This is a genomic window from Halomonas sp. I1 (genome assembly GCF_032334135.1).
GTDB lineage: Bacteria > Pseudomonadota > Gammaproteobacteria > Pseudomonadales > Halomonadaceae > Halomonas.
Genome location: NZ_JAVXUS010000014.1, coordinates 1 through 57,477 on the forward strand (window position 1 = coordinate 1; position 57,477 = coordinate 57,477).

A 57,477-nucleotide genomic window follows, 5' to 3' on the forward strand; every position below is an offset into this window, starting at 1 on the left:
AGACTCGAGCCAAGAGATTCGAAGGGCAACCCCAAGGCAGCGTAGCTCGTAGCTCGTAGCTCGTAGCTCGTAGCTCGTAGCTCGTAGCTCGTAGCTCGTAGCTCGAGTCTAGGTTCCGAACCCCTCTGCCCGAAATATCGCCATGGCGTCGTCGCTCTCCAACCAGCGACGAAGCGTCAAGGCAGCGTCCGAAGGACGCTCGCCGACCACCGCGACCGGGTAAGTGATCGACGCGTGAGAAGATGACGGAAACAGCCCCAGTTGCCGGACGGTATCGCTGGCCCGGGCATCCGTGCTGTATACCACCCCCAGGGGCGCTTCCCCCCGCTCGACCAGGGCCAGTGCCGCCCGCACGTTAGCGGCGCGCGCCAGGCGTGGTGCCAACGTCTCCCACTCCCCCAGCGATTGCAGTGCCTGCCTGGCGTAGATGCCGGCCGGTACATGAGCCGGATCACCGACGGCCAGTCGAGCGTCCTCGCCGAGCCGAGCGGCGATTGTCTCATCGTCGCCGGGCGCGAAAGGTTTCTGCTGCGAGTCGGCCGGCGCCACCAGGGCCAGACGATTGTGAACCAGGTCGGTACGCTCGGTCAGCGCCACCCCCTGCTCACCGAGCCAGTCCATCCACTCGACATTGGCGGAGATATACACCTCGGCGGGTGCTCCATTGGCGATCTGACGAGCGAGCGTGGAAGAGGCCGCATAGACCGGCACCACCTCCACATCGTGGGACGCCTCGAAGCGCGCCACCATCCGATCGATAGCATCGGTCATCGAGGCCGCCGCGAACAACTCGACCCGGTCTTCCGCCGACGCCGACGCTGCCACCGTCAACAACGCCGCAACGAGCATTCCCTGAAGACGCTGAGCTCGTGTTCCTCGCATGGCTGTCGACCCCGTTATGTACGATTGGAAATAACGAAAGTACTATAGCCTCGCGATATCCGATGCGGCAACCCTTCACCAGCGTCATCCTCCCGCCGCACCTTCCATCGCAAGGCATCGGCAGACGACGGTCACGGACCCAGGTAACGACAGACGGCGTAGCGCCAGGCATCACGAAGCAGGGGAATCGGGGGGCTCATCGGTATCGAGCAGCTCGAGCAGTCGCTCGGCAGCAGGCGACGAATCAGGGTCGAGAAGCGTCTGCAAGGCGCGGTAGCGGGCCAGCAGTTCGCGGCCGGTGGTCGTCAGCCGCGCCCCGCCTCGCTGCTGTCCCCCCGAGGCCGTATCCAGCACTGGCTCGGGCAGGTGACGATTCATGGTCGCCACCAGCTGCCAGGCCTTCTTGTAGCTCATGCCGAGCTCTCGGCTGGCCGAGGAAATCGACCCGGTTCGCTCGATGGCATCGAGCAGATCAGCCTTGCCGGGACCGATCACCACGTCCTTGTCGGCGACCAGTCTGAGCTGCAGGCTCGGAATCTCGTGTCGGGTACGGGTCATAGTCTGGAGGCTAACCGTTGACGGGGAGAATCGCGATAACATGCTCCTCGAGTTCGTCCTCGGATATCCCTGCCGGCGGCACGGCGAAGCTTCGCACGCTGATCCCCTTACGGTGGACCCGTTCGGCATCACCGGAAATCAACGGATGCCAGCCGGCGAGCTTGCGCCCCTCGGCCAGACGACGATAGGCGCAGGAGCCCGGCAACCAGTTGAACGCTTCGACACGAGCCGGGGTCAACTGCCGGCAATCCGGTACACGTTCGAAACGATGCTCATAATCGCCACACCGGCAACTGCCGATATCCAACAGCTCGCAAGCCACGTTGAGCACCGCCAGATCCCCGTCATCGTCCTGGAGCTTCATCAGGCAGCACTGGCCGCAACCATCGCACAGCGCCTCCCACTCCTCATCGGTCAATTCCTCGAGGGAAAAGCGCTCCCAGAAACGTTCTCTCATGAATATTCCTATCGCTGCCACGAGCCGAATGGTGCCACCGCACCCTGGGCCATCAAGCATTCAACTCAGGCTCCGCGGCCTGCATCCAACAGCTCGTCTCTCGTAGCTCGCCGCTCGCCGCTCGCCGCTTCAATACTTTGCTTCCGTCGGCGTGCGATACAGGTCCAGGAGGTAGTCTTCCTTGGCCGGCGGCATCTGCAAGTAATAGCCCTTTTCCGCGATGGCCGCCATGATAGCGGCTCCCGTGGTCCGGGCCAGCACCTTCTCTTCGGTGAGCAGCAGGCTCATGGCCGGTATCGGCTCGCCGAAATGTTCGAGCAGCGCCTCGGGGACCTCGGCCAGGCCCATGCGCTTGTCTACGAAGAGATACATTTCATCCTTGCGCGGGCTCTTGAAAACCTCGCACAACACCTTGCCTTCGAGGTACGTCATGACACCTCCGATATCTGGTGGAGCGCATCTTCGAGGGGCTCGGCAAGCCGCTCGCCTCGCCAGCCTCCGGGCATGGGCAACGGCTCACCCTGCAGCGAGGCGCTCACCAGGGCCTCGAGATCACGGCGGCGCAACACGACTTCCGGCGCCACCCCCAGGGCCTCGGCCTCGCGGGTGACCACCTTCTTGAGCGCCTTGTAACGCTTCTTGAAGCCGGCATCCATCGGTGACCAGGGAGGCGTCGGTAGCTCGCCCTCCTCGACGTGACGCGCCTCGCGCACCAGCGCCAGCAGGGTATCGCCCTCGCGCTTGACCAGTGGCGGTTTCATGCCATCCACGCCGGCCAGCTCGAAGCGATTCTCGGGCATGCGTTCGGCGATGCCGTAGAGCAGCTTGTCGCTGGCCAGCCAGCCGCGCGGCAAGTCGCGCCGGCGAACTTCGCCTTCGCGCCAGATGGTGAGCCGTCGATACGCCTCGATCTGTCGAGGCGAGAGCCGCCATAGCTGGCGTTGCCGCAGGTACCATTGGCCATCGCTCTCCTCGTCGCGGGTCGTCTGCTCGACCAGCCTCCGACATTCTTCTTCCAGCCAGGCCAGTCGCCCATGGCGCTCCAGCGAATCGCGCTGCCCCTGCCATACCGACAGCAGATAGATCACATCGAGGGCGGCATAGGTCTTCTGCGTCTCGCTCAAGGGCCGTATTAGCCAGTTCGAACGCGTTTCGTCCTTGGGCAGGGTCTCGCCGACCCAGAACTCGACCAGCTTCTGATACCCCATCGCCGGTACCTCGCCGAGCAGCGACTGGGCAATCTGGGTATCCACCAGCGGCGATATCGCCACGCCGGCCCAGTGATTGAAGACCTCCAGGTCCTCGCTGGACGCATGCAACAACTTGAGAGGCCCCTCGCCGAGCAGGCGACGAAAGGCATCGGTGCAGGCCACCGTCGTCGGGTCGACCAGATAGGCCGCGCCTCCGACGCAGAACTGGATCAGGGCGGGAACGGGATGAAAGGTCTTCTCGCGGAAGAACTCGGTGTCCAGGGCGATGACATCGGCCTCGGCCACCTCGGCACAGGCATCATCCAGGGCCTCGGGGGTGTCGATCCAGCGAATCTCGGGAGTCAGGGGCATGCGGTATTCCGGTGGAGAAATGGGGTCACTCGCTCTCGAAGGGCAAGCGACCGTTGAAGGCGCGGCTCAGGGTGCCACCATCGACGTACTCCAGCTCCCCCCCCATGGGCACCCCATAGGCGAGCCTCGACAGTTTCACGCCGCGCGGCCCCAGTTGGGAGGCGATGTAGTGGGCGGTGGCTTCGCCCTCCACGGTAGGGTTGGTGGCGAGAATCACTTCCTCGACGCCCTCCTCGGCCACCCTGGCATCCAGTTGGTCGAGCCCGATGTCCTCGGGACCGATGCCGTCCAGCGGCGAGAGGTGGCCATGCAGCACGAAGTAGCGCCCCCGATAGCCCCTGGCCTCTTCGATGGCCAGCAGATCGGCGGGCGATTCCACCACGCACAGCACGCTATCGTCACGGCGATCACTGTTGCACAGCGCGCAGATCGTTTCTTCCGTCAGGGTACGGCAGCGCTGACAGTAGCCGACCTGCTCGAGGGCGACACCCAGCACCTCGGCCAGGCGCTGGCCACCGTCACGATCGCGCTCGAGCAGGTGCATGGCCATGCGTTGAGCGGTCTTGGGCCCCACTCCGGGCAACACCCGGAAGGCCTCCATCAGCCGATCGACCAGAGGGGAAAAGCTCATACGGTGCCTACATTCAAGGGGCGGAAAAAGCGGCCATTCATGAGTCAGCCACTCAACACGATGCGCTGATGCATCTCGTGATGCCTTGATGCACCTTGCGATCGGACATGATGATGTACTGATTCATGTCGCGAGCGAAGACAGGCCGGCCGCCGCCGGCACGCAAGCCCCGGAATTTACACGACAGTAAATGAGGATGCTGAGTACCGCCGGCGGCCGGGATGTCGAGCGCAGCAATGAATCAGCACATCATCAGAAAGGCATCTTGAACCCAGGGGGAAGATTCATCCCGGACGTAGCTTCTTCCATCAGCTCCTTGGAACTGGCCTCGACCTTGCGCACGGCATCATTGACCGCGGCGGCGAGCAGGTCCTCGAGCAGTTCCTTGTCTTCCTCCATGACACTCGGGTCGATATCGACCGAGATCACGTCGTGGCGACCATTCATGGTCACCTTGACCATACCGGCCCCGGCCTCGCCCTGGACTTCGGCCTTGGCGACCTCTTCCTGGGCCCGCTGCATCTTTTCCTGCATTTCCTGGGCCTGCTTCATCAGGCCATCCATTCCACCCTTCATCATGGCGGTATCCTCATCGTCGAAATGACGGCGGCGCTGGCCGGGCCGGCCAGCGGCGCCTGTGTTCTGTTCGCGTCATCTAACGCGTTGAACCAGCCTGGTCCCCGTTTCTTGTCGCCCCTCAGCGGCGAGCGGACTCCACCACCGGCTTGACCGATGCCTCGATCAACTGGGCACCAAACGCCTGCTCCAGTTTCTTGACATGGGGGTCAGCGCGCAAGGCTTCAACCGCCTCGACATGACGCTCTGCCGCCAGTCGGTCGGCCTGCTGCCTGGGCGTCTCGAGCGCATCGGAGAGCTCGCCGTCGGTAATCACCAGGCGCCGCTCGAACCCGGCCCCGGCCAGGGCTTCGCGGATTCGCTCTACGTGTACCTCGGCCTGCATCGCCGCCTGTGAGGGATCCAGCCGCAGATGCAGAGATTCGCCGTCATCCTCCTCGACCATGCAGTGAGCCGCCAGGTTGCGCGTAAGCCCGGACAGTTTCAGGGTTTCGAAGTGCGCCAGCCAGGCCTCATGGGTCAGAATGCCATCCGTCACGCCAGGCGAGGCCGCCGGCATCGGTGATGCTTCCTCGGTCGTCTCGGCAGGCACCGGTTCTGTTTTTTCGGCAGGGGCAGTGGCCGGCGGCTCGCTGTCGGCCTCGGAGGCCGGCGCCGTGCCTGCCGCTTCGTCGGGCGCGAACGCCTCGGGTTCGACGTTTCCCTCTGGCGCCGAGGCCGGCGCGACGGCGCCATCCAGGTCGACAGGCGCCTCTTCCCAGGGCGGCGTCGACGTCTGCTGCGGCGGTTCGTCGGAGGTCGGTTCGGCGGGAGGCCCGGGAGCTGGCTCGGGTACCGTTTCCCGGGCAGGGCCAGGCACGGCTTCGGGGGTCGGTGCACTCACCGTCTCTGCGGAAGGTGTCGGTGTCGGCGCCGACGGCTCGTCGGCAGCAGGCGCAGCACTGACCTGCTCACCGGCGGGCGCGGCAGAAGGCGAGCCACTCTGGCTTCCTCCGCTCTCACTCCCTTCGCTAGCGCCATTTCCGCTCTCGCCGCGCATCGGCAACGGCGTCCTGGCGGGCTTGGGCACGCCCTGGGGACGAAAGGCCAGCATGCGCAGCAACGTCATCTCGAGCGCGGTGCGCAGATCCGGCGCATGGCCCATGTCGCCACGCCCCTGCACACCGATCTGATAATAGAGCTGGATATCCTCGGCGGTGAAGCGCGCCGCCAGCGCCAGCAGGTCATCCCGATCGCCATGTCCGTTGTCCAGAGCATCCGGCACCATCTGGGCGATCGCCAACCGATGCAGGATGGCGGTGACATCGTCGAGCACGGCGGCGAAATCCGGGCCCTGCTCGGCCAGCGAGGCGACCTCGGACAGCAATCGGGCGGCATCCGCCTCGGCCAGGGCCTCGATCAGCGCCAGCACGTGCCGATGATCCAGGGTGCCGAGCATGGCCGCCACGTCGGCATGATGAATCTCGCCCTGCCCGAAGGCGATGGCCTGGTCGGTCAGACTCATGGCATCGCGCATCGAACCCTCGGCCGCCTTGCCGAGCAGCCACAACGCGCTCTCCTCGAAGGGCACGGACTCGGCCTCGAGCACCATCGAGAGATGACCGACGATACGCTCCGGCGGCATGTGCTTGAGCGTGAACTGCAGGCAACGCGACAGCACCGTGGGCGGCAGTTTCTGCGGGTCGGTGGTCGCCAGCAGGAACTTCACGTGGGGCGGCGGCTCTTCCAGGGTCTTGAGCAGCGCATTGAAACTGCTGGTCGAGAGCATGTGTACCTCGTCGATGAGATACACCTTGTAGCGCCCCTGGGTCGGCGCGTACTGCACATTGTCGAGCAGCTCCCGGGTGTCTTCGACCTTGGTGCGCGAGGCGGCGTCGACTTCGAGCAGGTCGACGAAACGCCCCTGGTCGATGGCCTGGCAGTTCGAGCATTGCCCGCATGGCTGCGAGGTCACGCCCTCGTCCCCCGCACCGGCCGCCGTGCAGTTCAGGCACTTGGCCAGAATCCGCGCCAGGGTGGTCTTGCCCACCCCCCGAGTCCCGGTGAACAGGTAGGCGTGGTGAAGCCGCCCCTGATCCAGGGCATTGACCAGCGCACGCTGAACATGCTCCTGCCCGACCAGTTCATGGAAGGTGCGCGGCCGCCACTTGCGGGCCAGTACCTGATAGCTCATGCGGCTCGGAATCCTTGCAGCTAGGCCGGCTGGCAGCCGGAAACGTCTGATTCACCGATCACGGCGAATTCTCTGGAAGTCGAATCATTCTACCGGGTGGTGGCCGGGGCGCAAAGTCGCGACGTCTTTCCATGTCCATGCGCCGACAATGGGCCTTTGTTATCTTCATACCAGCATTTCGGCCCGAAGCGCCCTCTTGCTTTTTCTCTCAACCACGCAAGGACCGCGATCATGCCACCGATACTACTCTGGACACTTGTCGCCCTGGTCGGCACGGCCGTCATCTGGTGGGGCAGTGGTCTGCTGGAACGCGCCAGCGAGCGACTCTCGGCCTATTACCGGCTCCCCGACATCGTCCAGGGCGCCATCGTGGTGGCGGTAGGCTCGAGTTTTCCGGAACTTTCCACCACGGTAATCTCGACGCTGATTCACGGCGAGTTCGAGCTGGGCGTGGCAGCCATCGTCGGCTCGGCACTGTTCAATATCCTGGTGATTCCGGCGCTGTCCGGCCTGGCCAGCCGCCATCCGCTGACCGCCAATCGCGACCTGGTCTACAAGGAAGCCCAGTTCTACATGATCGCGGTAGCGGTGTTGACCCTGACCTTCGCTTTCGCGGCCATCTATCACCCTGGCGAGGGCAGCCGCGGCGTCATTACCGGCGAGATCACCCCTGTGCTGGCGTTGATCCCCATCGCCCTGTATGGCCTCTACCTGTTCGTGCAATACCAGGACACGCTGGAGCATGAATCGAACGTGGATGCCAGCGACATTCGCCCAGGGCGTGAATGGCTGCGTCTGGGGCTGTCGTTGATCGTGATCGTGGCCGGTGTCGAGGCGCTGGTCCAGGCCGCACTGAACTTCGGCGAAATCTTCAGCACGCCGAGCTTCCTGTGGGGCATCACCGTGGTCGCGGCCGGCACCTCGATTCCCGATGCCTTCGTGTCGATCCGTGCAGCCCGCCACGGTCGAGGCATTACCAGCATCGCCAACGTACTGGGCAGCAACACCTTCGACCTGCTGGTGTGCATCCCCGCCGGGGTGTTGATCGCCGGCGGCGCCATGGTCAACTTCTCGGTGGCCGCACCGATGATGGCAGCATTGACCGCCGCCACCGTGGCCCTCTTCCTGATGATGCGAACCAGAATGGTACTGTCCAGGCCTGAGTGTGCCGTGCTCCTCGCACTCTATGCCGGCTTTATCATCTGGATCGGGGCCGAGAGCTTCGGCGCCCTAGACTGGGTGCCACACCTCCCGCCCGCATGACGCCACGTAGGCTCGTCACACTCCACGAGCCTGCTTCCATCCCCGATATCCATGCTACAAAGCCGTGAAACACCCGCAGTCTAAGGCCTTTTTGGCTCTCGATATTTCCCTACAGCTTGCTCTCGAGCTCGGGCACAGCCTCGAAGAGATCGGCGACCAGGCCATAGTCCGCGACCTGGAAGATCGGCGCCTCCTCGTCCTTGTTGATCGCCACGATCACCCGGGAGTCCTTCATCCCCGCCAGGTGCTGGATGGCGCCCGAGATGCCCACCGCAATGTACAGCTCCGGGGCGACGATCTTGCCGGTCTGACCGACCTGCATGTCGTTGGGCACGAAACCGGCATCGACAGCGGCCCGCGAGGCACCGATCGCTGCGCCGAGCTTGTCGGCAACGCCCTCGAGCAGCTTGAAGTTCTCGCCGTTGCCCATGCCGCGCCCGCCGGAAATGACCACCTTGGCGGCTCCCAACTCGGGACGGTCGCTCTGCGCCAGCTCTTCACCGACGAAGGAAGACAAGGCGTTGTCGACCACGGTCTCGACGGCTTCGATGCCGGCATCCGCTCCCTCGCCGACCGCGTCGAAGGCAGTGGCGCGCACGGTGATCACCTTCAGGGCGTCCTCGCTCTGCACAGTGGCAATGGCATTGCCGGCGTAGATCGGGCGCTTGAAGGTATCGGCGCTCTCCACGGCGATGATCTCGGAAATCTGCGAGACGTCCTTCAGCGCGGCGAGACGCGGCATGACGTTCTTGCCGGTGGTCGAGGCCGCCGCCAGCACATGAGAGTAGTCGTCGGCCAGTGCCACCAGCAGCTCGCCCAGCGGCTCGGCCAGCTGGTGAGCATAGACCGCATGGTCGGCCACGCGCACCTTGCCGACGCCATCGAGTCGGGCGGCGGCCTCGGCGATGGCGCCGACGTTCTCGCCGGCAACGAGGACGTCGATATCACCGCCGATGGCCCGAGCCGCGGCAACCACATGGGCCGTGGCCTCGGCCAGCTGGCCCTCATGATGTTCGGCGAGTACCAGAATGCTCATCAGATAAGCTCCTTTCAGAGAACTGTTTTCAAAGAACGGTCTTCACAGCGCTTGTTTCAAAGCACTTTGGCTTCGTTCTTGAGCTTGTCGACCAGCTCGTCCACGGAGCCCACCTTAATGCCGCCCTGGCGCTCGGCCGGCGGTTCGACCCCGACCAGCTTGAGCTTGCCGGCGATGTCGACACCCAGGTCTTCCGGTGTCTTGGTGTCCAGCGGCTTCTTCTTGGCCTTCATGATGTCGGGCAGCTTGGCGTAGCGCGGCTCGTTCAGGCGCAGGTCGGTGGTGACCACGGCCGGCAGGGCCAGCGAGAGGGTCTGCAGGCCCCCATCGATCTCGCGGGTGACCTGCAGCGTGTCGCCCTCGACCTTGAGCTCGGAGGCGAAGGTGCCCTGGGCGCGCCCGGTCAGGGCAGCGAGCATCTGCCCGGTCTGGTTGTTGTCGCTGTCGATGGCCTGCTTGCCGAGGATCACCAGCCCCGGCTGTTCTTCCTCGACCACCTTGGCCAGCACCTTGGCCGCCCCCAGCGACTCGACGCGCTCATCGGTCTGCACGTGAACGGCCCGATCGGCGCCCAGCGCCAGGGCGGTACGCAACTGTTCCTGGGCGGCCTTGGGACCAACGGTGACCGCGACCACCTCGGTCGCCGTGCCGGCTTCCTTGAGCCGGACCGCCTCTTCCACGGCGATTTCGCAGAAGGGGTTCATGGCCATCTTGACGTTGGTCAGGTCGACGTCGGAATGGTCCGGCTTGACCCGGATCTTGACGTTGTAGTCGATGACGCGTTTGACCGCGACGAGGACTTTCATATGCGCTCCTTAGCCATGAGCAAGCAACATGGAAACAAGAATCAACCTACGACACCATCACCTTTCAGCTGCGACAGCTGATCCGCAGTAAGATCAAGGTATTCGGACAATACCGCTTCGGTGTCCTGGCCCAACAGTGGCGCCGGGCGCTTGTACTCCACCGGCGTATCGGAAAGATGGATCGGGCTGCCCACCATCTTGAAATCCTGATTCATGGAGTGCGGGATATTGACCAGCATGCCCCGCGCCTGTACCTGGGGTTCCGAAAGCGCGCCCGCAATATCATTGATCACTCCGACCGGCACCTTGACCTTGCTGATTCTTTCCACCCAGGCCTCGGCCGTATCGCGCTTGAAGTGAGTCGAAAGAATCTGCGTGATCGCCTCCCGGTTTCTGACACGGTTCTCATTGCGGGAAAACCTGGGATCGGTGGCCAGCTCCGGCAACCCGATAGCGCCACACAGTGCCGCAAACTGCGAGTCGTTGCCGCAGGCGATGATGAAGTCCTTGTCACTGGCATGGAATGAATTGTAGGGCACGATATTGGCGTGAGCATTGCCATAGCGCCCCGGCGCCACCCCGGTGCTCAGATAGTTTTGACTCTGATTACCAAGAGCCGCCACCTGCACATCGAGCAGCGCCATATCGCAATGCTGGCCTCGGCCGGTCTTCTCGCGGGCCAACAGGGCGGCCTGGATCGCGACGACCGAGTACAGCCCGGTCATCACATCGGTCACGGCGACACCCACCTTCTGAGGCCCTCCACCGGGGGCACCATCACGCTCGCCGGTGATGCTCATCAGCCCACCCATTCCCTGGATGATGAAGTCATAGCCAGGCTCCTGGGCACGCGGCCCCATCTGACCGAACCCCGTGATGGAGCAGTAGATCAGGCGGGGATTGATACGGGACAGAGACGCATAGTCCAGCCCGTACTTCGCCAGAGAACCCGCCTTGAAGTTTTCAATCAGCACATCGCTTTCAGCCGCCAGGGCGCGGACGATTTCCTGCCCTTTCTCGCTGGCGATGTCGACCGCCACGGAACGCTTGTTGCGGTTGGAGGACTGATAGTACGAGGCCTCTAGCGTATCGTCACCCTGAGCGTCCTTCATGTAAGGGGGGCCCCAGGCACGGGTGTCGTCACCCTGTCCGACACGTTCCACCTTGACGACATCCGCGCCGAGGTCGGCCAGAACCTGGCTACACCAGGGACCCGCCAGCACACGGCTCAAGTCGAGTACACGGATCCCCGTCAGCGCGCCTCCGGATGGCACTCCCTCCGATTCATCCGACATGGCCCACCTCCCGGTATCGCCGAATACCGGTTTCTTCGCGCAACAGGGACACGCCCAGGGTGGCGCGCCTGCGCAGCCATGGGCTCGGCCGATATCTCGGATCCCCCGTCAACGCATTGATGCGCTCGAGAATGGTCAGCAGTCGCTTCGGTCCCAGCGCATCCCCCCAGGCTAGCGGGCCCCGAGGATAGTTGAGCCCCAGTCTGACGGCATTATCGATATCGGCGGGCGTAGCAATCCCGCGCTGCGCGATGTCGCAGGCAAGATTGACCACCGAGGCAAGCACACGCTGAGAAATGAATCCCACGCTGTCGCGAATCACGCTGACACCCACGCCATCCGACGCCAGCAGCGCATGAGCCGCATCTTGCATGTCCTGCCTCGTGACCGGCGTCGTCATCAGGGTTCGGTGGCGATCAAGGCCCTGCAGTACATCCAGACAAAGCGTACGCTCAGGGGCAACATCGAAGTACGCACTGGCACTGACGGCGTCATCACCAAGCGGCAACAACAGGCAGAGTGCCGACGTCGAAGGCGAATTCGCCGACTCTACCCGACCACCAAGCGACTCGAGCAGCGACATCACCTCACCGCGAACGGCGTCGTCATCGCCCCCCACCCAGACCGGCGGAGCATCGCTGACCTCGGGTACCGGAGCAATCGCCAGCGTGTCGACCTTGCGACCATTCTCATAACGATAGAAGCCAAGGCCCGTCTTTCGCCCCAGACGGTTACCCCTGAGCATCTGCCGGGAGATGCAGGAAGGCCGATAGCGCGGATCCTGATAGAACTGCTCGAAGATCGACTCCATGGCAGGGTGCGACACATCCAGCCCCGTCAAATCGAACAGCTCGAGAGGCCCCATCCGAAAGCCGGACTCTTCCCGGAGTATCCAGTCGATTTCCTCGGGCTCGGCCACCCTCTCCTCCAGTATCATCAACCCTTCCGTGCTGTAAGCCCGACCGGCATGATTGACGATAAAACCAGGCGTATCCTGAGCGCGCACACCAGTATGCCCCAGCCGACTTACCAGGCCGAGCAGCGACTCGACGACGGCGTCCTCGGTATCTATCCCCCCGATCACTTCGACGACCTTCATGAGGGGAACGGGGTTGAAGAAGTGGCATCCCGCCACCCGGCCCGGATACCTCAATCCCGAGGCGATAGCCGTGACCGAAAGTGACGAGGTATTGGTCGCCAGGATACAGTCCGTACCAACGATGGCCTCCAGTTCGGTAAACAGGGCTTGTTTGGCCCCTAGGTCCTCGACGATAGCCTCGACGACCACATCGCAATCCGCCAGTGTCGTCATCGACTCGGCGATGCAGAGGTGCGACAAGGCAGCATCAGCGGATTCACGGGAAATCTTGCCCTTTCCCATCAGCTTGTCGAACGTTGCTTTCAGGTCATCACGCGCGGCACGGGCAGCTCCGCCACCCTTATCGAACAACGCGACCTCCAGGCCGGCCTGGGCCACGATCTGAGCGATTCCCGCTCCCATCACCCCCGTACCGACGATTCCCACCCGCTTGATATCACTGATCATCACGACTCTCCGTGGTAGTTCGGCCGACGCTTTTCGATGAACGCGGCGGCCCCTTCTTTCTGTTCCGCTGTGTCGAAAAGCATCTGGAAGGCCTTACGCTCGAGAACCAGGGCACTTTCCAGGGACAAGTCAGCACCCGCGAGTACCGCTTCCTTGATCTGCTCCACTGCCAGCATCGGCCACTGCGCAATCTCCTTTGCCATTGCCCTGGCATGCTCGAGCGTGCGTTCGTCAGCGACGACGTCACTGACCAGCCCCATGCGAAGTGCTTCGGGTGCCGACACCATGCCCCCGATCATCAGCATGCGCATGGCCTGGAACTTGCCCACGGCCCGCACCAGCCGTTGTGTCCCTCCAGCCCCGGGCATCAGCCCCAACTTGACTTCAGGTTGCCCGAACCGGGCCGACTCACCTGCCACAATGATGTCGCAGTGCATGGCAAGCTCACAGCCACCACCCAGCGCTACCCCGTTCACCGCCGCAATCACTGGTTTGGGGCAGTGCGCAATGGGCTCCCAGAAGCGCTCATTGTGGCGTGAATGCATCTCCGCAGGAGACGCCGTCGCAAATTCCCTGACGTCGGCACCGGCAACGAAGACCTGCTCGCCGCCCGTCAGCACGATGGCCCGAACCTCATCCCGTAGCGACAGGGATGAAAACAGATCGGCGAGCTCACGCCTGACGGCGACGTTGAGGGCATTACGGGCCTCCGGACGATCGATGCGTACCTCGGCCACGCCATCGTCAAGTGTGACCAGATAGACCGCAGCGGACTGCTGTTTGTCAGTCATGCACAACCTCATCATTAAATGTCCGCTATGCAGACATATATTTTGATTTTAGATTACAACGTACATAGACCGACAAATGACTGTCAATGGAGACACAAGGAAACCTTATTTATATCTTTATTTATCATATAGTTACTTAATAATACTCATGAGTTACGGCATTTATTATGAAAAAACAAGAGGTCCGCATAGCGGACTTATAGTCTGCAGAATTGACAAATCATGAAAAAAACTCGCAGAATCGACGAATCCGCCAACCCATGACCGGAGCGAGACTCGGTGACGACGACAGACAACCAGGAAGATCTCCAGATCGTGATGGACCCGATCAATACGACGAGCGATCAGGATCGGCAATTCGTGACGGCTCTGGCGAGGGGGCTCGAGCTTCTCCGCTGCTTCACGCCGCGCGACAGCATGCTGAGCAATCTCGACCTGGCAAGAAAGACAGGGCTTCCGCGCCCAACCGTCAGCCGACTGACTCATACTCTGGCCAGGCTGGGTTATCTACGCCCGCTGCCACGCGGAAAATACCAGTTGGATGTGGGGGTCATGTCCTTTGGCTATTCCATGATCTCCAACCTGCCGATTCGCGCCATCGCCCAACCCCTTATGGTGAATCTCGCCGATGAGGTCGAAGCCACGGTAGCCATGTCGGCTCGCGACCGACTGGACATGGTCTATCTGGATGTTGTTCAGAGCGCTTTGCGTTCCACTATCCGCCGCCAGATCGGAACACGCCTCCCCATCCACCAGAGCTCAGCGGGCCGCGCCTGTCTGGCCGCTATGCCTGCCTCGGAAGCCGATGCCCTGATGGACCACCTTCACGAGCTTCATCCCAATGCATGGCCTGACATCCGCAAGGCATTGGAACGCTCCTTTCGAGACTACGCCGATTATGGTTACTGCCTGTCGGTCGGCGAGTGGCAACGCAAGGTCAATGCCGTCGCAGTGCCCCTCCACCACCCACAGCTGGGCATCCTGGCATTCAATTGCGGCGGCCCCGAATTCCAGATATCGCGCGAAAAACTGGAAGACTCCATCGGGCCGCGACTTGTGCAGCTGGTCAATGACATCGAGACACAGATCAGCTAGGCGGAACCTCGACTTTCTCTCGACGCCAGCCTGCTATCGACACACCGCCAGAAGGAAACGTCATGATTCGTGATCAGGAAACCATGCAGATCCTGCTCGATACCATTCGCAATTTCGTCAACGAAACATTAGTACCGCGCGAGGAGGAAGTGGCCGAAAGCGACGAGATCCCCGAAGACATCGCCTTGCAGATGCGTGACCTGGGGCTCTTTGGCCTGACGATTCCCGAGGAATTTGGTGGCCTCGGTGTAACCATGGAAGAAGAGGTCAACATCGCCTTCGAGCTCGGTAGAACGTCGCCCGCCTTTCGCTCCTTCATCGGGACCAACAACGGCATCGGCTCCATCGGTATCCTGCTCGACGGTACCGATGAGCAGAAAGCTGACTACCTGCCCAAGCTTGCCAGCGGCGAAATCCTGAGTTCCTTCTGCCTAACGGAACCCGATTCCGGTTCGGATGCCGCCTCGCTGCGTACCACTGCGGTCAAGGACGGCGCTGACTACCTGATAAACGGCACCAAACGCTATATCACCAATGCCCCGCATGCTGGCATCTTCACCGTCATGGCACGCACCGCCCCCGAACTCAAGGGAGCCAAGGGCATCAGCGCCTTCATCGTAGATGCCAACTCTGCTGGCATCTCTATCGGCAAGCGCGACAAGAAAATGGGGCAGAAAGGCGCGCACACGGCTGATGTGATCTTCGACAATGTTCGGGTTCCGGCGAGCGCCCTGATAGGCGAGCGGGAAGGTGTCGGCTTCAAGACCGCCATGAAGGTACTGGACAAGGGACGCCTGCATATTGCCGCCATTGCTGTGGGGGCTGCCGAGCGTGTACTGGATGATACCCTGCGCTTCGCCATGGAACGTCAGCAGTTCGGCCAGCCCATTGCCGAATTTCAGCTTATCCAGGGCATGTTGGCGGACTCCAGAGCCGAGATTTATGCAGCACGTTGCATGGTGCTGGATGCCGCACGCAAGCGTGACGAAGGCCAGAATGTCAGCACCGAAGCATCCTGCGCCAAGATGTTCGCCACCGAGATGTGCAGCCGGGTCGCCGACCGAGGGGTGCAGATACATGGTGGTGCCGGCTATATCAGCGAGTACGCCGTCGAACGATTCTACCGAGATGTGCGCCTGTTCCGGCTTTATGAAGGCACTACCCAGATCCAGCAGGTGATCATCTCGCGCAACATGATCCGAGACGCCCAACAGTAGGCTGCCACTCCTTCCCGCCGAAGGCCCGGTGACGACCAGCATCATGGCAGTCACCGGGCCCGGGGTCGCATGCCCTACGCTTTATCTGAAAACTGACTGCGCTTGCCCACCCAGTGTTAAAAATTGACTCAAAATACTCATTTACACGGCGTAAACTCCGTCTTTTGACTCGTGACATCCCTGCCACTCGCTCTCCGAGCAGCGGAGCTGCCCAAATCGTCCATCCTGACGATTGATCGTCAATTTTTGCCTTGTGACCCACATGGATGTGGGAAATACGCTGGCCCGCCGGGAGCGGGCCTAGCCCTGACCATCGCTCGCCGACTTTTCAGACACAGCTTAGTCAGCCAGCCTCTTTCTCCATCAGCGCCAAGAGGCTCTCCAGCAACGCTCGCTCTCGCTTGTCATATGCCTCACCGCTACCTTCCGGCCATTCATGGAACCCATGCCCCTTCTTGCGCCCCAGTCGCCCCTGAGCGACGAGGTCCTCCAGTAACGAGGCAGGGGCTGTGCCACTTTCCAGGTCACGATAGAGGTAACGGGCGATGTTGAGATGAGTATCCAGGCCATTGAGATCCCGCTGTCGCAGCGGTCCATTGATGGCCAGGCGGATGCCGATGGAATATCGCACGATGTCATCCAGTGTCTCGGCGTCCACCACGTCCTGCTCCAGCAGGGCCAGGCATTCACGCATCAACGCATGCTGAAGACGATTCGCCACGAATCCCGGCACGCCTCGCTTGAGCACGGCGGGATGCTTCCCTAGATGCCGCAGCCAGTCAGCCGCCTGCTCGACACTCATGGCAGAGCTCTGATGCCCGGGCACTACCTCTACCGCGGGGATAAGGTCAGCAGGGTTGAAAAAGTGCGCACCCACGAAACGTTCCGGATGCACCAGTCCGTCAGCAAGTTCATCGATGGAAAGTCCCGACGTATTGGTCAGGATCAACGTCGCATCGCCGACATGGCGTTCTGTCTCTTTCAACACACGCTGCTTGAGTGCCAGGTCTTCGGTGACGCTTTCCAGCACCACCTCGCACGTCCCCACCTGCTCCCAGGCACTCACGAAACGAGCCTGCCCACCATGGCCGGACTCCCCCCGTAATGCCTTTCGACAACGGGCCAGGCCGTCTGGATCGATATCCAGTACCGTCACTGACATGCCACGACGGAGTATCAACCTGGCCAGGTTCACCCCCATGGTGCCGGCACCGATGACCACGACCCGATGAAACGCTTGCATGGACCTCTCCTTTGCGATTGGCGCCCTGCACCATGGCGACAAAGGTCGCATTGTTGCCGATGGCCGGGTGCGCAGAATAGACTATTTTCGAACTTAAGTTCACATGGCGTACAAAGTGGCCGAACGGCCTCATCGCGATCCAGCAACAAACCCACTCAGAAGGATTCCCCATGTCTGATTCCTGTGCCGTTGTTACCGGTGGCGCCCGCAATATCGGCCAGGCCATCGCGCTGCGCTTGCAGCATGATGGCTATCGCACCATCGTGCTCGACATCGAGGTGCCCGAAGCCGAGTCATTGCAAGCAGATGCGCGTCGTGTCGACCTCGGTGACGTCGACGCTACTCGTCAAGTGATCCAGGAGGTCGCCCAGGCCCATCCGGTGGAATGCCTGGTCAACAACGTCGGCGTGGTGCGCCCTGCCCTGCTCGACGACACTCGTGCCGAAGACTTCGATCCGCTCATGCACCTCAACGTACGCTCCGCACTGGTATGCACCCAGACCTTGCTTCCCGGCATGCGCCAGCGCGGCAAGGGGCGTGTCGTCATGAATGCCAGTCGCGTGGTGTTGGGCAAAGAGGCGCGCACCCTCTACAGCGCCACCAAGGGAGCGCTGCAATCCATGGCCCGTACCTGGGCGCTGGAGCTGGCCGCCGACGGCATCACCGTCAACTGTGTTGCGCCTGGCCCCATCGCCACCTCCGCGTTCTGGGAGAACAACCCACCGGACTCCGAGCAGGCGCGTCGTATCATCGAGAACATCCCGGTGCAGCGCATGGGGCAACCTGAAGAGGTTGCACAGGCGGTCAGCTTCTTTTGCGACTCACGCAGCGGCTTCATTACCGGGCAGACGCTGTTCGTCTGCGGTGGCGTTACCGTAGGGTAGAGCCCTGTCTCAGCTAGCCAACCGAAAGAGCAAGGCGGCCGTCGCCAGCGAGGCCGCCAGGAAAGGGCCATTCCAGCCCCGCCCCACCTGCCTCGCGGTCATGCCGGTGAAGCGCGACATGATCATCATTGCCGCCGTGAACGGCGACGACACCATGGTCAACGACCATCCCACCAGCATGGCCGCCGCCAACAACGGCAACGAAACGCCTTCCGTCCCCACCTGGACGACCATGTTGGTCAGGAAGGTCACACTGATGATCGGGTTGAGCCCGACCTGAGCCAGCACCACGATCAACAGCAATGCCGATACCGGCAACCAACCGCCAAAGGCAACCAGCAGCGTCGCCACCTCTTGCAACTGACCGGGATCGAGCAGTGCCACGCTCAGATGGCCAAGGTAGGCCCCTGATCCCAACGCCACGACCTCGTTGCCGATCCCCCCCAGCACTTCGGGTAGACGGCGTGTCAGCACGACACTGGCCCCCACCGCACCGACATGGCCAGCACCACGACACTGCCACGCCAGCCACAACCAGGCGCCCACCGGCACTCCGATCAGCACCGCCTCGGGCAGCCGTAACGTAAAGCCAGCAGCAAGTGCGAACACCAGCGACACCAGGGCCAACAGCAGCAGGCTGAAGGCCGCCAGCGGCATCAGGGAGGGGCGCTCAGCAACCATGGTGCTGGCCGCACTCGGCCGCGGTCCGGCAACCTGGTCACAGGCCCAGCCCAACAGGAACAGTATGAGCGCCGACGCCAGCACGTAGGGAAAGAGCTCTCCCCAGCTCAGCGCCTCCAGATTACCCAGGACCACCGCCACGCCGATCCCAAGCGGCGAGATCAATGGCGCCAGCGTGAAACCGCGCAGGGTTGCCACCAGCATGCGACGGCGACGTACCCGCTGTAGCCATGCACGTCCCTGCGCCGAGTCAAGGGTGTTGGCCTTGTCGATCATCGACAGGAACAGATTCAGTACACCGAAATTGAGCACGATGCCGAACAGCATGGAACCCAGCGAGAGCATCGGATATCGCCAGGTAGGTGGCTGCATGAGCAAGCTCTGGCCGCAGCGACGAATCAGCCGCGAGCGTTGAGCCGGCAGACGCAGCAGCGCCAGCGCCGTCATGAAAGCCGCCAGGAAGACGAAGCTTCCGAAGGCTTCATGCAGCACCGCCCAGGGAGAAGACAACCGCCACAGGGCAAGGCCCGATACCCCGACACAAGCCAGAGCCAGCCAACGAGCCATCGAGCTGAAACGTGGCCACCCCAGTAGAAGAAAGCCTGCCAGCCCCCACTGAGACAGGGTGGCGGCCAGTGCCGAGTCGGCCAGCACATCCACCACGGCAAGCACGGCTACACCTGCAAGCAGGTGGCTGGCCCACAGACTTGCGACAGGCACGCTCCCGGCATGTCTCATGACAGACGACCATTTCCTCTGCCAAGGCAACGAGCCGACCTGTGACCGATGCGACATGCCTTACTCGCCGCCGGGCCTTCGGCGAGCCGCCGGGATGGGGTATCCGGCGGCAACCGAACTGCTCCGAAAGAAAACCGCAGAAACGTCATATGCCCTGCTCTGGCTCTTCGGCGCCGTATTTCACCTTGTTCCGTGCAGCGAAGTAGCGATAGAAGGCCAGTAGAATGGAGCCCACCGTCAAGGCGATGAAGAACCAGGTGATCGGCCCGCGCACGAAGATTGAAAGATCGTTGGAGCCGATCAGCAGCGAGCGACGCAGGTTGTCCTCGAACATCGGTCCCAGAATGAAGCCGATCAGGAAAGGAGCAGCCGGAATACCCGTGCGATTGAACACATAACCCAAAAGGCCGAAGGCCAGCATCAGCCATACATCAAAGGTATCGTTGTTGACCGCATAAGCCCCATACACGCAAAACATCAGCACGATTGGGAAGAGAATCGCCTTTGGAATATCGGCAATCAGCGAGAAGTAACGAATCGCCACGTTACCCACCACCAACAGGATCAACGAACTGAGCATGATTCCCAGGAACAGTGCATAAATCAACGACAGGTTTTCCTGGAACATGATCGGGCCGGGTGTCAGGCCATGGACCATGAAGGCTCCAAGGATGATTGCGGTAATGACATCGCCGGGAATGCCCAGCGACAGCAACGGAATCAGAGTCGCTCCGGCCACGCCGTTATTGCCCGCTTCAGAGGCAGCCACCCCTTCTACCTCTCCCTTGCCGAAACGCTCGCGATTTGGGGAGCGACGCTTGGCGTCACTGTAGGAAATGAATGCTGCCGCGGTGGCTCCGGTTCCCGGAATGGCCCCGATAGCCACACCGATCAGGCTGCCGCGCACGATGCTCTTTAGGCTGCGCTTGAACTCGTTCATGGAGATACCGGCACCACTTGCCTTGGCCCGCAGGTGGGGCACGACCTTTTTGCGGTAGAACTCGAGTATCTCCGGAATCGCGAACAGTCCGATCAGCAAAGGAATGAACGAGATGCTGTCCATCAGGTTGTAGTTACCGAAGGTCAACCGCTGAGAGCCGAAAACCGAATCCAGCCCCACCAACGAGAGCAGGATACCAAGCAAAGCGGCAATCAAGCCCTTGACCATCGAGCCGCTGGCAAGAGAAATGATGATGGTCAGTGAAAAACAAATCAGCCAGAAAAACTCCGGTGCGCCAAAATTAAGTGCGATCTTGGCCAGGTAAGCAGCGAAGAAAATCAGCGCGATATTGGAGATCAAATCCGCCGTCACTGAGGAGTATAGCGCCATTTTCAGCGCCTTTTTCGCCCCTCCCTGCTGGGCCAGCGGATAGCCATCCAGCAAGGTGCAGGCCGATGCCGGAGAACCCGGGGTACGAATCAGGATGGCAGTAATCGAGCCACCATACATTCCCCCTTTGTAGATACCCACCAATAGCAGGATGGCCGCTACCGGCTCCATCGAGAAGGTAAAAGGCAGTGCCAGGGCCACCGCCATGGTTGCCGTCAGGCCGGGAATGGAGCCAACCGTGACACCGACCACCACACCGATGGCGATCGCCAGGAAGTTTTCCGCGGCCAGAAACAACTGCAGGACTTCGGTAACGTTTTCCATAATTCACCCGATCTTGAAAGATGGCCGTTGGTTCAGAACGACATCATCGGCAGCGGTACATTCATGACCTCGGTAAACAGCAGCGACACCCCGACCGGGAAGACAACCGCAAGGCCATAGGCCCACCAGGTACGCACCGGGTGAGCGAGGAACAGTAGCAGAGTGGCGAAGATACCGCTGAGCATCGCCCCCAACAGCTCGAACAAGCCGACATAGACCACCAGCGCCAGTACCATCAGGGCGAAACGCAGCCAGGGCCCGCGCTCGAAGCGACGCCCCCCGCCTCCGTCTCCATCTTCATCAGCAACCAGCACCCCTTGAAGGATCAGCAGCACCGAGAACACCAGCAGCAACCAACCGACAATGGTCGGTAGCCATCGCGGTGACATCATCGGGTTCTGCATAACAGCGGGCTCGCCGACATAGTGAGGGATCAAATAAAAAAGCAGCAGTAGAGCAAAACCCAGCAGCACCGCACCGGCGACCACATCCCACGGATCCTTGACCCGCGTACCACCAGTAGAATGAGACCTCGTCATCGGGGATGCCCTCTCGACGTAAAAACTCGATATGAAAACCAGCTGAGGCGAGGGTCAAAACCCTCGCCTCATTGGTCGTACTATCAACGACTTACTCCTGACGAATGCCCGCCTGCTCGGCCACTTCGTCCCAGCGGGCGACCTCATCGGCGATGAAAGCCTTGAATTCCTCGCCAGAGACAGTGCCCGGCTTGGCGCCCAATTGTTCAACAAACCCCAGAAACTCCTTGCGTTCCATCACCTCCTGCAGCGCCTCCTGCATCGTTTCGGTCGCTTCCTCAGGGAAAGACTCATGGGCAATCAGGCCGAACCAGGCAGTCGTCACGAACTGATCGAGGTTGTACTCGCCGATCTCATTGAGGGTAGGCACATCAGGTAGGTACTCGGAGCGCTCGGCAGAAGTCACGGCCAGCGCGTTCAAGTCGCCGGACTGAATGTGGGAGAACACGGTGGGCATGTTCTCGAAAGAGACATCCACGTCACCTCCCAGCAGAGCCGGCAAGGCCGCACCACTGCCGGCGAAGGGCACCGCGGTCATATTGGTCTTGGTCAGCGTCTTGAACAACTCGCCGGACATGTGAATGGAGCTACCCACGCCACTGTGGCTGAAGGTCATGTTCTGCTCCTGCGCCGCTTCAATGAACTCCAGCGCACTGTCGTAAGGGCTGTCTGCCGGCACCACCATCACATTGGGAATATCGACCATGTTCTGGATGAACACGAAGTCCTCCACCGGATCGTAGGCGAGGTTGGGGTAAATAGCGGCACCAATGGTGTGGCCAGGCGAGGCCATCAGGATGGTGTGATCGGCATCGCGACCACCGCGAGCCAAGCGGCCTGTTGCCACAGTGGAGCCTGCACCCGGGCGGTTTTCCACTACCACATTGGTATCGAGTTCTTCCTGCAACAAGTCCGCCACACGGCGCGACAGCACATCGGTGGTGCCGCCCGGCGCATAAGGCACCACAAGGCGCACATCGTCGGAAGGCCACGCTTCCTGAGCGTGGGCAGTGGATACAGAAAGCGACAGCGCGATGGCACTACCGCAAGTAGCAGTACAAAGGATGCTGAGCAGCTTTTTCATGTTCGACTCCTCGGATGGTGAAGGTTGCCCGCCTTTTGTTCGCTTAACGAACAACAATTCGCAATTCACACACGAAGACTACTGCGATCCGTCCGAGGCCAGAAACCCGACTTTAGTTTATATCCCCCGGGAACGAGAAAGAGGCAAGAAGAGAGCCACTGTCGGTCAGGCGGCTTAAAGCCATCTCCACATCGAAGGCGATGGCTCATGCCAGGCACACCGATGGGGCAGCAGTGATGGATGCTGGCGGCACAAGCGCTGGAGCTCGCTTTGGTACTCCAGACCGCCCCAGGGCGCGAACATCGACAACCAGAACAACGAACCCCGCCAAAAGCGGGGTTCATCAACAACTCAGTGCCTTTCAGGCGTCACCGTCCCGGATCGATGAGGGATGTCGACAAAGCGGGGAAACGTGAATTTCCATGTAAGGGAATAGAGGCAGGTTCGCGACCAGGTCCTGCAACTCCTCATTATCCTTCACATCAAAGATGCTGACGTTGGCATAGCTCCCGGCGATGCGCCACAGGTGCCGCCATTTGCCTTCTCGCTGTAGCGCCTGAGAGTACGCCTTCTCTTCGGCCTTTATCCGTGCGGCGTCCTCTGCCGGCATATCGGGCGGCAAATTCACCTTCATCGTCACGTGGAAGAGCATCTCGACTCCTTATCAGTCATTGAGGGTATTGCGCCTATCCAGATAAGCCTGACGCCAACGGCTGATATCGACTCGCTCGAACAGCCCGGCTCGATAGAACGGATCAGCCTCGATGAAGTCTCTTGCCTCTTGGCGGCTCTCCACGGCAACGAGATAGATACCGCCATGCGCCCTCTTTCCATCGTCGCTGAGCTTGGCGCCACAAGCGATCAGCCGTTCGACTCGACTGTCCAGATAGGCCAGGTGCTCGTCTCGCGTGGCGAGCCTGAGCTCATGGTGTCCATGCTTGTCATGGGTTTCGATCAGAAAAGGCATTGCATCGACTCTTGCGGTAGTTGAGATGCACCGGTCCGAACCCTCGGGACCGGTGCTGGGCGTCAATACGGCAACTTGCGTCAGGCCGCCATGTGGCCCCATATCAGGATTGCTCCTCCAAAGATCAGGCCCAGATACATCAGAATCAGCACCATGTAGCCCATGACATCACGTAGCTTCAGACCGGAAATGGCCAGCACCGGCAGGATCCAGAACGGCTGAACCATATTGGTCCACTGGTCGCCAATCTGCACCGCCACGGCAGTCGCTGCCTGGGAGGCGCCGATAGCATTGGCTGCTTCGACCATTACCGGACCTTGCACCGCCCACTGACCACCACCGGAAGGCGCCAGCAGATTAATGATGCCACCGCTGATAAACGACCAGATAGGCATGGTTTGCGGTGTGGAGATATCCACGAAGGCATTGGCGAAGGTCACGATCAGGCCGGACCCCACCAGGATTCCCATGATGCCCGCATAGAATGGATACTGAATGATAATCCCCGACACAACTCTCACACCATCCTGTAATGCAGCCAGGTAATTTGCCGGGGAAGCAAACAGCAATATGCCGAAGAACAGGAAGGCAAAGTTGACGGTATTGAGGTTCAGCGAACCACCATCCGCAAAATAAAGCCCCAGATAGACAAGCGACAGCATTCCGATAGCGATGCCTACCACACGGCTATGGTTGAGGCGCTCGGCGAGGGGAATCTTGCCCTCTTGATCGCTCTGCGGCTTGGGTGGTGCTGGCTTGGCGACCGTGGCCGGGTCGATCTCGACAATCCCGGATGGATCCTTGGGATGCAACCAGGCATTGAAGAAAGGCAACGTGACAATGACCAGCAGGCTAGTCGTCAACAGGATAGGCGAGAAGATGGTCTCGCCCAGCGGAATGATGCCGACCTGCTCCTGTAGAAAGTGCCCCTCGGTTGCCAGCAACAGCGGCACGCTTCCCGAAAGGCCGATACCATAGAGCGCGAACCCTGAGTAGGCAGCGGCAATCACCAGCGGATAATGCAACCCTTTGACGTTGACGGCCAGCTTTTGGGCAACGATCCCTCCGATGACAAGCCCAAAACCCCAGTTGAGCCAACTGCCGATGCCACCCACCAGAGTGGCAACGACCACTGCAGCGAACGGTGTTTTTACCAGGCTGGCGATGCGGTTCAAGGCACCATCCACCAGGGGAGTCTTGGCCAGCATATAACCAGCCAGCAGGATCACCGTCATCTGCATGCTGAAGGCCAGCAGACTCCAGAAGCCATCGCCCCAGTAGCGAGTGGCATCGAGAGGCGAGGTTCCCTCCATCACGACGGCCAGGAGGATGGTGAAAAGCGTCAGAATGATGGCAATGACCAGTGGGTCGGGCATGTAGCGACTGACCAGCCGCGTAAAGAAGTTCGCAAGCCCATTCATGAACAACTCCGGTGGTAAAGTTTTTATTGATGACTTTGTACGCAATACGTACATTAGTTCGTCTTAAGAACTACGATTAGGCAACTACCAAACTCATCAAACAATGCGACATTCGTCGTAACCGATGCGCTGGGCGGCCACCCAAAATGCCTGTATGACTGGATTATCGTCTCCAGGGCCGCTCGCCAGGACACTGATGTCGCCGAAAACCATAACCAACCAGCATGACGACAGGAGGCAAGATGCAGAGGTGGAAGCAACGTCCGGAAGGCTCGAACTGGGGGGACTATGGCGATGATGACCAGCTTGGCCGCGTCAATCTGATTCGCCAACCTCAGGTTCTCAAGGGTATGCACGAAGTGAAGGTCGGCGAGACATTCTGTCTCTCGCTTCCCTTGGACCTGCCGGGGGGTAACGTACTCAACCCGCGCCGCTACCCTCCGGCACTGTCACCTACGTCATTGGGCAACGATCACTATCTGAACTTTCCGCTGGCCAACGTGCACCCCTTATGGGAAGACGTGATCAGCGACGACCAAGTCACCCTTTCGCTGCAGTATTCCACTCAATGGGACTCATTGGCTCATGTGGGCGCCCTGTTCGACGCGGACGGTGATGGCAAGACAGAACGCAGATACTACAACGGCTATCGCGCCGTGGCCGATATTCAGCATGACAACAAGGAAGAACGGCACAATCGCTCCCGGGCTGAACGGCTCGGCATCGAAAACATGGCCCGGCATGGTATGCAGGGACGTGGCGTGCTGGTCGACCTGGCTCGAGTATTCGGCACAGGCAGGACTCTCATCGACCTGGACGCATGGCAATTCGCCTTACGCGAACTGGACGTGACACTGGAGCCCGGCGACATGCTGGTGATTCGTACCGGATTCGCCGAAGCACTGGTGGAGATGGAAGGAACACCGGACGCAGCAAGCTTGCGCCAGACCGGTGCCGTGCTGGATGGCCGCGACCCCGGGCTGCTCGAGTGGATAACGGACAGCGGGGTTGCCACCATCTGTGCCGACAACTATGCCGTGGAAAACATCGATGACGAGTCGGCTGAAGCATGCTGCCTGAAGCTGCCACTGCACCACCATTGCCTATTCAAGCTGGGATTGCCTCTGGCGGAGTTGTGGTATCTACGAGAACTTTCCGACTGGCTATACCGACATGCACGCAACCGTTTCCTGCTGACCGCACCACCACTGCACCTACCCGGCGCCATTGGTTCTCCAGTCACTCCAATCGCCACCGTGTAATCGGCATGACAGCCGATGAATCAGCAGGGACGCCGGACTCGAGTCCGTCAAACTTGCGCTGCCCCGACTCTGCCGGGGCAGCGCGGTAGTATTGATCGCCCGAGAATCGTCATCATGGATGACGGCGTAGATCACGCCTTGTGGGTCCCGATCTCGAAACCGGTCAGCACATTGACGACATTGCGGCCGATTTCCTCCACCGCGTATCCCCCTTCGAGCAGGAAGGTCGTCGGCAGCCCGAGACCCGACAGGCGGCGACCGACCTCGGTGAAGTCGTCGCTGGTCAGCTTGAACTCACTGATCGGGTCATCCTCGAAGGCGTCCACGCCGAGCGACACGACGAGCAGTTCACAGCCGGCGGCGCGAATACGTTCCAGGGCATCGTCCAGTGCCCTTGTCCAGGCCGCAAAGTCGGTACCCGGCGGCAGCGGATAGTTGGCATTGAAGCCCTCGCCCTTTCCGCGACCGACCTCCTCGGCATGACCGAGAAAATACGGGAAGCATTGGCGCGGATCACCATGCAGCGACAAGAACAATACATCGTCGCGTTCATAGAAGATCTGTTGGGTGCCATTGCCATGGTGGAAGTCGACATCCAGCACCGCCACCCGGCCGAGCCCGTGATCCAGCGCGTACTGGGCGGCCACCGCGGCGTTGTTGAAGAAGCAGTATCCGCCGAACTGGTCGGTGGCGGCATGATGACCCGGCGGGCGGCACAGGCCGAAGCTCGGCTCGCCGGTGGTCAGACTGTGACGTACCGCGGAAAGGGCGATGTCTTTGCTCGCCTGAGCGGCTTCAAAGGTGCCTTCGCAGATCGAGGTATCCGCCGAGAGCGCATAGTGGCCGAGCCGCCCATCGAGGTGGTCGGGAATGACATCGCCCGGCATGGTTCGTGTCGGCCAGATCCAGGCGATCGCCTCGCCCTGGCGCCCCAGGGCTCGCCACTCCTCCCAGCATCCAGCGAGGAAGTTCACATAGTCACGGTCATGAATGGCGAGTACGGGGTCGAGCCCGAAATCATCGGGCTCGCATACCTCGCCGAGCGCGCTTTCCTGCACACACTTCAATACCAGATCGACCCGCTCGGGGCACTCGTATGGCGTCACCAGAACGCCACCATCCAGCTCGGTGCGGGCTCGGCGTTGCTGGGTGGCAGCACTGTGAAAGGTCAACATCGGCGTCAGGTCCTTGGGCATCTCGAGAAAGCCTGACAGGATATCGCCGGGTCATGCATCCTGGAACAGGCATTTCAGGCAGCTACCGCCTGCTGCTCCAGCTCGCGCTTGAGCGAATCATCAAGCCCCAGCGCAGATGCCAGCTGGTCGAGCCAGGCACGCTCCATGGGGTTGTCGTCGTCGATCACCGCGACACTGACCAGATACATCTCCCGAGCCGCCTGGGGAGAGTCCGCCTGACGGGCCAGGGCCAGCGCATCGAGCGGCGCCTTGAGCTGGCGTTCCACCCAGTCATGCAACTCGTCATCGGCGCCCATCTCGTCGATCTGCTCGGCAAGCAGGGCGCGTTCTCGTTCATCGACATGGCCATCGGCGCGGGCCGCCATGATCATCGCCTGGAGCAATTCGAGGCTACGCTGCTCCTGCTGGTTGCCCTCGAGGTGATCCATGGGCCGACCCTCTCGCGCCTCTTCGCCCTCGGCACTGCTGCCGGTAGTACCTCGGGAATTCTGCCAGGCCTTCCAGGCCAGCATGCCGACACCGGCGATGGCGCCATACTTGAGCGCCTTGCCGCCCATCTTGCGTCCACGCTTGGAGCCGACCAGCATGCCCAGGACGCCCCCGCCCAGCAGCTGTTTCGGATCCAGGCCGCCCTTCTGACCGCTGCTCTGGCCACTGCCGCCACCCAACTGGGACGACAGGCTATCGACCATGCCCTTGAGGTCCGTACCGCCCGCCCCGGAACCGCTGCTGCCGGCTTGTTTCATCAACTGATCGAGAATGCGCTTGGCGTTCATCCTGGTCTCCTTGTCGCGTTCGCCACTGCCTTGGATGATCGATTCGACACTTCGTTTCATCAAGCGAGCAATAGGCGAGCGGCGATTGCCATCGAGAATACGCGGTGACGCGCTGACGACAAGGAGATAATAAGAAGAGAGGAGAAACGAGCGGAAGGAGAACCAGCATCGGGCCATCGAAACACAGGGCCGAAATGGAGGCGGCCCCGACAGCCACATCCCGGCACACGCGTCCATCACTACCGTTGCTCCCTTCCGGGCCTGGCGGGGTTTGCGATCTAGCGTTGCGGGAGGACCGACGGGGCCACCACAGACGACATATTTTGATGCCGAGCTCGACGAGCGATCAAGTGCTTATCGAGCGGCGCGCACTATAACAAGCGTGGTGGCCCCGAGCAAGCCTCGACGACCGAGCGGGATAGCGTTGACGCCGAGTACGCCCGGCCACCATGGAACTCGGCTATGCTGAACAGCATGAGCGTGCGGTCAACCAAGCACCGGCACGTCATCGTTTACCCTGAGGAGGTATCTATGCAGAAGGATCCCGACAAGGGTTACATCGCCCTGCTGGGCTGGAGCCTGAATGCCATCGAGGCCGCCGAGAACTTCGACCGCCGCTATGTGGTCGTGGCGCCGGACTGGGCAGAGGAGTATTGCCAGAAGCACGACCTCCCCTATGTTTCCTGGAATTTCGAGCGCCTGAACGACCGTTCCATGGAAATCGCCGAGACCCTCAAGGACATGGGCGTCGACGTCGCCATCCCGTTGTACGAGGAGACAGTGGAATGGGCGGGCGCCATCAACTCGGTGCTGCTCGACAATCCACGGCTCTACGGCCAGTCGCTGTTGCTGCGCGACAAGGCGCTGATGAAGCGACGCGCGCAGCTCGGCGGCATCCGCGTCGGCATCTTCGAGGAAGCCCACGACAAGGACGACGTCATCCGCTTTCTCAAGCGCGTCAACCAGACACTGCTCAAGCTCGACGGCGACCCCAACGACCCCATCCATCTCAAGGCCTTCGACAAGGCCGGCTGCCTGGGCCACCGGGTCATCCGCACGCCCGACGAGGTCGACACCATTCCGGACGAGGAGTTTCCGGTGCTGATGGAGTCCCACCTGGACGGCTGGGAATTCGCCGTCGAGGCCTGGATTCACGACGGCAAGATCGCCTTTCTCAATATCTCCGAGTACGTGACCCTGGGCTATTCGGTATTCGTGCCCGCCTCTCCCGAACTCGAGCGCTACCGCCCACAGATCACCGCCCAGATCGAGAAGCTGATCAAGACCTTCGACATCGAGTTCGGCCTGATCCACCCGGAATACTTCGTCACCAGTGACGGCGAAATGTACTTCGGCGAGGTCGCCTATCGGCCGCCCGGCTTCAAGGTCTTCGAGTTACTCGAGCGCGTCTACGGCTTCAATGCCTATCAAGCCAGCATGCTGGTCTTCGATCCCCGTACCACGCCCGAGGATGTTGCCGCCTTCTTTCCGAAGGAAGTCGTCGACGCCGATGGCTACGCCGGGTGCTTCGGCGTCTACCCTCGCCTGCGGGTCGTCAGTCGTCTGGAAATTCCCGAGGAAGTGGAAGACCACCCCTACTTCGAGTCTCACGAACTCACGCCCCCCTTGCAGGAAACCGTCACTAAACGTACCGCCTTCGGTACTCACTGGGGCCTGACCTACTTCAAGGGCGACGACCCCCATCGCCTGCGTGACCTGCTCAAGTCGCTGGAAGAACTTGATTTCTATGTCTGAACGGGGCGTCATGACGAAAAGCGATGATCGGGAGTCCGCGTGACGACGCAATCGAACCACCCTCAGAACGGCGAGCCGCCATCCGACGACGGCAGGCTCGCCGCCCTGCTGACCAGGCTGGATACCGCCATCCGGCAGTTGGCCGAGGCACCCGCCTTTGCCAAGCCCGGCAAGTTACCCCAGGTGCTGGACACGGCTCGCCGAGCGATGATGCAGGCAGGCGGATGCGCGGCAGTGGAGTCACGTGCCCAGGACATGGAAGCGGCGGGTATTTTCCAGGGCTCCGACTGGGAAACGCCTCAATTCCTGTTGCCCTCGTTGACCGTTCAGGCACTGCAGAGCCCCGATGCCAATACCGTGGTAGTCGAGGCCCTGAGCGAACTTCGCCTGCTGCCCGTGGCCAAGGGCGAGACACGCCATGCCTTGATCTCCACCGACCAGGCACACCATTACCTGACCCAGGTGATGGCCCTGAACCTGTCGTTGCTGTTCGGCGCTCCCACCGAGTCGGAGCGCGCCACCCAGGGACGGCTGGCCGACCTGCCCCGCCACTTGTTCCAGCACCTGGCAAGGCGCATCGGCTACGAGCACATCATCGACCAGTTGATCGAAGAGATCTGGCGCATCCTCAACCAGCGGCCGATCCAGGTCGAACCAGTCAAGCGCATGATCACGCAGATCGCGATCTGTCAGGCCGACCCCGCCATCGACCTCGGGGCCAGCGGGCAAGGCGCCGACCGCCTCGTCAGTTCGCTGTACGGCCCGACCCAGGCCTGTCGCGAGGACCCAGGCGTCGACATCTATCGCGAGCGCCTGGAAAGCATGGATGCCACCGCCCTGCAGGCGGAGGCTACCGGCTTCGCACGGGCCATGCACGACACAGGGCTGGTATCGCCCTATCATCCCGTGCTGCTGCTGCATCTCACCGATCACAGCGACCATCTGCTTGCCGAGGCACTGGGTCTCTCCGCCACGGGACGTGATGGTCTGCTGTGCTACCAGGAGCTGGTACGCGCCCTGATTCGTGACGCCATCCTGCCGGAAACGGCACAGGCCGCCTATGGCCTCGCATTGCTGCTCGAGCGGGGCATTCTCTACCAGCCCCCCGTGGCGCCGGCCATGTGGCGCCAGCTCGGCCTGACGATATCGGCGTGGTCCCGAGCGCGCCTCGATCTGGCCTTCGGCGAGCATGTTCCGTCCGGCGCCCGACTCATGGAAGGCGTGCTCTGCATGCTGGGACTACCGCTCGGCGTCGGCCAGGGCAACAACCCGACGTGCCAATCGGCCAGGGCACTGTCGATGTGGGCCTACAACGACCCCGACTACCTGCTCCAGATGGTCGCCTGGGCGGCCCGGGACGACGAGATCATCATGCACTTCGAAGGACAGCCGATCTCGTCGATGGCGAGCCTGTCAGGGGTGGCCAGCGAGTTGCCCATGGACCTCGACCCGGTCTCCCTGATCGTGGTCCCCCACCTGGATCGCATCTATGCCGAAATGGGGCGCCGCTGCATCGGCCGGGAAGGCGACCCCCATCGCTGGGTCAATCCTGAATTCCACGGCTGGTGGTCAGGGCGAGGCTTTCGCATCAACGTCGATGTGGCCAGCGGCCAGTTGAGCGAACTGGATACCTTCCTGCGCCATTTCTATGCCAGCTACCATCCCGACTACAACGGTAATCAGCCACTGATCCATCCCCAGCCGGCGGGCATCGCCGTAACCGACAGCGCCGCCCGGTTCATCGGCTGGCATGCCATCACCATCCTGCGCGCCGGGCTCGACCCCGAGGGCCTCACCCGCGTCTACTTCTACAACCCCAACAACGACAGCGGGCAGAACTGGGGCGATGGCGTCACGGTCAGCACCGCCGGCCGAGGCGAGCGCTTCGGCGAGGCTTCGCTGCCCTTCGACCAGTTCGCTTCCCGGCTCTACATCTTCCACCACGACCCGCTGGAACGCGGCGAACTGGCCGAAGTGCCCCAGGACGAGCTCGACCGCGTCATTGGCTATATCGAGCGCAGTTGGGGGGCCGACCGCCTGCCGCCGGCAGGGCTGCAAGCCTCCAGGGGCGCCCCTCCGCGCGCCTGATGATGCCCGCACAGGGGGCGGCGAGTACCGGCACGGGACCCGGTGCGCCGGCCCCGTCATTCGGTATGACATAATGGCGCTTTTCGCTGCCGGAATCGTTCACCATGCCTCGCCTCGATCAACTCCTGCTCGGCCAGGGCCTGGCCCGCTCACGCACCCGCGCCCAGCGACTGATTCGTCATGGTCGGGTACGTCGGACAGACAACGGCAAGATACTGATGCGCCCCGGCGAAAAACTCGCCGAGACGGTGGAGCTGATGGTCGAGGAAGACCCCGAGGAACGCTATGTTTCCCGGGCCGGCCTCAAGCTCGAGGCCCTGCTGGACAGCCTGTCGCTTCCTCTGGGCGGTCGGGGCGTGCTCGACGTGGGCCAGTCCACCGGCGGTTTCACCGACTGCGCGCTGCACCATGGCGCCCGTCACGTGGTGGGCGTGGAAGTGGGCCACGACCAGTTGGATGACCGCCTGCGCGGAGACGAGCGCGTGCTCTGTCTGGAAGGCCTGAACGCCCGCGACATGCGCGATGATGTCCGTCTGCTCGAGGCACTGCGCTCGCACCCGGTGGACATCGCCGTCATGGACGTCGCCTTCATCTCCCAGACCCTGATCCTGCCCGAGCTGGCCGCCATCCTGCCCGCGGGAAGCGAGCTGCTGTCACTGGTCAAGCCCCAGTTCGAAGTCGGCCCCGAGGGGGTCAACGCTCAGGGGCTGGTCACCGAACCGCGTCGCTACGCCGACGTGGAGGCAAAGTTGCGTGCCGCCTGCGAGACCACCGGTTTCGCGATTCACCACTGGCGCGAAAGCCCGATTCGCGGCGGCGACGGCAACCGCGAATTTCTCCTCTACGCCACTCGACGTTGATCTCTGCACTGATAGTTGAATCAAGTATAAGTTATCCGCTCGCCAAGCAAACGAATAACATTGATCAGGTTCGATGCCGGTAATCACTCGGTTCAATACCCGCACTCAGCAATCTGAGAAACAAGGCGGAATGATTGATTCAGCTTCCTCCTGAATCATCGTGCAACGAAAAGGACTCGTAGCATCATTGGCCAAGTAATTCGCTATTCGCGCGGGTCCGGCACAAACTCGCGCATCTCAACGTTAAAATATTGATCTTCCTTGCCACGCACGCGGACGATGTTGGGACCCAAATCTTCCCACCCTCCGATGTCCTCGTAAAGGTGGTCAAGCAGTTTGGTACCGTCAGGCAAATAAAGACCGACCTTTTGGGACGCATTTTCGGCCGTAATTGTCTCGGTCCGCGCATCCCAATCCCACCAACTGAGACGGTCATGAATCAGCACATCACCTTGTTGAGAAATAAGATATGAATTCAACTCACCTTCCTTTGAAATCAAGTAATGACTGGGGCCTAAGGGGCGCACATTATCATAGGCGCGAAACTGAGTGAGCACGTCATCTGAAGGCGCGACATTTTCCGGGCGTGGCAAGTCTCGGTGTAACTCCAATGTCAGCCACGCTCGTAGGGCATTCCGGTTCTGAGCTTTGCAAACCAAGGTGAACGGTCCAACCCGTTCAGCTCTATAGACGTAATACAGCGGCCCCTCAGCGCCGATGGCGATGTCCGGTTCATCAAGAAACCAGATTGGCTCACTGCGCTTAACGACGGCAGTGTCCAAAGAGCTGTTCGGTTTATTCGCAGCAAAGTCCCCACTTTCAATATAAGCAACGCCCGTCTCCACCGGACGATTTAAGGATATATCATCCTGCCATCTTGATTGGAAAATATCATGGAGTGTAGATACCATTTCAGGACGATCCAGAAATGGTGCACATAACAGATCACCCCAGTATTCAAATGGGCGGGAGTCGTCCGACTCGACGTACCCTGCATCGAAAGCATTGAGTTCGTCACTTATAATACTTCCAGAGTTATGAAGCGCCATAAGGTTTCGGGGCTCGAACAGACGGGCAAGGTCGTTGATAGCAGACTGGCGAACATTTGGATCCCAAGAACTCCCAACTTCCAACTCGGGGAACTCAAGGGCAGTCAATACCTTGTCGCGGGTCAGGCTATCCAGATCAATGTCAGGAGCTGACAGTGGGCGTGGTGCCAGTGAGTTGGCCATGGCAATTACGACTTCCAGCTTACGATGATCAGCGTGTTTGGCGACCGTCAAGTAGGAAAGGTGCTCCAGCTCAGTCAATTTGGCAATTAACGCACCGTTTCCATATACATCAACGAAAAACATATCTTCCGTATCGTGCAAAATAATTCGCGAATCTTCTGGCCGATCGATATAGTCATCACGCAAGGATTCCATTTTTTGTTTTGCGGTACGCGGTGGTAGCGCTACAATCTGTACTCGAGTCTGATCCGCAAGCGTCACCTCGACATCAAAACTATAAGTGGATGAGGAAGTCACTGCATCAAATGGATATGTCAGTGTAGCCTGCAAGCCTGGGAGCATTTCATCTTGTGTCATACCACTAAAAGCAGGGTCAACGGGAAACTTTTCTGAAAATGCTTCCATCTCAGTACGCCACGCGGCCTTGTCGGAAAGCTTCTGTTTGATGATCTCTCCCTGTTTTTCAACCCTTCCGGAGACATCGTCTACCGCTAGCAAGGGGATTTCAAACTCCAACCCACTTGGTGAACCAAAGATCATGACGGGGGCGGTCACTTTGGGATTAAGACCGCGCTTATCCCATGCCACTTCAATCGGACCAATGTTCGACGACTCTACCCGGGCAACCGGATCACCAGGACCGAAAGAGACTGTGGTTGTTGTGCCGGCAAGATGCAGCGTGAGGTGCTGATTGTCTGTGTCGAAACTTGCATATCCGTGGGCCATTTCGTCGCGCAACATCTGGTTCATCTGTACCAGAAGCGGGCCTAGTAGGAAGTCCTCTTTCAGTTTATCCCAATCCGCAGGTTCTCCCGCATCATCCAGTAGCACCACCTCTCCAAACACGAAATCCTGAGATTTTTCCAGTGTAGTCGAATGCGGTTGAGCCAAAAAATTGAAAATGGCTAACGTGCCGACTCCCATGGCAATACATACCAGCACTACGATCCATCGCATGTAAAAGTTCCTTTTTTACGCAGTAAATCAATATAAGTGTAAATCATCTGAGCAAGCCATCGAGGAGTATTCTACCCCCTGAGCCTTATCGCAACCAGAACTCGAAGTCGCCGATCCGTTGCAGCCCGCCTTATTCATCAGGGTGCTGAATGCGGGTATTGAAGCTCCAAGTGCGGCGCCGCCAGCTTCAGGAGACACGATTAACTGCGCAGTCGCCCCCAGAGCTCGATACCGCGCTCTTCCTGGGCCCCCTGGGTGTCGCTGTCAGTAAAGCCCACATCAAAGCGAACCTGGGCATTGATATTGGTGCTTGTGCTGAGCCGGCGCACCAGGAGTGGAATCCAGATGTCGGCGTTCTCGGCCGAACCGGCGTTGCCCTCATGCAGCAGACCACCGACCCTATCGCCCAGTCTCGGTCAACGAGGAAATCAGTACCGAGTAGAGTCCGTGTGCCGACATGGCCGAAGTCGGCTGATGCGCCCTGATGGCCGTGTATCTTGGTCGGCAGGACGTCGATGTCCAACTCAAATGCTTGTGGCGTTCGCAGCCGTTCAGTGTGATCAAGCGCCGGAGGGCCAGCCACAGCTGGCCCTCATGCAGAATATAGACTTTGTCGTCATGGCTGAGGCATGTCAGCAACCGCGAATTCCTGCTCTACGCCACTCGACGCTCCTGAGTCAGGCACGTGGCCCATTATCGTCCGCCACCATCGCCACCACCGGCGTCACCGCCTCCTACATCACCAGGGTCTCCCGGTGAGCCGGGGGGCGGGTGATTCGGTATCTGAGTATCAGGTTCAGGGCCAGAGGTACGCCCGCCGAGCCGAGCCCTGGCCCCGTCGCTGCGGTGCAGCCATACGGCCATCTGGTTGAAGGCAATGCTCAAGTCGTTCTCGGCCAGCAGCTCGCCGACCCGCCCGTTGAGTTCGTCGGTGGCGTATAGCCGATCACCGAGGCTGTTGACGTAGATGCGCAGCTCGTACTCCATGGCACTCTCGCTGTAGCGCATGAAGAAGATCTCCGGCGGCGGATCGTGCAGCACCCGCTCGTTCTCGTCGGCGGCCTGCTGCAACAGGCGCTGTACCAGGCGATGATCGGAGCCGAGTTCCACCCCGTAGGTCAGGATCACCCGCGTGATGTTGTCCGACAGCGACCAGTTGATGAGCTGGTCGGTGACGAACGTCTTGTTGGGAATGATGATTTCCTTGCGATCGAAATCGGTGACCGTGGTCGCACGGATGCGGATACGACTCACCGTACCAGTCAGATGGCCGAGCGTGATGGTGTCGCCGATGCGCACCGGGCGCTCGAAGAGGATGATCAGCCCCGAGATGAAGTTGGCAAAGATCTCCTGGAGCCCGAAGCCCAACCCGACGCCCAGCGCCGCCACCAGCCATTGCAGCTTGCTCCAGGAAACGCCCAGCGTGCCCAGCGCCATGACCACGCCGGTGCCGACGATGGTGTAGGAGAGCAGCGAGCTGATGGCGTAGGCACTGCCCTGCTTGAGCTCCAGGCGCGACAGCACCATCACTTCGAGCAGTCCGGGCAGGTTGCGCGCCAGCATCAGGGTCAAGGCAATGGTCAGCAAGGCCACGATGGTATCGGCCACCGACACCGCACCGCCCACCAGCTCGGCCCCCTGCTGGCCCTCGCCGCCCAGCAGCATGACCTGCTCCAGGTAACCGAACACGGTAAGCAGATCGGCCCAGACCAGGTAGAGCACGGCCAGAAAACCGATCAACAACGCCAGCTTGGCCAGACGCAACGACTGCTGATTGACCTGCTGCATGTCCAGAGGCGGCTCCTCGACGACATCCAGCCCGCTCTCGCCCTCATGCTCCTGCAACGCGCGTCGACGCGCCAGGGCACGACGATAGGCCAGGCGACGGGCGGCCACGGCCAGGCCACGCACCACCGCCGCCTCGACGAGAATCCAGACACCCAGCACGTACAGGGTGATCACGAACCGGCTGACCAGGCTCAAGGCCGTATAGGCATAGCCGGACACCACCAGTCCTCCCAGCAGCAGTGGCACCGCGGCCATCGCCAACCCGAGCACCAGGCGAAAGAACTTGACGCCAAAGAAAGGCGTATGGGCCATGATCAGCTTGGCCAGCGACAGGCTCATCCCCGCAAACCCTGCCAGCAGCACTGTCATGGCCAGGGGGCGGTGGTTGAGGTTGATGCCGGCGTCGCGAGCGGGAGGTGCCACCAGCAGAACCGGAATCATCGCCGCGAGCAACCAGAACGACCAGTAGCGCAGCCTCGCCACATAGGCCGGCGGCCAGTAGAACTGGCGAACGGCGACGCCATCGGCGACCAGCAGGCGACGCGCCCAGGCCACCACCGCCCAGGCCAGGGCGACCTGCGCCAGCGACCCGCCGATGCCCGGTGCGACCCCCTGTCCGCCCAGCACCAGCACCACGCCGATACTCGCCAGGACCAGGGGCCAGGGAATCGCCAGCAAGGCGTTGAACACCACTGATTTTGGCGTATGGGCCTGGCTGTCACGGCGCAGGTGGCCAATCTCATCGTGCAGGCGCAGCAGGCGACGCTTGAGGGTCGGCCTGAGCATCTGCAACCCTGCCGCCAGCAACAACAATGGTATGGCCAGCAATGCCCCGGCATCCGGCATCGTCCAGCGGTTCGGCAGGACATGACGCCATTCGCCTTCCCGCCACTCGGTCATCAGATGGTCCGGCAACTTGAGCAACCAGGCGAGATCCAGAGGACGCGCATTGGCCACCCAGAACAGCTGCTTGTCGATGGTGTCGCGCAGCGAACGGCTGGTCGAAAGCAGTTGCTGCTGATGGAGCTGCAACTCGATGGCCGCGCTGAGCATCTCGCCATAGGTCGGCTCGAGCTGATCCAGCAGGTCGCGACGCGCGCGAAACAACTGCTCCAACGGCGCGACCAGAGCCTTCGACACCTCGTCGCCCGTCGCCTCCTCCAGGCGCTCCCGTGCCAGCGCTTCGGCATTCTTCAACGCCTCGCGCTGCCGATCCAGTTCGAACTGGCGCAGTCGCCAGTCGGCGATCTCGTCCTTCAATCCGCCTCGCACCTCGACCTTGGGCAAAGCCTGGCGCTGTTCGCGCAGGATCTGCGACAGCAGGGTACTGCCGCGAATCGCTTCCACGTGTTCATCCATGCCGCGCTGGAGCTGACGTACCTGGTCGAGCTGCCGCCGTACCTCCAGCCCCTGACGCACCAGCTCGTTGGCACGGCTGGTGATACGCAACAACTCCAGGCTCATGTCTCGGTTGACGCGCTGCGCGTCGCTGACCAGGGGATGGCTCGCCACGTCATCGGGCTCGTCCTGCACGGCCTCGGCAATGGCCTGCTCGGAGCGCTCCCGACGTCGCTGGTCGATCAGCCGCTGTAGGGTCAATACCCGAGCCTCCTGGCTGGTCACGCGGCGCTCGAGCAGGTCACGACGCTGCTGCGCCAGCTCCCGCAATCGGGAATTGGTCGCCAGTTCACGTTGATGCAGGGTCAGGCGCTGCTCGGCCAGGGCGCGCTGGACCCGCGCCCGCATGTGGCGCGGGTCGCTCTCGTCGACGTCGCGGGCCGCCAGGTCCTCAAGTGTACGGCGACTCTCCTCCACGGCCTGGGTCGCTTCGGCAATGCCCTGCTGGGCGCGTTCCGGCAATGTCTGGGTGCCGAGCAGGCGTGTCTCGATTTCCGACAGGCGATCCTGATCGCGACGCAACGCCGCGGAGGCCTCCTTCAGACGCTCCTCCAGCGCCCCCAGCTCCAGCGACTCCAACGCTTCCAGGGAAGCCGTGGGCGCCTCTTCCTGCCCCTCTCCCAGAGCCTGCTGCAATTCCCTGAGTTCGGTGGGCGCACGCTCCACTCGTGCCTCGAGGTCCTCGAGCCGCGTTTCGGCGGTCTTCTTCGCCGCCAGATCATCGAGTGCCGCCTGGAGAGTATCGATCTTTTCCTGAGTGGCCGCATCGGGCTGCTGGCCCTCGGCCGGCCGCAATTCTTCCAGACGCTGCTCGATCGTCTCGCGAGTCGGGGGCTCGACCGCCCAGGCCGTCGAGCCGGCCAGGGCCATCACCAGAACCATCAACAGGCAAACAATGTGCAATACTGTCATGCCGGCACGGTGCGACACTACGCTCACGGACACCTCGTCATCGGTGACATCAAGGGGGTTCCCGTGATTCTCGGTGCATATCGCCGACAAGGCAATTCTCGGCGTCGCCATGCCGCCACAGTTGACTTGCCGCACCGGCATGGTAGAAACGGCGTCCTATACCCTGGCAATTGCAGGCGGCGCATGAAGCCCTCACGACTCTTTCTTTCCCTGATGCTGGTTGGCCTGGTTTCCGAGGCAGCGACTGCCGAGTCGCTCACCAATGCCGAGCGGGAAGCCATCGAATCGCGCATTCAGTCCCTGCAGTCGGAACTGCGACAGCTGCGTGGACGCCTGCGCGATGACACCACGCCAACCTCTCGCACCGTGCTGCCCACCGAGGACAGCCAGGATCAGGAGCTGGAAGAATCGGTGGCCAAGCGCCGCCTGCTCGAACAGGAATCCGAGCACAACCCCTTCGCCATCACCACGCATCGGCGCAACTACCTGCTGCCATTCAGCTATACCGCCCGCCCTGGCGACCGTAGCCTCGATGGTATCGACGATGGGGCCGATGCCGACCGCATGGAAATGCAGTTCCAGTTCAGCGCCAAATTCGAACTCGCCGATGAATGGCTGCCTGCCGGCGGCGACCTCTATTTCGGTTATACCCAACGTAGCTGGTGGCAGGCTTACAACACGGATGCCTCCTCACCGTTCCGAGAGACTAACTACGAACCCGAAATCTTCGCCGATTTCGACAACGACTGGGCCTTCGCCGGCTGGACCAATATCCACAACCGTGTCTCGCTCAACCACCAGTCCAACGGACGTTCCGGCGACCTGTCGCGCAGCTGGAACCGCGTTATCCTGACCAGCACCTTTGTCAACGATGACTGGGCCGTCTCGTTGGCGCCCTTCTGGCGGATACCGGAATCCGCGAAGGATGACGACAACCCCGACATCAAGGATTACGTGGGCTATGGCGATATCACCGTGGCACGGCGGCTGTTCGACGATCACGAAGCCAGCCTGATGTGGCGAGGCAACCCGGACAGCGGCCACATGGGTGCCCAGGTCGACTATTCCTGGCCACTGTTCGGCAAGATTCGCGGCCATGTCCAGTACTTCCATGGCTACGGAGACAGCCTGATCGATTATGATCGCAGCGTGCACCGGCTCGGTGTCGGCTTCAGCTTGAACCCCTTGTTTTCCTCGGGCGAATTCGAGCGCTGACCGGTTTCCCTAATGATTGCGCCGCAAACGGCGCCTGCTATGCTGGACCTGTCATGTACCGTCAGAGGAAGACCCGATGACCGACCGCACTCCACACAGCCGTGAAGCTTCCCAGCAACTGAGGGAAGACTTGAACAACCTCACCCAGACCGTCGAGGAACTGGTGAACGCCACCGCCGACGACTCGCGCAACAATGTCAAGGAACTGCGCGAACGCGCCGAGAAGAGCCTCAAGGATACCCGTGCCCGCCTCGAGGCACGCGGCGAACGCGTCTACCACGAAGCTCGCGACAATGTGACGCGCCAGGCCGATGCCTGCGACCGTTACGTCCATGACAACCCCTGGACCAGTATCGGCATTGGTGCCGCCGTCGGGGTCGTCGTCGGCATGCTGCTCGGGCGGCGCTGATGTCGGCGAGCCAAGGACCGGCACAGCGTCTGTTCGACGCCGCCAAGCGCCTGCTGGGCAGCCTGCTGGCCACCGGCGAGACGCGCCTGCGTCTCGCCGTGCTCGAACTCGAGGAAGAACGTGCCCGGCTGGTCACTCTACTGATGATGGCCGGACTCAGCCTGATCCTGCTGCTGCTCGGCCTGGGCACCTTGACCGCTCTGGTCATCGTCGCCTTCTGGGACAGCCACCGCCTGACCGCGATTGCCGTCAGCGCCGGCGTCCTGCTGTTCGGCGGCGCGGGGTTGGCAGCCTGGGTCATGCACCTGGCTCGTCGCCCCACCCTGCTGGCCAGCACCCTGAAACACCTGGCCCTGGACCGCGAACTGGTGGAGTCGCAACGTGACGCGCAGGAATGAGCCGGGCCGTCGTGAGCGCAAGGCCGCGCTCGAGGCGACCATCGAGCAGCAACGCGTCGATATCCTGCTGGCCGCCGAGCGTTGGCACGACGCGGCCGGTCCACTCGAGGCCGGCTGGCAACTGGCGAGGCGCTATCGCACGCCGGCCCTGGCAGTGGGCGGCCTGTTGCTCTGGCCCCTGCTGCGACGCCCAGGCAAGGCACTGAAGCTCGGACGGCACCTGGTGCTCGGCGCCCTGACACTGAAACGACTCCAGAAACTGCTGCCCGGCCGCCACTGAACGCCCCCTTCTCGCCGGCCGGCCCGAGACGTTCGTCGCCATCTATCATCGCGCCGTAACATTCTCGTGTGTCACTCCTGTTATGGTTATGTGTCAAACCGATAACCGGATAATGACATCAAGGAGTCCACCACCCATGCGCATGCTGGCGCTTTACAGCATCAAGGGCGGCGTCGGCAAGACCGCCTCGGCCGTGAACCTGGCTGCCCAGGCCGCCCGCGCCGGGAACCGCGTGCTGCTCTGGGACCTCGACCCTCAGGCCGCTACCAGCTTTTACCTGCGCAGCAAGCCCAAGATACGAGGCGGCGTTGAAAAACTGGTCAAGGGCAAGGCGTCCTTCGACAAGGTGATCCGATCCACCCAGGTGGACGACCTCGACCTGCTCCCGGCGGCCCTGGCCTCGCGGGAAATGGACCGTCTGCTGGCCAAGCGCGGCAATAGCCACCTGCGTCAGATCCTCAAGCCGGTTCGCGACGACTATGACCTGGTGATCCTCGACTGCCCGCCGAGTCTCTCGCACCTCTCCGAAAACATCTTCTCGAGCGTCGACGCCCTGCTGGTACCGGTCGTGCCGACCACGCTCTCGTTGCGCACCCTGGAACAGTTGCGCGACTTCCTCGACGACCGGGACCAGGACTGCACCTTCTGGCCCTTCATCACCCTGGCCGACCGACGTCGCAAGCTGCATTGCGAGGTCATCGACACCATGCAATCGCAGTGGCCGCTGATGCTCTCCACGGTGATTCCCTCGGCCAGCGTGGTCGAACGCATGGGGCTCGAGCGTGCCCCCGTCCACACCTACGCGCCGCGCAGTGTCGCCGCCCGACATTACCAGGCCCTGTGGCATGAACTGGACCAGCGTCTAGGATGATACCTCGCGCATGGCCTTGCCGGCCGACTTCAGGCGTGCCGACAGCGTCCCGATGCCGCCGACCGCCTCGGCGCCCATGGCAAGCTCGTAATGCGTCAACAGGCGCCGCCGGTTCTCGCCGAGCAGGCCCATGAACCCCCGCAGGTGACGCGGTGCCGACGCGCGAGGCGCTGCTCCCCGAGCCGCCTCAGCGAGCCTGGCATCGAGTTCCTCGGACGCCTGGTCGAGGGCCATGGCACGGATCGCCGCCCCTCGCACCAGATCATCATGCAGGACTCCGAAGGCATCCTGGAAGTCTTTCATCGCCCGCTCCGCACGCCGACAACGCGGCGACACCTTGCGCCATGGCCGTAACAGATAGCGGATGCGCTTGCCGGTGATGCGTGGTCGATGCAAGGATTCGGCCTCATCCACGGATCCCACCGCCTCGACCTCCGCGACCAGACGTTTGCGTAGCGCCAATAATGCCTCGGCGCTGGCCTCACCAAAGCTCGGCATTCGCCCCTTCTTGCGGGTTTTCAGGTCATCGAGCCGCCTTTGCAGGCGGGCATCCAAGCCGGGGAAATGCGCATCGATCGCCAGGCTCGCCGTCTCGTAAGCCTCCGACACCTCATGCTCGAGGCGTTGCCGCCACCACTCGCCCGCGCCACGCTCGGCGAGGGGTAGCCCGGGTAACGTCTGCTCCAGCCAGGCCAGCATCACCTCACCGTCCCGTGCCCGATTGGTCGCCCGGGCCAGATCGCGCAGCTCGCGCCTCAAGGGTTTGGGGAAGGAGATGCCAGGCTGATCCCGATAGGCCTGGATCCAGGCCCGCAAGCGGCGCAACGCCACCCGAAAGTCGTGCAGACCTTCGGCATCCTCGGGGTCCGCGATACGCGGCCGCGCCTTGCGCGCGTCATTCAGCAGGTCCAGCCCGACCTCACCGACCACGCGCGACAGGCGCCGCTGCTGAAGGGGTTGTCCCATGGCCGCCTCCTTTCACTGGTCACGCCTCCAGTATAGGAGGCGACAGCCGAATGGAAGGACGTCGGGAAGCGGCGCATGGCCGACTCCGCTACACCGCTTGCCCACAGGCCACACCGGAGGCCCAGGCCCACTGGAAGTTGTAGCCACCGAGTTCGCCGGTGACATCGAGCACCTCGCCGATGAAGCGCAGCTGCGGCAGCCCCTGAACCTCGAAGGTCTTGGACGACAGCTCACGGGTATCGATGCCGCCCAGGGTCACCTCGGCGGTCCGCCAGCCTTCGGTACCGGCAGGCTTCAGATGCCAGTCGTTGAGATGGCCGGCCCAGGCCGTCAGCGTGGCATTGGAACATTCGGCAAGGGGAGCGTCTCCGCCATGCCATTCCACCATGGCCTGGGCGAGGCGACGCGGCAGCCGCTCGGCGAGCCAAGTGGCGAGACGCCGCTTGGGTGTCTCCCGCCGTGCGGCCACCAGGGCGTCGAAGGCATCGGTATCGGGCAACAGATCGATGGTCAGGGTATCGCCGGCCTGCCAGTAGCTGGAAATCTGCAGCATGGCAGGCCCGGAGAGACCACGATGGGTGAACAGCATCGGCTCGCGATACGCGCCACCATTGCAGCGCACCGCCACCTCGTGACTGAGGCCGGCCAGCGAGGCGGCGCGCGCTTTCCAGTGAGATGTCAGCGTGAAGGGCACCAGGGCGGCCCGGGTCTCGGTGACGTCCAGACCGAACTGACGGGCGATGTCATAGCCGAACCCCGTGGCCCCCATGGTCGGAATCGACAGGCCGCCGCTCGCCACCACCACCGCCCCCGCGTCGATGCGCCCCAGGCTGGTCGACAGTCGCATGCCCTCGCCCAGCCGCTCCATCGCCTTCACCGAGGTCTTGAGACGCAGATCGACACCGGCCCAGTCGCACTCGGTGAGCAGCACATTCAGCAGTTCCTTTGCCGAACCGGCGCAGAACAGCTGTCCCGGCGCCTTCTCGACGTGCTCGACACCGTGACGCTCGACCAGCTCCACGAAATGCTCGGGTCGATAGCGCTTGAGCGCCGAAATGCAGAAATGCGGGTTGCGCGAGAAGAAATTCGCCGGCGTGGTCGCCATGTTGGTGAAGTTGCAGCGCCCGCCCCCGGACATCAGGATCTTCTTCCCGGCCTTGTTGGCATGATCCACCACCAGCACCCGACGCCCCGCGTATCCCGCCGTCAAGGCACACATCAGGCCCGCGGCGCCCGCACCGATCACGACCACGTCGTATGTCATGCTACTTTCTCCCGCAGAACGCACGCCGCCTCCCCACCATGCCCATGGCAATGCAAAACCGCGCATTCTAGCAGAGCGCGCCGCCGATGGCGGATCAGAACTTGTGCATTCTTGCCACACTCTGGTTCTCGAAGCAGGGTAATCTGGGACATGCTAGCCAGGGCTGGATGCCCGATCTCACCACCCGCTGGATCCAACGAGCCCATCATGATCTCGAGACCCGAAGCCGCCGGTTGGCGGACACGCCTGTCCCTGCTGTTGCTCGGCCTGTGCCTGGCGTCTCCCTTGTTCGCCCAGACCCCATCCTCCCGTGACACGACCCCGGTCATTGCCGCTCGCGCCGAACTCGCCCAGTGGAGCGACCCGCTGAATGCCCTGGGCACGCTCAAGGCCGACGAAAGCGTGACCCTGTCGGCCACCGTGACCGAAACGATCGACAGCCTCGATTTCGAGGGCGGCGAGCGGGTCGAGGCCGGCGACGTACTGGTGCGGCTCTCCGATGAGGGCGCCCAGGCCGATCTGCGTGCGGCTGAAGCCTTGCGTGACGAACGCCAGTCGGCCGTGAGTCGTCTCTCCCAGCTACAGCAGCGAAACCTGGGAACTCGCGCCGAGGCCGAAGACAGCCGTGCCCAGCTTCGCCAGGCACAGGCCGAGGTCGAGTCCCTGGAGGCCCGGCTCGCCAATTACCGGATCCAGGCGCCCTTCTCGGGCGTGGTCGGCTTCCGCCAGATCAGCGTCGGCACCCTGGTCACACCGGGCACCGAGCTGGTGACACTCGACAAGCTCGACCGCATGAAACTCGACTTCCAGGTCCCCGAAACGGCCCTCGGTTCCCTGGAGCCCGGCATGTCGCTGACCGCCACCAGCGCCGCCTTCCCGGCGTCCGATTTCGAGGGCGAAATCGCCACCATCGGCACCCGCGTCGACCCCGTCAGTCGCAGCGTGTCGATTCGCGCCCTGATCGACAACCCGCAGCGCAAGCTGCGCCCCGGCATGCTGATGGAAGTCACCGTGTCCCTTCACCCCCGGCAGACCCTGGCGATACCCGAGGCAGCGCTGATCCCCGAAGGCGAGCGCCACTATGTACTGGTCATCGACGAAGGCGATGGCGACCGTGTGACGCGCCGCCAAGTCCGGGTCGGCGCACGACGCCCCGGCGAAGCGGAGATCCTCGAGGGCCTCGCCGCCGGCGACCTGATCGTCAGCCACGGCGTGGAGCGCGCCCACGACGGGGCGCGGGTTCGCCTGCTGGGCATCGCCGATGATGACACCTCGGTACGTGAACTGCTCGAGGCCAACCGCGATGCAGGAGATGCCTGATGCGCCTGTCCGACATTTCCGTCCAGCGACCGGTACTGGCCACGGTACTGGCGGCATTGATCGTGGCCTTCGGCCTGCTCGCGCTCGATCGCCTGCCGTTGCAGGAATATCCCTCCATCGATCCCCCGATCGTCAGTATCGATACCGACTATCCCGGTGCCTCGGCCAGCGTGGTGGAAACCCGCATCACCCAGGTACTGGAAGATCGCATCAGCGGCGTGAGCGGCATCGAGGTGATCTCCTCGTCCAGTGAGGATGGCAGCTCCAGCATCAGCGTGGAGTTCGGCCTGGACAAGGACATCGACGCGGCGGCCAACGACATTCGTGACCGCATCGCCGGTGCCCGGGACAACCTGCCCGATGCCGCCGATGCCACCGAGGTGCGCAAGGAGGATTCGGGCTCCGATATCGTGATCTGGCTCTCCCTGTCGGGAAGCGACTATGACATCGGCGAGCTCACCGACTATGCCGAGCGGTATCTCACCGACCGTTTCTCGGTACAGGATGGCGCCTCGCAGGTCATCGTCGGTGGTGGAGAAGAATACGCCATGCGCGTCTGGCTCGATGCCAATGCCCTGGCCGCCCGCGACCTGACCGTGAGCGACATCGAAGACAGCCTGCGCGAGGAAAATGTCGAGTTGCCCGGCGGTTCCGTGGAGTCCCGGGACCGCCAGTTCATGGTGCGACTGCCCCGCAACTTCGCCACCCCCGACGATTTCCGGAATCTCGCGCTGTCACGGGACGACAGCGGGTATCTGGTGCGACTCGGCGACGTGGCTCGCGTGGAAATCGGCGCGGTGGAAGAGCGCTCGCTGTTCCGGGGCAATGGCGTGCCCATGGTGGGCCTGGGCATCCGCAAACAGTCCACCGCCAATGTTCTGGCCCTCTCCGAAGCGGTCAAGGCGGAACTGGCCCGTGTCGCACCGACCCTGCCCGACGGCATGGAACTCAAGCTGCATCATGATGCGTCCACCTTCGTGTCCAATGCCATTTCCGAAGTCGTCCGCACCCTGTTCATTGCCATGGGGCTAGTCGTGGTCGCGATCTTCGTCTTCCTCGGCAACCTTCGCACCACCCTGATCCCGGCAGTCACGGTGCCCATCGCCCTGATCGGCACCTTCGCCGCCCTGGCGGCCATGGGCTTCACCATCAACCTGCTGACCCTGCTTGCCCTGGTACTGGCCATCGGCCTGATCGTCGATGACGCCATCGTAGTGCTGGAGAACATCCACCGCCGCATGCAGGAGCATGGCGAAACGGCGCTGGTGGCAGCCTACCGGGGCAGCCGCCAGATCGCCTTCGCGGTGATCGCCACCACCCTGGTATTGATCGCGGTGTTCGTGCCACTGAGCTTTCTGCAGGGTGACATCGGCCGGCTGTTCTCGGAATTCGCCCTGACCCTGGCCGCCGCCGTTGCCATCTCCACCCTGCTGGCACTGACCCTGACGCCGATGATGGCGTCCAAGGTTCTCAAGCGCGACATGCACGAAGGCCGCATCGCCCATGGCGTACATCGCGCCCTCGACGCCTGCCGGGCGGTCTATCGTCGCATGCTCGAACGCGTGCTGCGCTGGCGTTGGGCGGTCATGGCGCTGTTTCTCGCCCTGCTCGGAGCCATGATCTGGCTCAACGATCAATTGCCCCGGGAGTACACTCCCCAGGAGGATCGCGGCACCTTCTTCGTGCTGATCAACGGCCCCCCCGGCGCCACCTACGACTATATGCTCGATTACATGGACGAAATCGAAGCGCGATTGCTGCCGCTACGCGAACGTGGCGAGGTCGAGCGAATCCTGGTCCGCGCGCCGCGCGGCTGGGGGGCCATCGAGAACTTCAACAGTGGCTTCGTCATCGTCAACCTGAGCGACTGGGACAGCCGGCGCTCGGCCTGGCCGATCATGGACGAGATCCGCTCACGCCTGGCCGACTTGCCTGGCGTCCAGGCATTCCCGATCATGCCCCAGGGCTTCGGTGGTGGCGGCAGCATGGACCAGTCGATGCAATTCGTCCTCGGCGGCGGCACCTACGAGCAGCTCGCCGAGTGGCGCGATACCATGATCGAGCACATCCGGGAGGACAACCCCAACCTGCTCAACCTGGACAGCGACTACGAGGAGAATCAGCCGCAACTCAGGGTCGATATCGACTATGACCGTGCCGCCGACCTCGGCGTCACCGTCAGCGAGATCGGCAGCACCCTGGAAACCCTGCTCGGCGGACGCACCGTGACGCGCTATGTGGACGACGGCCAGGAGTACGACGTCATTCTCGAGGGTGAACGCGGCTCCCGGCCCAGCCCCCGATCACTGGACAGCATCATGGTACGCTCGTCGCGCTCGTCGCGCTCGGACGAGCTGGTGCCGCTATCCAGCATGGTCACCCTCACCGACTTCGCCGGGCCCAGCACCCTGAATCGCTACAATCGCCTGCGCGCGATCACCCTCCAGGCCAACCTCGCCGACGGTTACTCCATGGGCGAGGCGCTCGAGTACCTGGAAACCACGGCCAACGAGCTCCTGCCGCCCGAGGTACAGACCGACGTCAAGGGCGATGCACGGGATTACCAGGAGGCCAGCAGCGCCACCACCTTCCTGCTGGCCCTCGGCGTACTGGTGGTCTTCCTGGTGCTCGCCGGCCAGTTCGAGAGCTTCATCCACCCGCTGGTGATCATGTTCACGGTGCCCCTGGCGATGATCGGTGCCCTGCTGGGACTGGGACTCAGCGGCCAGTCATTGAACACCTACAGCCAGGTGGGACTGGTGATGCTGGTAGGACTCGCGGCCAAGAACGGTATCCTGATCGTCGAGTTCGCCAACCAGCTGCGCGACGCCGGCCATGCCTTCCACGAAGCACTGGTCGAGGCCGCGGTAACCCGGCTTCGCCCGGTCGTGATGACCGCCGTGACCACCATGGCCGGCGCGGTGCCCTTGATCGTCTCCAGCGGCGCCGGGGCCGAGACGCGGCTGGTGCTCGGCACGGTGATCCTCTGCGGGCTGGCCACCGCGACACTGTTCACGTTGTTCGTGGTTCCCGTGGCCTATGACCTGCTCGCTCGACGCACCGGTTCTCCCGGCGCCGTGGCTCAGCGGCTGGATCGCGAGATGGCCGAGCACCCTCCCTCCCACTGACGTCCACCCACGGATCCATCCCGCGACGGGTCGCCGAACAGGCGGCCCGTCGTCTTTCCTCCTCCTGCAGGACATGGCCGAGACAGGTGTCATCCGACTAGGCTGTCTTGGGAAGGCTTTCTTGAGGCCGCCCGTCTTTATAAAGAAGGTCTTGGTGAGACCTGTCGTGATAAAGCCCGTCGTAACAAGGAAAGCCTCTGTCGCTTCGGCACCTTCCTTGCCATGCGCAAATGCCGGAAGCTGAAACGACAGCCGTTCAAAAACAATTCTACAAGGACCCCCTCCATGATCAATTCCCTGCACCACCGCCTTGGCCTGTTCGCTCTCATTGCCGGCACCGCCGCCGGTGGACTGGCGCTGAACGCACAGGCCGCCACCCAGATGGACTTTTCCAACGAATACAACGCCAGCTCGATCCATGCCGAAGGCGACGCCTGGTTCATCCAGCGCGTCGAGGAGCTGACCGACGACGAACTGGAGATCACCCTGCACACCGGTGCCTCTCTCGGTTTTCGCTCCGCCGACCACTTCTATGCGGTAGCCGACAACGCCGTGCAGATCGCCGACACCCTGTCCGGCACCCTCGGCGGTATCGATCCCATCTTCCTGCTGTCCTCGCTGCCCTTCCTCGCCGACGACGTCGAATCAGCCAAGACGCTTTACGAGATCGCTCGCCCCGAGTACGAGAAAGTCTTCAGCGAGAACAACCAGGTGCTGCTCTACGCTTCTCCCTGGCCGGCCAGCGGGATCTGGTCGAAAGGCCCCGTCACCGACATGGAGGGCCTGCAGGACCTCAAGATCCGCACCTACGACCGCAACGGGACCGAGATTCTGCGCAATGCCGGAGCCGCTCCGGTCAAGCTCTCCTGGGCGGATGTCGTGCCCCAGTTAGCCACCGGTGGCATCGAGGCCGTGCTGACCTCGGCGGAATCCGGTGCCAACGGCAGTTTCTGGGAACACCTGAACGACTTCAGCGCGATCAAGTACGCCATTCCGCTCAACATGGTGCACATGAACCGTGATGCCTTCGAGTCGCTCGACGCGTCTGAACAGGACGCCATCATGCAGGCCGCCCGGGAAACCGATGCGCACAACTGGGAGGTCGTGAAGGAGCGGGTCGCCCAGAATTACGCAACCCTCGAATCGCATGACATCGCCATCCACGACCCGATTCCCGACGCTTTCCGTGCCGGCCTCGAGGACGCTGCCACTCCGGTGGTCGACAACTGGCTCGACAACATCGGCGAGCGCGGCGAACGCATCCTCGAAGACTTCGACAACGCCCAGGCGCCGCAATAATGCCGACGACACCCGCACGCCCCCAGGGCCTGCTCGAGACACTCGGCACCCGGCTTTGCCAGGCCTCCTCCGGACTGGCAAGGCTGGGGGCCTGGCTCGGCATGCTGCTGATCGTCTACATGCTCGGCCACATCCTGCTCGAGGTCGTCCTGCGACTGTTCGGCCGTTCCACCTTCGTACTCGACGAGTTCATCGGCTACAGCGTCGCGGCCATGACCTTTCTCAGCCTGCCCTACGCCCTCGAGCAGGGCGGCCTGATCCGCGTCTCGCTGGTGCTCGAGCGATTTCCGAAACGCTGGCGCTGGCCGTTCGAGCTGTTCGCCAGCCTCTCCGCCCTGCTCGTCTTCGGTTGGCTGGCGCGTTTCTGGACCATCGCCGTCCAGCGCAGCCACGCCCGCGGCATCGTCAGCGAGACCCTGGCCGAAACACCGCTCTGGATTCCCCAGGGTGCCGTACTGGTCGGGTTATATCTGCTGTGTCTGATACTCGTCACCCGAACGCTCAGAGTCCTGGTCGAGCGCGCCTCCTTCGACAGCGGAGTGCAATGAATGGATATGCTATTGATCGGGCTCGGTGTCCTGGCCCTGTTGCTCGGCGTGCTGGCACTGGGCAGCTGGATCTTCGCCGGCCTGGTAATCGTCGCGATGCTGTCGCTCTGGGGCCTGGGCGGCTTCGGCTTCGACCGCATCGGGCTGATCCTGTCGAAGATCCTGTTTCGTGCCGCCAACAGTTGGGAACTCTCGGCGATTCCACTGTTCATCCTGATGGGAGAGCTCATCTTTCGTTCGGACATTTCCGAGCGCTTGTTCAGGGGATTGACGCCCCTCACCCGACGCCTGCCCGGCGGCATCCTGCACACCAACGTGCTGGGCTGCACCCTGTTCGCTGCCGTCAGCGGCTCCAGCGCCGCCACCACGGCGACCATCGGCAAGATCACCACCCGCGAGCTCGCCGACCGGGGCTATGACCGGAGCCTGTCGATCGGTTCGCTGGCCGGTGCCGGCAGCCTGGGGCTGCTGATTCCGCCGTCGATCGTCATGATCGTCTACGGCGTTCAGGCCGAGGTCTCGATCAGCAAGCTGTTCATGGCCGGTGTCTTGCCCGGCTTGATCGTGGCACTGCTCTACATCGGCTATGTCATGCTGCGTTGCCTGGCGCGTCCGTCTCTGGCCCCACGCCAGGTGGCCGACTCGACCACGCCCTGGCAGGCCCTGTGCCTGCTGGCCCCGGTACTGGGGTTGGTCGTGGTGGTGCTCGGCGCGATCTACACGGGGATCGCCACCCCTTCGGAAGCCGCTGCCATCGGTTGCGGTGCCACCCTGATCCTGCTGGCCATGGAACGCCAACTGACCCTGGGTCTGTTTCTCTCCGCCTTGCGCGGCGCCCTGATCACCGCCGTCATGGTCTGCAGCCTGCTGGTCGCCGCCGCCATGCTGTCGACGGCCATGGGGTACCTGCACCTGCCCAGCGAACTGGCCGGCTGGATCGCCCGACAGGGCTTCTCGCCGATCGCCCTGCTGCTGGCCATGGCACTCTTCTACATCCTGCTCGGGCTCTTTCTGGACGGCATTTCGATCACCGTGATGAGCCTGCCGATCACCCTGCCCATCATCATCCAGGCCGGCTACGACCCGCTGTGGTTCGGCGTCTTCCTGGTGATCATGGTCGAGCTCGGACAGATTACCCCGCCGGTGGGCTTCAATCTCTTCGTGCTTCAGGGGCTGACCGGCGAGAGCATCAGTCGGGTAGCCCTGGCGGCGGCGCCGTTCTTCGCGCTGATGTGCCTGGCGGCACTGATCATCAGCGTCTGGCCCGAGCTGGCGTTGTGGTTGCCTCGGGCTCTCTCGGGATGATTCGGGTACGCTGCGACATGAAAGGGCCTCACGGGTCTTCGGGACCGATCCACACGAAGGGGTTATGGGCGACTTCCCAGAGGTGGCCATCGGGATCGGCGAAGTAACCGGAATAGCCACCCCAGAAGACCTTCTGGCCCGGCTTGACCAGGCTGGCCCCGGCGTCCACCGCCCGGGCCAGCACGACGTCCACCTCCGCCTCGCTCGCTACATTGTGGGCCAACGACACGCCGCCGAACGCCGGTTTTTCACCCGCGGGCACGCCGACATCCTCGGCCAGGGCCTCGCGACCATAGAGCCCCAGCCAGGTGCCGTTCAGGGTGAAGAAGGCCACTTCCGGTGGCGACTCGAGCCGCGGCCAGCCAAGCCCCTGCTCGTAAAAACGTACGGCCCGCTCGATATCATCGACCCCGAGCGTGATCATGCTGATTCTGGGCTGCATATCGGTTTACGGAAACACTGCACAAATGCCTGCGCGGGCAAATCACTGCGTTGCGCGGTGCTCGGAATCCTCACCTATACCCCATAGGCTCCGGTTCCTGTGCTCCGTGCGCCTTGCGCTTCGCTCCGCTCGTCGATTCGTGCAGCGCTTCCTTAACTCCTGTTGTGTAGAACATCAACATAGATAGCTTAGTCACTGTTAATCCAATCAGCCTGCATCTCCGCCACCGCATCGTGTGCGTGCAGGCTCTCGGCATGCACCACTCGCACATGAAAGCCTTCGATGCCCGGCGCCTCATTCAACGCCTGGTGCAATCGACGCGCCGCATCCTCGCAGAACATTGTGTTCTGGCCATTGGCCAGGGCGAAGGCCTGCTCGTCGACACGCTTGACCGCTGTCTGCAGTGCCGTGCCCAACGCCTGTTCGACCCGCTCGATCAAGGCCAGCCAGGGCGGTTCACCGACCCCTTGGGCAAGCCGCGCCGTGATCCGCGCCTCGCTGCGCTGACTGTGGGGCGTGGCCAGGATGCCATGCGACTCGCCAAGCCAGTCGCGCATCGCCGCGGGATCGGGGACCTCGTCGCCGAAGTCCCGGTCGAATTGCTGCTGGATCAGTTGGCGCGCCAGCGCCGCCGAGCAAGGGCACGTCGAGGAGTAGCCCACCGTCAGCTCGATCTGCGTCTCGACGTCGTTGCCCTCGCGCCAGCTTCGAAGCGCGACAGGATAGCCCTTCCAGCCCGCCAAGGGGCTGACCAGCGCCGGCCGTCGCAATGTCAACTCGCCCGTCAGCGCGATCCGCGCCCTGCGGGAAAGTCCCTCATGACTCGCCAGGAAGCCTTCCAGCAACCCGGCGAGCCGAGAGACATCGAGCTCCCGCTCCGCCAGCTCCTCCAGCAACAGATAGAGCCGGGACATATGAATGCCCCGGGCACCGGGATCGTCGAGGCTGACCGATGCCGCCACCCGTGCGTCGACGGGGTGACCGGCCACGCGCACCGGCAGGGCAATCCCTTCCATGCCCACCCAGTTCAGCGTGCCATACCTCGCCGTGCGGCCCGCGGCCACGTCCTCGAGTGCCTCCGACATCATGATGCCTCCCGTTCATCGACGGTATCCCAGCTTGGAAACGGGTCGGGCAAGGCAAGCCAGGCGTCGAGACCTGCCTGAAGCTGCTCGTCATCGAGCAGGCAATCGTCCAGGGCACGCCGAATGCCGGCTTCGTCCATGTCCTGACCGATGAAGACCAACTCCTGGCGCATGTCGCCGAACGGTTCTTGCCACTTTTCGAGGATGCGTTGCCGAAAGGCCGGCTCATCGGGCCAGTGTTCCTCGGGAATGGCCTTCCAGAACATCCCGGCCAGCCCATGATGCGCGATACCGCCGGTCTGGCTCCACTGGCCGGCATGACGCGGCCGGCTGGCCAGCCAGAAGAATCCCTTGGAACGCAGCAGGCGGTCGCCGAATCCACGCTCGTGCAACTGCTCGAAGAACTTCTGGGGGTGGAAGGGGCGCCTCGCCCGATAGACGAAGCTCGAAACACCATACTCTTCCGTCTCCGGCTTGTGCTCCCCACGCAGTTCCTTGAGCCAGCCGGGCGCCCGACTGGCGCGCTCGAAACTGAACAGGCCCGTATCCAGCACCTTGTACAGCGGCACCTCCCCATGGCACATGCCGAGCAGTTCGGCCTGCGGGTTGAGGGCCCGCAGCACGGCCTCCAGCTCCGCCAATTGCTCGGCGTCGAGCAGGTCGACCTTGCTGATCAACAGCACATCGCAGAACTCCACCTGATCGACCAGCAGGTCGGCCAGGTTACGTTCGTCGTCCTCGCCGAGGCTCTGCCCCGCCTCCTCGAGTGAGTCGGCCTGGCGATACTGTTCGAGGAAGTTCACGCCATCGACCACCGTGACCAGGGTGTCCAGCCTCGCGACATCCGACAGGCTGCGTCCCGATTCGTCCTCGAAGGTGAAGGTCTCGGCCACCGGCAGGGGCTCGGAGATGCCGGTGGATTCGATCACCAGTTGATCGAAACGCCCTTCCCGGGCCAGGCGCCCGACTTCCTCCAGCAGATCCTCGCGCAAGGTGCAGCAGATGCAGCCATTGCTCATCTCGACCAGGCGCTCCTCGGCACGGTTCAACGCCACGTCACCACGCCCGTCTCCCTCGCCACGCACCAGGTCGGCATCGATATTCACCTCGCTCATGTCATTGACGATCACGGCGATGCGTCGCCCCTCTCGATTGGCCAGGATGCGATTGAGCAAGGTGGTCTTGCCGGCGCCCAGAAAGCCCGACAGTACGGTAACGGGTAGCGGCTCTTGGACAGGTGTCATCATCGTTTCTCCTCCATTCGGCATGTCTTCCACTCGACATGGCAACGCACAAATAATATACGTTATAACATAACAATAACACCCGATCGGAAAGCATTCGGATCCATGAAAGTACTCGGACTCAAGAAAGCGCCGCGATGAGCGTCAGGCGTAAGGCGTCGTGAATATCGTCGCCACCACGCTTGCTCCGCGATCAGTGCCATACTGTGGGGAAGCACCGAATACATGGCGATTGATACGCGCCGGCCTGTCCACCGAGTGCGACCCATCAGCCGGCGCGTTCAAGCCCCTCCAAGGAGGATCGAACCATGCTGGAACTATTGCCCTCGGGCGCCGCTCACGTGGTCGCGATGCGCGTCGGCGGGCGGGTCGATGCCAATGACCTGCAGCGGGCCATCGATGCCATCGAATCCGCCAAGAAGACCAACCCGCGCATCAGCCTCTACGCCGAGATCGACGACATTCGCTGGATGACCTTCACGGCCTTCCTGCGCGACCTCGGTTATGGCCTGACCCAGATCGGCGACATGGGACGCTACTACCGAGCCGCCACGGTCAGTGACAAGCACTGGGTCCGCCACCTGGTGCGGCTCGAGAACCATGTCTTTCGCTCCATGGAAATGCGAACCTTCCGTGTGCGCGACAAGCGGGCCGCCCTGGAATGGGCCAGCCAGTCGCCGCCCGATCGTGACGGGCACGAAGGGGCCATGGCCTGAAAACTGCCTGGAGCTTGGGAAATACTGAATAACATTCAAGGAGCCGAACAAGCCCCCCGCGCCACGCCATGCGACAGGTCGATGTGCTCGTCGAGCAGCGCCCGGGCCTGTGAAACGCGTCGCGCCATCGCCAGTTGCACCAGTTCGCCATGTTGCCGGTCGAGCACCTCGCGAACCTCGAGGTCGGGCGGCGCCAGGCGCCGGTAGCGATCGAACTGATCATGCAACTGCTCGATGAAACGCAGCAGCCACGGCGAGCCACAGGGCGCCAGCAGCGTCCGGTGAAAGCGCAGGTGCGCCTGCTCACACTCCTCCATCTCTTGTGGCCGTTCATCGGCACGCCGCAGCCGATGATGCGCCGCCAGCAGTTGCGACTCCCATTCGGCATCGCCGTGCTGTAGGGCCTGGGTCAACGCCTTGCACTCGAGCTGGCTACGTAGATCAGCGATGTCGTCCAGCTCATCGAGCCTCAGGGCCGGTACGCGAAAGCCGCGCTGGTTGACCTGCTCCAGCAATCCATAGGCGGCCAGGCGATTGAGCGCCTCGCGCAACGGGCTGAGCCCTACCCGGTAATGAGTTTTCAGGCTGCCGATGGCGAGCTTCTGCCCGGCCGCGAAACGTCCGCGAATCAGATCCTGCTTGAGGGCATCGAAGACCCGGCTGGCGGCGGTAGCGCCCGATGAAGCCGAGTCGGCCCCGCTGGCGTCTGGTGTACGCATGACAGTGCTCATGATATCGCTCTGGCTGATCGCCCCCGCGGGGCATGTCCTCGGTTGACGGTATCCAATTCCGGCGCCATAGTCATTGCCATAAAATCGATTTTTTCATTATAAACGATTTAATCTAGCAGGAGATGGCATGCCAACCCCCCTTTCCGCCTCCACCCCCTATGCCTCGCAGCGTAGCCTCACTTACGCACGTCACGGCATGGTGGCGGCGTCCCAGCCACAGGCCAGCCAGGTGGGGCGCGATATCCTGGCCCAGGGCGGTAACGCCGTGGATGCTGCCATCGCCACGGCGGCGGCACTGACCGTCGTCGAGCCCACCGGCTGCGGCATCGGCGGCGACGCCTTCGCCCTGGTGTGGATCGCCAGCGACGATACCGGCAATGGCCATCTCCATGGTCTCAACGCCAGCGGCACCGCGCCGGCCGCCCTGACGCCAGAGGCCGTGGCCGCCGCCGGGCACACCGAGATGCCCCTGCATGGCTGGACGCCGGTCACCGTGCCCGGCACACCCGCCGCCTGGGCCGAACTGTCGCGACGCTTCGGCAGGCTCGACTTTGCCAGCCTGCTGGCACCCGCCATCCGCCTGGCCCGCGACGGGTTCCCAGTCTCGCCGGTGATCGCCAGCCTGTGGCAACGCGACGAGGCCACCTTCCGTCGCCACCTGGAAGGCGACGCGACCCAGGCCTGGTTCGAGACCTTCACCCCGAACGGCCGGGCACCCCGGGCCGGCGAATGGCATCGTTGCGCCGATCAGGCCGCCACGCTCGAACGTATCGCCGAGACCAGCGCCGAGAGCTTTTATCGCGGCGAACTCGCCGAGCGCATCGATGCCTTCTCGTGCCGCACCGGCGGCTATCTGCGCGCCGAGGATCTGGCCGGTTACCGGCCGTCATGGGTCTCGCCCATCTCGGCACGCTACCGCGACGTCGATGTCTG

At 62.4% G+C, this 57,477-nt stretch carries 52 protein-coding genes and 1 other RNA gene (1 of these 53 only partly in view); 20 read left to right on the forward strand and 33 right to left on the reverse strand.

All coding sequences use genetic code 11. From position 1 onward, the window contains the following. Positions 1-108: 108 nt before the first annotated feature. The 8 genes from modA to dnaX form a co-directional block, all read right to left on the reverse strand. A complete protein-coding gene (modA, locus tag RSO41_RS13735; RefSeq protein ID WP_315619713.1) occupies positions 109-882 on the reverse strand; it encodes a molybdate ABC transporter substrate-binding protein in 774 nt (257 codons plus the stop codon). Positions 883-1,053: 171 nt separating this feature from the next. Further along, positions 1,054-1,440 (reverse strand): winged helix-turn-helix domain-containing protein, encoded by a 387-nt coding sequence (locus tag RSO41_RS13740; RefSeq protein WP_315619715.1) that lies wholly within the window; start codon positions 1,438-1,440, stop codon positions 1,054-1,056. Between the two features lie 10 nt (positions 1,441-1,450). Next, positions 1,451-1,897, reverse strand: coding sequence for a YcgN family cysteine cluster protein (locus RSO41_RS13745; protein WP_315619716.1), 447 nt, complete (start codon positions 1,895-1,897; stop codon positions 1,451-1,453). A 129-nt stretch (positions 1,898-2,026) separates the two neighbouring features. Then, positions 2,027-2,329: a YcgL domain-containing protein gene (locus tag RSO41_RS13750; protein ID WP_315619717.1), complete on the reverse strand. Its 303-nt coding sequence runs from the start codon at positions 2,327-2,329 to the stop codon at positions 2,027-2,029. Next, positions 2,326-3,459: a ribonuclease D gene (rnd, locus tag RSO41_RS13755; RefSeq protein ID WP_315619718.1), complete on the reverse strand. Its 1,134-nt coding sequence runs from the start codon at positions 3,457-3,459 to the stop codon at positions 2,326-2,328. Before rnd ends, RSO41_RS13750 begins: the two co-directional genes overlap by 4 nt. A gap of 25 nt (positions 3,460-3,484) precedes the next feature. Beyond that, on the reverse strand, positions 3,485-4,090 hold the full coding sequence (recR, locus tag RSO41_RS13760; protein WP_315619719.1) for a recombination mediator RecR: 606 nt from the start codon (positions 4,088-4,090) through the stop codon (positions 3,485-3,487). A gap of 252 nt (positions 4,091-4,342) precedes the next feature. Further along, the gene (locus RSO41_RS13765; protein ID WP_315619720.1) at positions 4,343-4,669 is read right to left on the reverse strand and encodes a YbaB/EbfC family nucleoid-associated protein; all 327 of its coding nucleotides are present in this window, start codon (positions 4,667-4,669) and stop codon (positions 4,343-4,345) included. A gap of 118 nt (positions 4,670-4,787) precedes the next feature. Next, positions 4,788-6,839 (reverse strand): DNA polymerase III subunit gamma/tau, encoded by a 2,052-nt coding sequence (gene dnaX, locus RSO41_RS13770; RefSeq protein WP_315619721.1) that lies wholly within the window; start codon positions 6,837-6,839, stop codon positions 4,788-4,790. Positions 6,840-7,070: 231 nt separating this feature from the next. Here dnaX and RSO41_RS13775 point away from each other — a divergent pair, with 231 nt between their 5' ends. Beyond that, the gene (locus tag RSO41_RS13775; protein WP_315619722.1) at positions 7,071-8,102 is read left to right on the forward strand and encodes a sodium:calcium antiporter; all 1,032 of its coding nucleotides are present in this window, start codon (positions 7,071-7,073) and stop codon (positions 8,100-8,102) included. 109 nt (positions 8,103-8,211) lie between these two features. Here the strand turns inward: RSO41_RS13775 and RSO41_RS13780 are convergent, their stop codons facing one another. The 5 genes from RSO41_RS13780 to RSO41_RS13800 are packed head-to-tail and all read right to left on the reverse strand — an operon-like array spanning position 8,212 to position 13,576. Further along, positions 8,212-9,138 (reverse strand): electron transfer flavoprotein subunit alpha/FixB family protein, encoded by a 927-nt coding sequence (locus tag RSO41_RS13780; protein ID WP_315618035.1) that lies wholly within the window; start codon positions 9,136-9,138, stop codon positions 8,212-8,214. Between the two features lie 56 nt (positions 9,139-9,194). After that, positions 9,195-9,944 (reverse strand): electron transfer flavoprotein subunit beta/FixA family protein, encoded by a 750-nt coding sequence (locus tag RSO41_RS13785; protein ID WP_315618036.1) that lies wholly within the window; start codon positions 9,942-9,944, stop codon positions 9,195-9,197. A gap of 41 nt (positions 9,945-9,985) precedes the next feature. After that, positions 9,986-11,239 carry a CaiB/BaiF CoA-transferase family protein gene (locus RSO41_RS13790; RefSeq protein ID WP_315619723.1) on the reverse strand — a complete coding sequence of 418 codons (1,254 nt, stop codon included), beginning with the start codon at positions 11,237-11,239 and terminating at the stop codon, positions 9,986-9,988. Continuing rightward, the gene (locus RSO41_RS13795) at positions 11,229-12,785 is read right to left on the reverse strand and encodes a 3-hydroxyacyl-CoA dehydrogenase (protein ID WP_315619724.1); all 1,557 of its coding nucleotides are present in this window, start codon (positions 12,783-12,785) and stop codon (positions 11,229-11,231) included. The genes RSO41_RS13790 and RSO41_RS13795 overlap by 11 nt, the downstream gene beginning before the upstream one ends. Next, on the reverse strand, positions 12,785-13,576 hold the full coding sequence (locus tag RSO41_RS13800; RefSeq protein WP_315619725.1) for an enoyl-CoA hydratase: 792 nt from the start codon (positions 13,574-13,576) through the stop codon (positions 12,785-12,787). The genes RSO41_RS13795 and RSO41_RS13800 overlap by 1 nt, the downstream gene beginning before the upstream one ends. 279 nt (positions 13,577-13,855) lie before the next feature. Between RSO41_RS13800 and RSO41_RS13805 the strand changes: the two genes are divergently transcribed. Then, positions 13,856-14,671 carry an IclR family transcriptional regulator gene (locus RSO41_RS13805; RefSeq protein WP_315619726.1) on the forward strand — a complete coding sequence of 272 codons (816 nt, stop codon included), beginning with the start codon at positions 13,856-13,858 and terminating at the stop codon, positions 14,669-14,671. Between the two features lie 62 nt (positions 14,672-14,733). Further along, a complete protein-coding gene (locus RSO41_RS13810; protein ID WP_315619727.1) occupies positions 14,734-15,888 on the forward strand; it encodes an acyl-CoA dehydrogenase family protein in 1,155 nt (384 codons plus the stop codon). A gap of 343 nt (positions 15,889-16,231) precedes the next feature. Here the strand turns inward: RSO41_RS13810 and RSO41_RS13815 are convergent, their stop codons facing one another. Then, the gene (locus tag RSO41_RS13815) at positions 16,232-17,131 is read right to left on the reverse strand and encodes a 3-hydroxyacyl-CoA dehydrogenase NAD-binding domain-containing protein (protein WP_315619728.1); all 900 of its coding nucleotides are present in this window, start codon (positions 17,129-17,131) and stop codon (positions 16,232-16,234) included. A gap of 170 nt (positions 17,132-17,301) precedes the next feature. Between RSO41_RS13815 and RSO41_RS13820 the strand changes: the two genes are divergently transcribed. Next, entirely contained in the window at positions 17,302-18,015 is a 714-nt protein-coding gene (locus RSO41_RS13820) for an SDR family NAD(P)-dependent oxidoreductase (protein WP_315619729.1), read from the forward strand. A gap of 9 nt (positions 18,016-18,024) precedes the next feature. Here the strand turns inward: RSO41_RS13820 and RSO41_RS13825 are convergent, their stop codons facing one another. The 7 genes from RSO41_RS13825 to RSO41_RS13855 form a co-directional block, all read right to left on the reverse strand. Then, positions 18,025-19,416: a hypothetical protein gene (locus RSO41_RS13825; RefSeq protein WP_315619730.1), complete on the reverse strand. Its 1,392-nt coding sequence runs from the start codon at positions 19,414-19,416 to the stop codon at positions 18,025-18,027. Between the two features lie 163 nt (positions 19,417-19,579). Then, the gene (locus RSO41_RS13830) at positions 19,580-21,088 is read right to left on the reverse strand and encodes a tripartite tricarboxylate transporter permease (protein ID WP_315619731.1); all 1,509 of its coding nucleotides are present in this window, start codon (positions 21,086-21,088) and stop codon (positions 19,580-19,582) included. 32 nt (positions 21,089-21,120) lie between these two features. Continuing rightward, entirely contained in the window at positions 21,121-21,627 is a 507-nt protein-coding gene (locus tag RSO41_RS13835) for a tripartite tricarboxylate transporter TctB family protein (protein WP_315619732.1), read from the reverse strand. A gap of 91 nt (positions 21,628-21,718) precedes the next feature. Then, on the reverse strand, positions 21,719-22,711 hold the full coding sequence (locus RSO41_RS13840) for a tripartite tricarboxylate transporter substrate binding protein (RefSeq protein WP_315619733.1): 993 nt from the start codon (positions 22,709-22,711) through the stop codon (positions 21,719-21,721). Between the two features lie 361 nt (positions 22,712-23,072). Then, on the reverse strand, positions 23,073-23,363 hold the full coding sequence (catC, locus tag RSO41_RS13845; protein WP_315619734.1) for a muconolactone Delta-isomerase: 291 nt from the start codon (positions 23,361-23,363) through the stop codon (positions 23,073-23,075). A gap of 12 nt (positions 23,364-23,375) precedes the next feature. Next, positions 23,376-23,678, reverse strand: coding sequence for a YciI family protein (locus RSO41_RS13850; RefSeq protein WP_315619735.1), 303 nt, complete (start codon positions 23,676-23,678; stop codon positions 23,376-23,378). An 80-nt stretch (positions 23,679-23,758) separates the two neighbouring features. Continuing rightward, a complete protein-coding gene (locus tag RSO41_RS13855; RefSeq protein ID WP_315619736.1) occupies positions 23,759-25,099 on the reverse strand; it encodes a short-chain fatty acid transporter in 1,341 nt (446 codons plus the stop codon). A gap of 242 nt (positions 25,100-25,341) precedes the next feature. Here RSO41_RS13855 and RSO41_RS13860 point away from each other — a divergent pair, with 242 nt between their 5' ends. After that, positions 25,342-26,361, forward strand: a complete 1,020-nt coding sequence (locus tag RSO41_RS13860; protein ID WP_315619737.1) for a cyclase family protein — start codon at positions 25,342-25,344, stop codon at positions 26,359-26,361. A gap of 131 nt (positions 26,362-26,492) precedes the next feature. On the opposite strand, the gene RSO41_RS13865 is transcribed toward RSO41_RS13860, so the two are convergent. The 3 genes from RSO41_RS13865 to ffs form a co-directional block, all read right to left on the reverse strand. Continuing rightward, positions 26,493-27,536, reverse strand: a complete 1,044-nt coding sequence (locus tag RSO41_RS13865; RefSeq protein WP_315619806.1) for a histone deacetylase family protein — start codon at positions 27,534-27,536, stop codon at positions 26,493-26,495. Positions 27,537-27,610: 74 nt separating this feature from the next. Continuing rightward, positions 27,611-28,333 carry a tellurite resistance TerB family protein gene (locus RSO41_RS13870; RefSeq protein WP_315619738.1) on the reverse strand — a complete coding sequence of 241 codons (723 nt, stop codon included), beginning with the start codon at positions 28,331-28,333 and terminating at the stop codon, positions 27,611-27,613. 204 nt (positions 28,334-28,537) lie between these two features. Then, positions 28,538-28,634: signal recognition particle sRNA small type (gene ffs / locus RSO41_RS13875), an RNA gene on the reverse strand. Positions 28,635-28,864: 230 nt separating this feature from the next. On the opposite strand from ffs, the gene RSO41_RS13880 reads away from it, so the two are divergent. The 3 genes from RSO41_RS13880 to RSO41_RS13890 all read left to right on the forward strand — a co-directional run bounded on the left by RSO41_RS13880 (position 28,865) and on the right by RSO41_RS13890 (position 33,036). After that, positions 28,865-30,088, forward strand: a complete 1,224-nt coding sequence (locus RSO41_RS13880; protein WP_315619739.1) for a carboxylate--amine ligase — start codon at positions 28,865-28,867, stop codon at positions 30,086-30,088. A 39-nt stretch (positions 30,089-30,127) separates the two neighbouring features. Further along, on the forward strand, positions 30,128-32,176 hold the full coding sequence (locus RSO41_RS13885; protein ID WP_315619740.1) for a hypothetical protein: 2,049 nt from the start codon (positions 30,128-30,130) through the stop codon (positions 32,174-32,176). Between the two features lie 104 nt (positions 32,177-32,280). Next, the gene (locus RSO41_RS13890) at positions 32,281-33,036 is read left to right on the forward strand and encodes a TlyA family RNA methyltransferase (RefSeq protein ID WP_315619741.1); all 756 of its coding nucleotides are present in this window, start codon (positions 32,281-32,283) and stop codon (positions 33,034-33,036) included. 203 nt (positions 33,037-33,239) lie between these two features. Here RSO41_RS13890 and RSO41_RS13895 read toward each other — a convergent pair whose 3' ends face one another. From RSO41_RS13895 to mscK, 3 genes are all read right to left on the reverse strand, one after another. Continuing rightward, positions 33,240-35,225 (reverse strand): hypothetical protein, encoded by a 1,986-nt coding sequence (locus RSO41_RS13895; RefSeq protein WP_315619742.1) that lies wholly within the window; start codon positions 35,223-35,225, stop codon positions 33,240-33,242. 200 nt (positions 35,226-35,425) lie between these two features. Next, the gene (locus tag RSO41_RS13900; protein WP_315619744.1) at positions 35,426-35,554 is read right to left on the reverse strand and encodes a hypothetical protein; all 129 of its coding nucleotides are present in this window, start codon (positions 35,552-35,554) and stop codon (positions 35,426-35,428) included. Between the two features lie 364 nt (positions 35,555-35,918). After that, positions 35,919-39,464, reverse strand: a complete 3,546-nt coding sequence (gene mscK / locus RSO41_RS13905) for a mechanosensitive channel MscK (protein ID WP_315619745.1) — start codon at positions 39,462-39,464, stop codon at positions 35,919-35,921. Between the two features lie 42 nt (positions 39,465-39,506). Here mscK and RSO41_RS13910 point away from each other — a divergent pair, with 42 nt between their 5' ends. The 5 genes from RSO41_RS13910 (at position 39,507) to RSO41_RS13930 (ending at position 42,496) form a co-directional block, all read left to right on the forward strand. Further along, positions 39,507-40,538: a phospholipase A gene (locus tag RSO41_RS13910; RefSeq protein WP_315619746.1), complete on the forward strand. Its 1,032-nt coding sequence runs from the start codon at positions 39,507-39,509 to the stop codon at positions 40,536-40,538. A 76-nt stretch (positions 40,539-40,614) separates the two neighbouring features. Further along, entirely contained in the window at positions 40,615-40,947 is a 333-nt protein-coding gene (locus RSO41_RS13915; protein WP_275288675.1) for a YqjD family protein, read from the forward strand. Beyond that, the gene (locus RSO41_RS13920) at positions 40,947-41,345 is read left to right on the forward strand and encodes a phage holin family protein (RefSeq protein WP_315619747.1); all 399 of its coding nucleotides are present in this window, start codon (positions 40,947-40,949) and stop codon (positions 41,343-41,345) included. The genes RSO41_RS13915 and RSO41_RS13920 overlap by 1 nt, the downstream gene beginning before the upstream one ends. Beyond that, positions 41,329-41,625, forward strand: coding sequence for a YqjK family protein (locus RSO41_RS13925; RefSeq protein ID WP_315619748.1), 297 nt, complete (start codon positions 41,329-41,331; stop codon positions 41,623-41,625). Before RSO41_RS13920 ends, RSO41_RS13925 begins: the two co-directional genes overlap by 17 nt. Positions 41,626-41,761: 136 nt before the next feature. Further along, positions 41,762-42,496 carry a ParA family protein gene (locus tag RSO41_RS13930; RefSeq protein WP_315619749.1) on the forward strand — a complete coding sequence of 245 codons (735 nt, stop codon included), beginning with the start codon at positions 41,762-41,764 and terminating at the stop codon, positions 42,494-42,496. Here the strand turns inward: RSO41_RS13930 and RSO41_RS13935 are convergent. Together RSO41_RS13935 and RSO41_RS13940 are read right to left on the reverse strand one after the other, a co-directional pair. Continuing rightward, entirely contained in the window at positions 42,488-43,462 is a 975-nt protein-coding gene (locus tag RSO41_RS13935) for a CHAD domain-containing protein (protein ID WP_315619750.1), read from the reverse strand. The genes RSO41_RS13930 and RSO41_RS13935 overlap by 9 nt on opposite strands. A gap of 88 nt (positions 43,463-43,550) precedes the next feature. Further along, on the reverse strand, positions 43,551-44,726 hold the full coding sequence (locus RSO41_RS13940) for an NAD(P)/FAD-dependent oxidoreductase (RefSeq protein WP_315619751.1): 1,176 nt from the start codon (positions 44,724-44,726) through the stop codon (positions 43,551-43,553). A gap of 207 nt (positions 44,727-44,933) precedes the next feature. On the opposite strand from RSO41_RS13940, the gene RSO41_RS13945 reads away from it, so the two are divergent. The 5 genes from RSO41_RS13945 to RSO41_RS13965 all read left to right on the forward strand — a co-directional run bounded on the left by RSO41_RS13945 (position 44,934) and on the right by RSO41_RS13965 (position 52,326). Then, on the forward strand, positions 44,934-46,046 hold the full coding sequence (locus tag RSO41_RS13945) for an efflux RND transporter periplasmic adaptor subunit (protein ID WP_315619752.1): 1,113 nt from the start codon (positions 44,934-44,936) through the stop codon (positions 46,044-46,046). Beyond that, complete coding sequence (locus tag RSO41_RS13950) at positions 46,046-49,174, forward strand: efflux RND transporter permease subunit (RefSeq protein WP_315619753.1); 3,129 nt, start codon at positions 46,046-46,048, stop codon at positions 49,172-49,174. The genes RSO41_RS13945 and RSO41_RS13950 overlap by 1 nt, the downstream gene beginning before the upstream one ends. 285 nt (positions 49,175-49,459) lie before the next feature. Further along, positions 49,460-50,473, forward strand: a complete 1,014-nt coding sequence (locus RSO41_RS13955; protein ID WP_315619754.1) for a TRAP transporter substrate-binding protein — start codon at positions 49,460-49,462, stop codon at positions 50,471-50,473. Beyond that, positions 50,473-51,021 carry a TRAP transporter small permease gene (locus RSO41_RS13960; protein ID WP_315619755.1) on the forward strand — a complete coding sequence of 183 codons (549 nt, stop codon included), beginning with the start codon at positions 50,473-50,475 and terminating at the stop codon, positions 51,019-51,021. Before RSO41_RS13955 ends, RSO41_RS13960 begins: the two co-directional genes overlap by 1 nt. Next, positions 51,022-52,326: a TRAP transporter large permease subunit gene (locus RSO41_RS13965; protein WP_315619756.1), complete on the forward strand. Its 1,305-nt coding sequence runs from the start codon at positions 51,022-51,024 to the stop codon at positions 52,324-52,326. Between the two features lie 28 nt (positions 52,327-52,354). On the opposite strand, the gene RSO41_RS13970 is transcribed toward RSO41_RS13965, so the two are convergent. The 3 genes from RSO41_RS13970 to zigA all read right to left on the reverse strand — a co-directional run bounded on the left by RSO41_RS13970 (position 52,355) and on the right by zigA (position 55,097). Next, positions 52,355-52,768 carry a VOC family protein gene (locus RSO41_RS13970; protein ID WP_315619757.1) on the reverse strand — a complete coding sequence of 138 codons (414 nt, stop codon included), beginning with the start codon at positions 52,766-52,768 and terminating at the stop codon, positions 52,355-52,357. A gap of 188 nt (positions 52,769-52,956) precedes the next feature. After that, positions 52,957-53,856 carry a GTP cyclohydrolase FolE2 gene (gene folE2, locus RSO41_RS13975; protein WP_315619758.1) on the reverse strand — a complete coding sequence of 300 codons (900 nt, stop codon included), beginning with the start codon at positions 53,854-53,856 and terminating at the stop codon, positions 52,957-52,959. After that, positions 53,853-55,097 carry a zinc metallochaperone GTPase ZigA gene (zigA, locus tag RSO41_RS13980; RefSeq protein WP_315619807.1) on the reverse strand — a complete coding sequence of 415 codons (1,245 nt, stop codon included), beginning with the start codon at positions 55,095-55,097 and terminating at the stop codon, positions 53,853-53,855. Before zigA ends, folE2 begins: the two co-directional genes overlap by 4 nt. Before the next feature lie 308 nt (positions 55,098-55,405). Between zigA and RSO41_RS13985 the strand changes: the two genes are divergently transcribed. After that, positions 55,406-55,813: an STAS/SEC14 domain-containing protein gene (locus RSO41_RS13985; RefSeq protein ID WP_315619759.1), complete on the forward strand. Its 408-nt coding sequence runs from the start codon at positions 55,406-55,408 to the stop codon at positions 55,811-55,813. 35 nt (positions 55,814-55,848) lie between these two features. On the opposite strand, the gene RSO41_RS13990 is transcribed toward RSO41_RS13985, so the two are convergent. Further along, entirely contained in the window at positions 55,849-56,532 is a 684-nt protein-coding gene (locus tag RSO41_RS13990) for a GntR family transcriptional regulator (RefSeq protein ID WP_315619760.1), read from the reverse strand. 139 nt (positions 56,533-56,671) lie between these two features. Here RSO41_RS13990 and RSO41_RS13995 point away from each other — a divergent pair, with 139 nt between their 5' ends. Beyond that, positions 56,672-57,477, forward strand: the start of a protein-coding gene (locus tag RSO41_RS13995; protein WP_315619761.1) for a gamma-glutamyltransferase family protein. Its footprint extends 826 nt past the window's final position; only the first 806 of its 1,632 coding nucleotides appear in the window; it begins with the start codon at positions 56,672-56,674; its stop codon lies beyond the right edge, outside the window.

Bases quoted from the DNA above. Each gene is read 5' to 3' on its own strand.
- modA (WP_315619713.1), bottom strand. From the start codon at position 882: ATGCGAGGAACACGAGCTCAGCGTCTTCAGGGAATGCTCGTTGCGGCG.
- RSO41_RS13740 (WP_315619715.1), bottom strand. From the start codon at position 1,440: ATGACCCGTACCCGACACGAGATTCCGAGCCTGCAGCTCAGACTGGTC.
- RSO41_RS13745 (WP_315619716.1), bottom strand. From the start codon at position 1,897: ATGAGAGAACGTTTCTGGGAGCGCTTTTCCCTCGAGGAATTGACCGAT.
- RSO41_RS13750 (WP_315619717.1), bottom strand. From the start codon at position 2,329: ATGACGTACCTCGAAGGCAAGGTGTTGTGCGAGGTTTTCAAGAGCCCG.
- rnd (WP_315619718.1), bottom strand. From the start codon at position 3,459: ATGCCCCTGACTCCCGAGATTCGCTGGATCGACACCCCCGAGGCCCTG.
- recR (WP_315619719.1), bottom strand. From the start codon at position 4,090: ATGAGCTTTTCCCCTCTGGTCGATCGGCTGATGGAGGCCTTCCGGGTG.
- RSO41_RS13765 (WP_315619720.1), bottom strand. From the start codon at position 4,669: ATGATGAAGGGTGGAATGGATGGCCTGATGAAGCAGGCCCAGGAAATG.
- dnaX (WP_315619721.1), bottom strand. From the start codon at position 6,839: ATGAGCTATCAGGTACTGGCCCGCAAGTGGCGGCCGCGCACCTTCCAT.
- RSO41_RS13775 (WP_315619722.1), top strand. From the start codon at position 7,071: ATGCCACCGATACTACTCTGGACACTTGTCGCCCTGGTCGGCACGGCC.
- RSO41_RS13780 (WP_315618035.1), bottom strand. From the start codon at position 9,138: ATGAGCATTCTGGTACTCGCCGAACATCATGAGGGCCAGCTGGCCGAG.
- RSO41_RS13785 (WP_315618036.1), bottom strand. From the start codon at position 9,944: ATGAAAGTCCTCGTCGCGGTCAAACGCGTCATCGACTACAACGTCAAG.
- RSO41_RS13790 (WP_315619723.1), bottom strand. From the start codon at position 11,239: ATGTCGGATGAATCGGAGGGAGTGCCATCCGGAGGCGCGCTGACGGGG.
- RSO41_RS13795 (WP_315619724.1), bottom strand. From the start codon at position 12,785: ATGATCAGTGATATCAAGCGGGTGGGAATCGTCGGTACGGGGGTGATG.
- RSO41_RS13800 (WP_315619725.1), bottom strand. From the start codon at position 13,576: ATGACTGACAAACAGCAGTCCGCTGCGGTCTATCTGGTCACACTTGAC.
- RSO41_RS13810 (WP_315619727.1), top strand. From the start codon at position 14,734: ATGATTCGTGATCAGGAAACCATGCAGATCCTGCTCGATACCATTCGC.
- RSO41_RS13815 (WP_315619728.1), bottom strand. From the start codon at position 17,131: ATGCAAGCGTTTCATCGGGTCGTGGTCATCGGTGCCGGCACCATGGGG.
- RSO41_RS13820 (WP_315619729.1), top strand. From the start codon at position 17,302: ATGTCTGATTCCTGTGCCGTTGTTACCGGTGGCGCCCGCAATATCGGC.
- RSO41_RS13830 (WP_315619731.1), bottom strand. From the start codon at position 21,088: ATGGAAAACGTTACCGAAGTCCTGCAGTTGTTTCTGGCCGCGGAAAAC.
- RSO41_RS13835 (WP_315619732.1), bottom strand. From the start codon at position 21,627: ATGACGAGGTCTCATTCTACTGGTGGTACGCGGGTCAAGGATCCGTGG.
- RSO41_RS13840 (WP_315619733.1), bottom strand. From the start codon at position 22,711: ATGAAAAAGCTGCTCAGCATCCTTTGTACTGCTACTTGCGGTAGTGCC.
- catC (WP_315619734.1), bottom strand. From the start codon at position 23,363: ATGCTCTTCCACGTGACGATGAAGGTGAATTTGCCGCCCGATATGCCG.
- RSO41_RS13850 (WP_315619735.1), bottom strand. From the start codon at position 23,678: ATGCCTTTTCTGATCGAAACCCATGACAAGCATGGACACCATGAGCTC.
- RSO41_RS13855 (WP_315619736.1), bottom strand. From the start codon at position 25,099: ATGAATGGGCTTGCGAACTTCTTTACGCGGCTGGTCAGTCGCTACATG.
- RSO41_RS13860 (WP_315619737.1), top strand. From the start codon at position 25,342: ATGCAGAGGTGGAAGCAACGTCCGGAAGGCTCGAACTGGGGGGACTAT.
- RSO41_RS13865 (WP_315619806.1), bottom strand. From the start codon at position 27,536: ATGTTGACCTTTCACAGTGCTGCCACCCAGCAACGCCGAGCCCGCACC.
- RSO41_RS13870 (WP_315619738.1), bottom strand. From the start codon at position 28,333: ATGAACGCCAAGCGCATTCTCGATCAGTTGATGAAACAAGCCGGCAGC.
- RSO41_RS13880 (WP_315619739.1), top strand. From the start codon at position 28,865: ATGCAGAAGGATCCCGACAAGGGTTACATCGCCCTGCTGGGCTGGAGC.
- RSO41_RS13890 (WP_315619741.1), top strand. From the start codon at position 32,281: ATGCCTCGCCTCGATCAACTCCTGCTCGGCCAGGGCCTGGCCCGCTCA.
- RSO41_RS13895 (WP_315619742.1), bottom strand. From the start codon at position 35,225: ATGCGATGGATCGTAGTGCTGGTATGTATTGCCATGGGAGTCGGCACG.
- mscK (WP_315619745.1), bottom strand. From the start codon at position 39,464: ATGCCGGTGCGGCAAGTCAACTGTGGCGGCATGGCGACGCCGAGAATT.
- RSO41_RS13910 (WP_315619746.1), top strand. From the start codon at position 39,507: ATGAAGCCCTCACGACTCTTTCTTTCCCTGATGCTGGTTGGCCTGGTT.
- RSO41_RS13915 (WP_275288675.1), top strand. From the start codon at position 40,615: ATGACCGACCGCACTCCACACAGCCGTGAAGCTTCCCAGCAACTGAGG.
- RSO41_RS13920 (WP_315619747.1), top strand. From the start codon at position 40,947: ATGTCGGCGAGCCAAGGACCGGCACAGCGTCTGTTCGACGCCGCCAAG.
- RSO41_RS13930 (WP_315619749.1), top strand. From the start codon at position 41,762: ATGCGCATGCTGGCGCTTTACAGCATCAAGGGCGGCGTCGGCAAGACC.
- RSO41_RS13935 (WP_315619750.1), bottom strand. From the start codon at position 43,462: ATGGGACAACCCCTTCAGCAGCGGCGCCTGTCGCGCGTGGTCGGTGAG.
- RSO41_RS13940 (WP_315619751.1), bottom strand. From the start codon at position 44,726: ATGACATACGACGTGGTCGTGATCGGTGCGGGCGCCGCGGGCCTGATG.
- RSO41_RS13945 (WP_315619752.1), top strand. From the start codon at position 44,934: ATGATCTCGAGACCCGAAGCCGCCGGTTGGCGGACACGCCTGTCCCTG.
- RSO41_RS13950 (WP_315619753.1), top strand. From the start codon at position 46,046: ATGCGCCTGTCCGACATTTCCGTCCAGCGACCGGTACTGGCCACGGTA.
- RSO41_RS13955 (WP_315619754.1), top strand. From the start codon at position 49,460: ATGATCAATTCCCTGCACCACCGCCTTGGCCTGTTCGCTCTCATTGCC.
- RSO41_RS13960 (WP_315619755.1), top strand. From the start codon at position 50,473: ATGCCGACGACACCCGCACGCCCCCAGGGCCTGCTCGAGACACTCGGC.
- RSO41_RS13965 (WP_315619756.1), top strand. From the start codon at position 51,022: ATGGATATGCTATTGATCGGGCTCGGTGTCCTGGCCCTGTTGCTCGGC.
- RSO41_RS13970 (WP_315619757.1), bottom strand. From the start codon at position 52,768: ATGCAGCCCAGAATCAGCATGATCACGCTCGGGGTCGATGATATCGAG.
- folE2 (WP_315619758.1), bottom strand. From the start codon at position 53,856: ATGATGTCGGAGGCACTCGAGGACGTGGCCGCGGGCCGCACGGCGAGG.
- zigA (WP_315619807.1), bottom strand. From the start codon at position 55,097: ATGACACCTGTCCAAGAGCCGCTACCCGTTACCGTACTGTCGGGCTTT.
- RSO41_RS13985 (WP_315619759.1), top strand. From the start codon at position 55,406: ATGCTGGAACTATTGCCCTCGGGCGCCGCTCACGTGGTCGCGATGCGC.
- RSO41_RS13990 (WP_315619760.1), bottom strand. From the start codon at position 56,532: ATGCGTACACCAGACGCCAGCGGGGCCGACTCGGCTTCATCGGGCGCT.